Raw genomic sequence first — 57671 nt, 5'->3', positions numbered from 1 at the left:
AAGCGTATAGCCCGCGTTTAAACGTGAGCCCTATTTCCAGGAATATGAAAGTAAAGAGGCCGCATCCATCATCTGGGCGCGGCCTCTTTGTTTTTAGCTTCCAACCGGCGCATCCCGCGCAGCTATTCACTGTTCCCTATTCACTATTCCCTGCTTCTCTCATCCCATATGCCACCCATGGCTGACCACCACTGATTGCCCGGTAAGCGCGGCGGAGGGAAAGGATGCCAGGTGCAGGGCCAGTTCGGCGACGTCGTCGACGGTGGTGAATTCGCCGTCCACGGTGTTCTTGAGCATGACGTCGCGGATCACTTCCTCCTCGGAGATGCCGAGTTCCTTGGCCTGTTCCGGGATTTGCTTGCCCACCAGCGGGGTGCGGACGAAGCCGGGACAGATGATGTTGCTGCGCACACCGTGGGCAGCGCCCTCCTTCGCCACCGAGCGGCACAGGCCCAGCAAGGCGTGCTTGGCGGCGACATAAGGTGCTTTCAGCGGTGAGGCCTCCAGGGAATGCACCGATCCCATGTACAACATGGTACCGCCACCGCTGGCGTACATGGCTCGCAGCGCCTCCCGGGTGAGCAGAAACGCGCCATCCAGATGCACCGCCATGACCTTGCGCCAATTGGCGAAGGACAATTGATCCAGCGGGTCGATGTGCTGGATACCGGCGTTGGCGAACGCCACGTCCAGACCGCCCCAGGCGGCCACCACGGCGCGGACGCCTTCGCTGACCGCCGCTTCGTCGGTGACGTCCATGGTCACCGCCATGGCCTCGCCGCCGGCGGCCCGAATCGCCGCCGCGGTTTCCCCGGCGCTGTCACCATCCAGGTCGGCCACCGCCACCCGGGCGCCCTCCCGGGCATAGCGCTCGGCGATACCCCGACCAATACCACGAGCGGCACCGGTGATCAGCGCCACTTTGCCGTGCAGACGTCCCGCTTGCTCTCCCATTCCACTACTCTCCTGTGCTACTGCATCCCGGTTCATGACACCACCGGGCCGTCCTCGCCCTTGTTACCGCTTTCCTGCTCGCCGGCCGACGTGGCGTCGTCGCCGTTTCCCTGTTTCCGGGATGAGGACCGCCGTGCCCACAACCGCAACTGACCGACGATGCCAGCGGGGAAGAAATACACACTGAGCACGAACAGCAGGCCGAACCACAGCAACCAGCGCTCCGGCCCCACCAGCTCCGCCAGCAGCGTGCCCGGTTCCAGACCGCTACCGAGCCACTTGAGCACATCCTGCAGATAATTCTGCGCCAACAGGAACAATACCGCGCCCACCACCGAGCCATAAAGCGTGCCCATGCCACCGATCACGCACATCAGCAGAATGAACACCATCAGCTCGAAATTAAGCGTGTTCTCCGGATTCACATAACGGTTGATCAGCGCGAACAGCACGCCGGCCAACGTCGCCAGCAGAGCGGAGATGATCACCACCGCGGTACGGTAGAACACGGTCCGGTAACCGAGCGCCTGGGCACGGAATTCATTCTCCCGAATCGCTTGCAGTACCCGCCCGAATGGCGAATTCACCAAACGCAGCAGAAACAGGAACACGCCGACGGTGACGAAGAAAGTGATGTAATACATCAGATCCCGGCCCGTGATACGCGCCTTGAACACGGATTCCCGCCACACCTCACCCAGATTACCCGGATCGGTAAACAATCCGCCCAGGAAAGTGGTGATACTGAAACCGCGCAGTTCGCCATCAAAAGGTTTGAACGCCGGGCCCAGTTCACGCGGTACCCGTACACGCAACCCATCCTCACCACCGGTGAGGTGATACAGCTGGGTCACCAGACTGAGAAACGCGAACGCCACCGCCAGTGTCACCAGCGCGAAGAAGATCGCCTTCACCCGCAACGACAACAGCCCCAGTAACAACGCCAACAACAAGCTGACCAGCAGGGACGCGCCCAGACCGATAAAGATCGGAGCAAAGCCTTTGCCCATGGCCTCCATGGTCATTGCCACGCCATAGGCGCCGATGCCGAAAAACATGGTATGAGCGAAGGACACGATGTGGGTATACCCCAGCATCAAATCGTAGGAGGCCACCACGATCACAAACACACAAATCATGCCCAGCGTGGAAAACGCCCGGGTACCAGGGAACAGGAACGGCCCCAGTGCCAGACACAGGAACATCAAAACCAGCACCACGGCAAGTGGACGGCTGCGCGGATAATCTCCGGAAAGCAAGGTCTTCAGCATGTTTCTCTCCTCACACCTTGATGACCGGAATCAGGCCCTGGGGCCGCCACATCAACACCGCCACCATAAGACCAACGGTGGCCACCGCCGCCAGGCGCGGCTCCAGAAAGCCCACGTAGAGATTGATCAGGCCCACCAGCATGGCGCCATAAAAACAGCCCCGCACCGAACCGAGCCCCCCAAGAATGATCACCACGATCACTGAAATCATCAGTTCCTCACCCATGTGCGCGGTGATGATTTCCCGGTACATGGCCCACATGGCGCCACCGATGCCGGCCAGGGCGGAGCCGGCCACGAACACCGCCAGGAACAGCAAACGGATGCGGTAGCCGTGCACCTCCACCATCTCGCGGTTTTCCACCCCGGCGCGGATCAGAATGCCCAGGCGGGTACGGTCGATCACCCACAACATCAGCGCGTACACCGCCAACCCCAGCACCACCGCCAGCAGACGGTATTTTTCCAGGGCGATGCCGCCAATAACGGGAATCGCATCGCTGATCAGCAGCGCGCCGCGCAGCGCCTCCGGCCGCGGCACCGGAATTTCGTTGGAGCCCCAGATCACCTGCAGCAGCTCCATGACGATGATGGAGCCGCCCACGGTGACCAGAATCTGCTTGAGGTGATCACCGTAAACCGGACGGATCACCAGCCGCTCGAACAACACACCGAGCAACCCCGCCACCACCAGCGCGAACAGCAGCGCCGGAACCACCGCCACCAGATTGACCCACAGTGAACCGCTGGTGTAATCGTTCAGCCACATGGTGAGCACGGTGGCGCCGGCGAAGGCGCCAAGGGAAATAAAGGAACCGTGGGCCAGATTCAGTACGTTCATCAGGCCGAAGGTCAAGGTCATGCCGGATGCCATCAAAAACAGCATCGCCCCCATCGCCAGACCACTCAGAGTGAGCACGGCCCAGGTGGAAGGGTTCATCAGGAACAGCGGGACCATCACCATGATCAACAGCAGGAACAGGTGCGGCTTGTCCTGCTGGAACGCGCGCAGTCTCTCCCACCACGACCTGTTGCTGGTGTCGGCGTCAAAAGTATCTTGAGGAGCGGACATGCTCTGTTCTCCTTATTGGTGCGCGCCGAGGCCCAGACCCAGCAACTCGTGCTGCAGATCCTCGTCCTCGGCGAGTTCCGCCATGGTGCCCCGGTGTACGATGTGTCCGTCGCTCATCACCGCCACGGACTGGCCAAGACGCCGGGAAAAGTTGAAGTTCTGTTCCACCAGCAGGATCGACACCTGTTGTTGTTTGAGTTGCTCGAAGGCATCGGCGAGATCATTGATGATGGCCGGCGCCAGCCCCTTGGTGGGCTCGTCCACCAGCAACAACTCACGCGGTTCGATTACCGCCCGGGCAATCGCCAGCATCTGTTTTTGTCCGCCGGAAAGATTACCGGCGGCGCGGTTCCAGAATTTTTTCAACGGCGGGAACACTTCGAAAATCCAGTCCAGGCGCTGCTCGTCCATGACACCGCTGACCGCCGCCAGAACCATGTTTTCCCGCACCGTGAGCTGACCGAAGATGCCCATGTTTTCCGGTACGAAAGCAATGCCGCCACGGGCGATGGCCGGCGTCGCCGTACCGCCAATGTCGCGCCCCTGGAACCGCACCTGCCCTTTGGTCAGGGTGGTCAGGCCCATGATGGTGCGTAGCGTGGTGCTCTTGCCGGCGCCATTACGCCCCAACAGCACGGTCAGTTCCCCCGCCGGCACGTCCAGATCAACGCCATGCAGAATGTGGTATTGGTCGATGTCCGCGTGGACATCCCGCAGAGACAGAGTCGGCTCGCTCATGCGCCCTCCTCCGTTTCCGCCGCCACGCCCAGATAGGCTTCCTGCACGATCGGCGAGGCGATCACCTCGGCGGGCTCGCCATCGGCCACCAGTTCGCCGTTGTGCAATACCACGATGCGATCCGCCAGGGAGCGCACCACATCCATTTTGTGTTCCACCAGCAACACCACTTTGTCTTCGCGCTGTTTGATCTGGGCGATCAGATCCAGGATCACCGGCACTTCGTCAACGCTCATACCGGCGGTGGGCTCATCGAACATGAACACGGTGGGTTCCAGCGCCAGCATCAGAGCCACCTCCAGCTTGCGCTGGTCACCGTGGGACAGGTTTGCCACCACGTCATCGGCGCGGTGCAGCATGTTGACCTGACGCAGGTATTCGGCGGCATGGTCGGTGATGTCCCGGCGCTTCGACACCATCTGCCAGAACACATGGCCGATACGGTGACGCGACGCCACCGCCAGGCGCACGTTTTCCAGAGCGCTAAGGTCGGGAAACAGATTGGTGAGCTGGAACGCCCGCCCCAGCCCTTTGTCCGCCCGGGCGGCCACGCCCAGATCGGTGATGTTCTCATTGAACAGATGAACACTGCCGGCGCTGGCCCGCAGTTGCCCTGAAATGAGATTGAACCACGTGGTTTTGCCCGCCCCGTTGGGACCAACGATGGCGGTCAGAGTGCCCGCCTGAAAGGCGCAGGACACCCGATTCACCGCCACATGACCACCAAACTGGATGGTCAGGTCGCGGGTTTCGAGAACGGCGGTTGGTGACGCCATGACAACTTCCCCGTACGCAAACTCAAACCGTGGAGCCAAAGCTCCGCGAACGACCCGGGCGGCGCGCGAAAGCACGCCACCCCGCGGTGATCAGCGCTGATTGCGCAGCGGAATCTTCATTTCGTCCATGGGAATTTCCCGCACCAGTACCGGCACGCCGGCGGTGACCGTACGATCCGCGAACCAGTCGTCGCGCTCCTGCGACTCGATGCGGAAGTGATACATGACCTGCATCGCCTGATGGTCTTCCGCGCGGAAGGTCATCTCGCCCTTGGGTGTGTCGAAGCTGAGCCCTTCCATCGCCTCGATCAGGTCCTCGCTGTCGGTGGACCCTTCGGTCTTGCGCAGCGCGGCGGTGATCGCCATGGCCTGGGAAAAGCCCTGGGCGGTGAAGAAATCCGGTGCCGCGTTGAAACGCTTGAAGTGTTCCTTCACGAACCAGTCATTGATCTCGTTCTTCGGCGATTCGAAGTAATAGAAGCCAGCCCCTTCCATGCCGGGGAAGGCGGAGTAGCTGGCCAACGCGGGCAGGATATTGCCGCCAGTGGCGATCTTGATGCCGTGACGCTCCGGGTGCAGATCCTGAATCCGGCTGAGCGGATTGGCGCTGCCGGCCCAGATAGCAAAGATGTACTTGCCCTTGTCACAACCGTCACGATCCTTCAACGCGCCGAACAGACGCTGAGCCGCGGCGGTGAAGTCGGTGGCATCGGTGGGCAGATATTCCTCATGAACCACCTTGCCGCCGGTGGCGGTCATGGCCTCTTTATAGGCGGCCACGCCATCCCGGCCAAAGGCGTAGTCCTGGGCGATGGTGGCCACGCAAACACCGGGCTGACCCAGTGCCACCGCATTGGAGACGGCGTCCTGGGAGGAATTACGACCCACCCGGAAGACATAGCGGTTCCATTGTTCACCGGTGATGGCATCGGCCACGCCTTCCGGCATGATGATGCGCTCGTATTCCTCCGCGATCGGCAAAGTGGCCAGGGCCACGCCGGAGGCCACCGGCCCCACCACGATGCTGGCATCGTCCTCGGCATAGGCTTCTTCCACCAGGGAGCGGGCCCGGGCCGGATCCGACTGCGTGTCCTTATTGATGATCTCGATCTTGCGGCCAGCTACTTCCATGGTGCCATCGGTGGCGTATTCGAAGCCCATGCTCATGCCGTCGCTCAACTGCTTGGCGTAGGCGGAAAGCGGGCCGGAGAATCCGGTGACGTGGGCGATGCGGACACTGTCGCTGGCTTGGGCGATAGCGGAAAACGACAGGCTACCCAGGGTGAACGCCGTTACGGCGAGCAGACGCTGCTTCATGTTATCTCTCCCTTTCTATCTTCATCGTCTGCACGGCAGCGCGATGAGTGGGCTTGTTGTTCGGTTGTTGTCATTGGGTCGAGAACCGTCCCGGCGCGGCCGGACGGCGTGGCAGCTCGCCTTGCCAAAACAGGGCGAAATGCATTGGCTGACAATATGACAACTGAATCAGGTTTCTTCAAGCACCAAGATGGAGACAAAATTGATTATTTCGTCTACCTGGCTATTTCCCCCTCCCTTAAAACTCCCAAAAAACCCTATAAAACAGCCATTAACGGCAATTATCCAGAAATCCTCCGAGGCACGGTTCAACTTGACACAGTGACGTTCCGGTCGTAATTTTTATGACTACTGATTCAGTTTTCAAATAACAAAACAGGATTTGCCCATGAGTTCCGCCGCCAAGGACATCGCCCCCAGCGCCCCGAAAACCGCCCGCGGTGCCCGCACCCGTGCCCGGATTCTGAAAGCCGCCGAGGACACCTTTGGCACTCTTGGCTATCACCGCGCCGGCATCAGCGATATAACCCGTGCCGCCGGCGTTGCCCAGGGCACGTTGTATTGCTACTTCTCCGGCAAGGAGGAAATCCTGCGCGAACTGGTGCGCGACATGGGACACAAGGTGCGGGCCCATCTGGCCGCCAGCGTGATCGGCGCCCGCGACCGGTTGCAGGCGGAGGAGCTGGGGCTGCGGGCTTTTCTTGAATACGTCAGCGCCAACCCGTCGCTGTATCGGGTGCTGCAGGAAGCGCAATTCGTCGACGAAGCGATCTTCCGCGAATACTACGAGGCGTTCGGCAAGGGCTACATGCGCATGCTGGCCGACGCCACCCGCAAAGGCGAAGTGCGGCCCGGCAACGATGAGATCCGGGTCTGGGCCCTGATGGGCATGTCCAATTTCCTCGGCCTGCGTTTCGCCCTGTGGGACCAGGACCGCTCCTTCGACGAGGTCGTCGCTACCATATCCGATCTGTTCCGCAATGGGCTGGCCCTGGACGGCAAGGAGAAGGCATGAACGAGTTGGTGCTTTATCAGAACCAGGAAGGCCTGGCGCGGCTCACCCTCAACCGCCCGGAGCGGCATAACGCCCTAGTGCCGGAATTACTGGATGCCCTTGCCGATGCTCTGGCCCGCGCCCATGGCGAAGCCCCCAGGGCTCTGCTACTGGACGCCAACGGCCGCTCCTTTTCCACCGGTGGCGACGTGGCCGGCTTCTATCAAACACCGCGATCCCAACGCCGCGACTACGCCCATCGAGTGGTAGGCCGCCTCAATGACGTCATCCTGGCCCTGCTGACCTTGCCCTGCCCCACCGTGGTGGCGGTACACGGCACCGTGACCGGCGGCTCCCTCGGACTGGTACTGGGCTGCGACATCGCCGTGGCCGGACCGCGCGCCAGCTTCGCCCCCTGGTACACGGTGGTGGGCTACAGCCCGGACGGCGGCTGGACCGCTCTGATGCCGGAGCGCATCGGCCGCGCCCGCGCCCTCGACATCCAGTTGCTCAACCGGCGAGTGAGTGCCGAGGAAGCGCACCGCATCGGTTTGGTGCAGCACCTGGTGAACGAGGGCGAGGAGCAGGATCAGGCGCTCGCGCTGGCACGGCGGCTGTGCCGGGCGCAACCCTCCAGCGTCCGTCACACCCTGGCATTGACGCGTCCGGATCCACACCGGGTTCGCGCCGCCCTGGATGACGAGCGTCAGCACTTTCTGGAACAGATCGACAGCGACGAAGCGGACAGCGGCATGGCCGCCTTCCTCGCCCGCTGATACGGAAACACCGAAGCGCAGCGAATCAAACGGGAGAGCGAACCGCCGGAACACCCTTCTTTTCCGGCGCAACCGCCCAAGCAGCAAGAGCAAGCCCGTTCACGGGCTCCATCAGGGCATAACAACAACAATCAGGAGAACCACAATGATCAGAAACACCCTGCTATACCGGCTTGGCCAGGCCGCGCTGATCAGCGCCCTGCCGCTGTCGGCCAGCGCCTTCCAGACCTTCGCCGACGAGGACCGTTCGGCGGAGTTGAGCAGCGAGCCCGCGCATCAACGCTATCAATTCAACACGCCCACCACCGTCACCTATGATCGCGACACCGTCGCCCTCGGCGCCGCCCAGACCCGCGTCTACGTGGCGGATATGGGCGACTACAAGATCCGCGTGCTCAATCTCAACGGCGCCGCCATCGGCACCCTCGACGACGCCGACCAGACCCTGGCGACGGACAGCCCGGCCAGTGCCGTTCCGGATATCCGCGCGCCACTGGGTATCGCCTTTCTGTCGAAAAGCGAAGCGGATGACGATCGTCTGGCCGGTCTTTACGTCAACGACGTGGGCCGTCAGCAGGTGCATTTTTTCCGCACCGTCGCCGGCAGCGCCGATAATTTCGAATACGTCACCTCCATCGGCCAGCCCGGCCACGGTGGCGGCGAGGATCTGTATCTGCCGCGCAACATGACGATCACGCCGCAAGGGTTCATCTACGTCTCCGATGAATTCAACCATCGCATCAAGGCGTTCAGCATCGACCCGGACAATAACTACCAGGTCAGCCTGATCCAGACCGTCGGCTGGCAGGATGGCAGCGGCCAGTACGTCGGCGCCGGGCCGATCCTGCGCGGCGTCGATAAAAACTACGGCACCGATTCCACCCACTACGACGACTACGCCGGTGAACCGGAAAAACGCGACGGCTTCCGTATTCCCCAGGGCATGACCTACTACCAGTCACCGGACAACGGCGCTACCTATCTCTACGTGGCCGACAACGGCAACAATCGCATCAAGATTTTCCGCGTCGATACCGCCACCGGGCAATTGACGCTGGACGATATGCTCGGACGCATCCGTGACGACGACGGCAATGCCGATCATCTGAAACGCCCCCGTGGCGTGCGCACCGACCTGCAGGGCAACCTGTACGTGGCGGATACCTACAACGGTCGCATCCTGCGCTTCCCCAACCTGGCGGCCACCACCGACGCCAACCCGGTGAAGTACCGCGGCAGCGGCAGCGCCGACGCCCAGGCCACCTGGGTCTACGGCCATCTTGGTATCCATCAGGTGGAGATGCGTGCCCCCACCACCGCCGCCAATGAAGATGCCGCGTTCCAGTTGCCCAACGATCTGGTGCCGGTGATCGATGCCAACGGCAATTTCCATCGGGAAAACATCTGGTCCTGGGGCGCCTACTACAGCAACGCCCGCGTACACCTGGTCAGCGACGCCGGCAATAACCGCATCAAGAAATGCTGGACCAATTCCAGCGGCACCACGCTGCTGCGCTGTTCCGTTTCCGCCGGCGTCGGCGGTGAGACCACCCACGAATTCTGGGGTCACCCGCGCACCCTCGCCGGACAACTGCACTCCGCCAGCGGCATGGCATGGCTCGGCGGCAAGAACCGCCTGCTGGTCAGCGACACGCCCAATACCCGCATCAATATGTACGACGGCAGCGGCAACTTCCTGGGCCGTTTCCCCGGCACCAATATCAGCTACGGGGTCACCGGTATCGCCACCTTCAACGACAGCAACCACGGCGAAATGGTGGCCGTTCTGGTCGGCGCCGATGCCACCCTGCCCTGGCCCTACACCGGCGACGCCAGCGTTCGTATTTACGACGCCGACGGCAACCTGGAAGAGCTGTTCAATCTCAGCTATCGCACCGGCGGCCTGTCGGCGCCGCGCATCGCTCTGACCTCCAGCAACATCAACTACCCGGTATCGATCTCGGTACGCGGCGGCGGCGACCAGCATGAGTTGTACCTCACCAGTTTCGCCAACTACGCCTGGCGGTTCGACTATGACAGCAGCAGCAGCACGTTGAACCGGATCTGGTACGCCGGTGGCGTCGACAGCAGCAAAGGCAGTGACCTGGGTGATAGCTGGAGTCTCGGCCCGGCGTTCTTCGAACAGGGCGCGCCCGGCACCTTCGATCAGATCGGCAGCGTGCTGGCTCTGTCCGACCGTATCTACGTCACCGACCGGCGCAACCAGCGGATCCAGGCCCTGTCGCCGGCCAACGGCGGCCTGCTCGGGCAGGTGGGTGTCGGTGGCGGCACCTACGACCATCCGGAAAACCTGGAAGCGGATCGGCTGTTCCTGCCCGCCGGCCTGGCCTACGACGCGCAGCAGGACAGCCTGCTGGTGGCCGATGGTTTCAACATGGTGGCGCGAGCCTGGGCCAACCCGGACGACAGCACCCCGGACGGCAACGGTGTGATTCGCCCGAACTATCTCGGCCACTGGCTGGACCGCTCGCTCGGCAGCCGTCCGGGCGGGCTGTTCGACGCCGAACAGGTGGCCGTGGGTGACGGCTCGGTATTCGTGTTCTCACTGATCAGCAACCGCGTCACCCGCTTCAGCTGGTCGGAACTGAACCCGTAAAAAAGGTGGGAGCGGGGATCCGGCCAGTGGACGGCCCCGCGCCCATGGAACAAGAAACCGGAGGCATCAATGGAAATGTTCGACCTGCTGGCCCAACGCGCCCGGGTAACCCCGGACCGGCTGGCATTGGAAGATCTGCACGACGGCGAACGCTACGACTATGCTCGACTCAACGAGCGGGCCGCGCGGCTGGCGGCGGCGGCCCGTGAGCATTGGGGACTGCGGGAAGGCGACCGGCTCGCCTGGCTCGGTCACAGCCGCGCGGAGTTCTTCGCCATGCTGTTCGGCTGCGCCAAGGCCGGCCTGATTCTGGTGCCGCTGAACTGGCGCCTGGCGGTGCCGGAACTGGAAGTTCTGATGGAAGACTGCCAACCCGGGGCCTTGATCTTCGGTGACGAACTGGCCGACGCGGCCCGCGCCTTGGGAAACGTTTTCAGCGACCTGACGCTGGTGGCGCTGGATCAGCCGGTCGGCTCGGAACGCCACTATCACCAGGATCTTCAACAGGTGGCCCCGGATCTCAGCGCGCACCCGGAAAAGAGTCCGGACACGCCCTGGTACCTGCTCTACACCTCCGGCACCACCGGCCGGCCCAAGGGCGTGGTGCAGACGTTTCGCATGATGCTGGCCAATTACCTGAACATCGGCCTGGCGGTGAATCTCACCGGCGAGGATGTATTGCTGAACGTGCTGCCGCTGTTCCACACCGCCGGCATCAATCTCTATTCCAGCGCCGTGTTTTTTGTCGGCGGCGCCGTGCTGGTGGCGCGCAATTTCGAGCCGCGACAGGCACTCGACGTACTGGAACAGCGGGCGACGATTTTCTTCGGCGTACCGGCGGTATACCAGGCGCTGCTGGAGCAGCCGGGATTCAGCGGCGAGCGGCTGCGCCGGGTGCGTTCCTGGGGTTGCGGCGGCGCCCCGCTGTCCCTGCCCGTGGCACAGCGTTATGTGGATCAGGGTATTCATGTGCGCACCGGCATGGGCATGACCGAAACCGGGCCCACCGTGTTTTTGCTCGACGAAGACAAAGTGATTGAGAAAATCGGCTCCGTGGGCCGTCCGCAATTGCTTACCGAAGTCCGCATCGTCGACCGCGACGGCCGTGACGTGCCCGACGGCGAAGCCGGCGAACTGCTGATCCGCGGCCCCAACATCACGCCGGGTTACTGGAACCGGCCCGACGCCACCGCCGAAGCCATCGAAGCCGACGGCTGGCTGCACAGCGGCGACGTCGCCCGGCGCGACGAGGACGGCTTCTATTACATCGTCGATCGCTGGAAGGACATGTACATCTCCGGTGGCGAAAACGTCTATCCCGCCGAGGTGGAAAAAGCACTTGAGCAACATCCGGCCATCGCCGAGGTAGCGGTGGTGGGCATCGCCGACCAGCGCTGGGGCGAAGTGGGCAAGGCCTGCTACGTACCGCGTCCGGACAGCAACGTCGACGAGGACGCCTTGCGCGCCCACTGCCGCGAACGGCTGGCCGGCTACAAGGTTCCCAAGGTTTTCCAGTGCCTGGAGGCACTGCCCCGTAACGCCCTGGGCAAAGTCACCAAACAGGAGTTGCGCAATGGCGCTGAATAAAGCACGGCTGGAGCAGGCCGTGACCTTGTCCCAACAGGACTTTGATCACTTCGCCGGGATCAGCGGCGATCACAATCCTATTCACGTGGACCCCCAGTACGCCTCGGTGACCCGCTTCGGCGCCACCGTGTCCCATGGCATGCTGTTGTTTTCCCATCTGCGCGCGCTGATCGCCCGGTCCTGGCCCGGCGCCACCCTGTCCATGCAGGAACTGATGTTCCCCGCCCCCGCCTATGCCGGCGAAGAGTTGACGATGATCGTCGAGGCGCGGCAACAGGACGATCTGTTCACCACCCGCGTGATCAAGGCCGATGGCAGCGTCTGCCTGGAAGGCCTCGCCCGTATTCACAGCGCCGAGGAGAACACCCCGTGAGCGAGACTCTGCCCCGTTTTCACGCCCTCAAGGTCGGCGACCAGGCCACCGTTTCCCGTCAGTTCAGCGCCGCGGACCTGAACCGCTGGTGCGCGCTGGTCGACTTCCCGGAGGCCCGGTGCGCCACCGTGCCGGAACCGCTCATTGCCGGTCTGTTTTCCTATCTGCTCGGCGAGGAACTGCCCGGCCACGGCACCAACTATCTCAAGCAGAGCCTGCACTTCGAACAGGACGCGGATGTGGGCGAGGCGATCACCGCCAAAGTCACCGTGACCCGTCTGCGCGCCGATAAGGCGCTGGTCAATCTGGCCACCGAATGCACCGGCGCCGATGGCCGGATGATCTGTTCCGGTGAAGCCCTGGTGCTGTTTCAATGCTGAGAGGAATGTTGAGAGGCATGCTGAGCAAGACTCTCCACCCCAGTCTGTTGCCCTGGCTCACCCGGCTCAACCACCTGCTCGAGGAACAACGCCGCAAAGGCATCGACGCCACTCCCGCCATGGTGCGCGACAGCCTGGCGGGGATGACCGAAACGCTGGTCACGGATATTCCCGACATCGCCGAAGTGCGCGATCTGGTTGTGGACGCGGACGGGCACGCCATCACGGTACGCGCCTACGATCCGGCACCGGGCCAGCGCAAGCCGGTGTGTTTGTTTTTTCACGGTGGTGGGCACATGGCCGGCAGTATCCAGGTGTACGATCCGATCTGCCGCAAACTGGCCGAGGCCAGCGGGCACCTGCTGCTGTCGGTGGAGTACCGGCGGGCGCCGGAACACCCCTACCCGGCGGGTCTGGAGGACTGCCTGGCGGTGACACGCGGACTCTACCCGCTGCTGTCCCGGGAAGGTTATCCGGTACAGCGGTGGCTGACGCTGGCCGGCGACTCCGGCGGCGGCGCTTTGGCCGCCACGATTTCCGCCCTGTTGCAGGACGACACCGAACATCGCCCGCAACGACAGGTACTGATCTACCCGAGCCTGGATTACACCCTGGAACAGCCATCATTGACGGAAAACAGCCACGGCTATTTGTTGGAAACACCACGTATTGAATGGTATTTGGACCATTACTTCCAGCACGGCGAGGACCGGCGCGCCCATTCTCCGCTGTACATGCCCATGGGCGCGGGCATGCCGGAGACCCTGGTGATCACCGCCGGCCTGTGCCCGCTGCGTGATGAGGGCCTGCGCTACCGCGATCGTCTGGATCAAGTCGGCGTCCCTCACCAGCACGTACATTTTCCCGACATGATTCACGCTTACCTGAATCTGGAGGATCTGGTGCCGGAGGCGTGCGAGGAAACCTATCGGTGTATCGGTGAATTCCTGGGCCGGATGCCCCGAACTTGAATCGCGGTTCGTGAGCCGGTGGTGCCCCATGATTCGCTGGCAAGCCAGCTTCCCACAGAGGGACCACGAAGCCGCTGTGGGAAGCTGCCTCGGCAGCGAATACGGTGCGAAATCATGTCCGCAAGGCTGAGCTAGCGAGCCAAAGGCGAATCGGCGTGTCTGTGTTATTTGATTGGTAAAACTTATGAAAACCTGGCCGTTCCCGCCGGTATGCATATTGACCGTTTCCCTCACCGATTTATGGTGGAGGAACCGGTTTGAAGAATGTCCAGGGACCATGACATGTCTTCCGCAGTACCCGCTCCATCCAGCCCCTTTGTACACGGCCATCTAACGCTGGAAAGACAGGAACGCCGTGCCTGCAATCTGCTTCGCGGAGCGCGCCGACATCACACCCCGGCGGTGTTGAGGCTGGCCGCGCGACGCCGTGTACAACGTCAACCCTTCACCCTGGCCGATGCCCGGCGCGCCATCGCTCGAGAACAGGGTTTCGCGGACTGGGCCTCGCAGAGCCACCACATTCGCGAGCTGGAACACAGCCAACCGCTGTACGGCCTCAGCCCCGACGGCGATGAGGCCACTCTGCATCTGTGCGGCGCCATGGACCTGACCCCACGTCTACGTGAAGCCGGCTTCGTCGGTGAAATAGTGAGCCTGGCGGACCCGTACAGTCTCGGCCCCCTGCGTAACGAACCGATACCGCTGTTCCGGCAGCGGCGCAGCCGCTTTCTGGCCAATCTGCGGCAACAGGACTGGCAACGGGTGGCACGGGAGCAGCAAGAGATTCAGGACCGGCTGGCGCAAGTCGCGCGCGGACGGCGCGTGGTATTGTGGTTCCAGCACGACAGTCAGGACCAACTGATTCTGGCCCGGCTGTTGCACCAGTTCAGCCATAATCCCCATGGCGGTCCGCTGCAATTGATCGCGGTGGAATCAGTGCCGGGGGTCAAGCGTTTCCGCTGTCTTACCCAACTGGCGCCCTTTGTCCTCAACTGGTTGTGGCGACGACGGTACACCGTCAATACCGCGCAATTATCGCTGGGCGAAGCGGCCTGGCACGCGGTGACCGCCAACCACCCCGAAGCGCTTTACCGCCTGTCCCGGCACACTACCTCGGCGTTGCCCATGCTCGGCCGGGCGCTGCGCCGTCACCTGTTGGAACTGCCGGACCCGGCCACTGGCCTGGGACTGAGCGAACAACTGGCGGCTCAACTGGTGGCGGAACGGGGCCCGATTTCCGTGCGCGGGCTGTATCACGCCTTGCAGGAGGAGCGTGAACCTCTTCCCTATTTATCTCCACAAATGTTCCGTTGGGTTTTAAAACCCCTGCTGGAAGGCGAACGCGCGCTGCTGGAATACCAGCGCACGCCGGGGCATTCCTGGGATGAGGGCCTGCTGGATGTCACCCATGCCGGCCATGGTGTGCTTAGTGGCTACCGTAACTGGCTGGACAGCCGTCCACCGGTACGCTGGGTCGGCGGCATCCCCATCGGCGGCACCCACGCCTGCTGGTGCATTGACAAGAGTAGTGGACAACCGACAAGGCAGTTAAGAGTAAACAGTGAATAGTTAACAGTGAAAAAATGAAAAACCAAAACAGGTGAGCCTTAGCTACTGTGGGAAGCTTGCTTGCAAGCGAATGGAGTTTGCCCAAGTTTTCAGTAATATTCGCTTGCAGGTAAGCTCCCACAGAAAACGTATGAACCGCACTTTTTTTTTCGCTATTAACTATTCACTATTCACTCCTAACTGCCTTCTTCTCTGCGAATGTGCTCCACCAAAAGCTCCGCCACGGCGTCCGGTTGTTGCAGGTGCAGGAAATGGCCGGCGTTCTCCACGGTATGAGCGTACAAGCCCTCGGGAAAATCGGCGGGGTATATGGTGTGGTCCAACAGGCGCGGGCTCATGCAGCCGTCGCTTTCGCCCAGTAGAACCTGAGTCGGTACCCGGGTTTCTCCCAGCAGTGTTTTGCTGGCCTGACGCAGGTCCCGCCGCCATAGCCGGGGCAAGTGCCGGTACCAGCCCAAGGCAGCGGCCAGGACGCCGGGCTGGGCCAGAGTGTGCTTGGCCTGTTCCAGATACCGTCCCCCTTCCCAGCCCGGCGACCAGCGCCGCCACAGCGTGGCGACACCGTCCAGATCGTTGCGGTTGAGCCAGGTCTCCGCCGCCAATGGCAGTTGGAAAAACGGAATATAGGCGCTCAAGCCCAACTGCTCCGGCACCCGCAACAGCGCCTGGGGCAAGCGCTTCAAAGGCGGGATCGCCAGCGCGGAAAAAGAGCTGAAGGTTTCCGGGTAACGGGCACAGGCCAGGTAGCCCAGCACCGCCCCCCAATCATGGCCGACCAGGTGCAGGCGTCCGCCCAACTGGTCGGTGAAGGCCATCAGATCCTCCAACGCGGCGGTCAGCGCATAGTCACCGCTGCCGGGCTGACAGGACGGCGCATAGCCGCGCAATGCCGGGGCCACGGCGGTATAACCGGCGCCTGCCAGCCGCTCCATGATATCCGCCCAGTTCTCATGGGTATCCGGAAAACCATGCAGCAACAATACCGGCTCGCCATCACCGGCCAGCAACGCCGGAAAACGCAGATCGCCGTTCACCAGTTCAACTCGTTTCACCGGGATACCTCGAAGTCCTCGTAGCCTTTCGGGCTGCGTTCGGTTTGCGTCACTTCAGTGACCCGCGCCCGGGTCGGGCCGCGGCGCATCCAGGCCAACAAGGCACTGACCGCTTCCTCGCTGCCCTCCAGCCAGGCTTCCACACCGCCATCGTCCAGATTGCGGACCCAGCCCACCACGCCGCGCTGGCGGGCTTCATCACAGGTGCTGGCACGAAAATACACGCCCTGAACACGGCCACGCACCACCACTTGACGGGCAATCATGATCCCTCATCCCTTCTTGCCAAGAGCCTGTTTACGATCTATTCACCGCCGTGCCGGTCACCAGCCCGCGGAGGGCCGTCGTCGGTTTCCGACAACTGGTTCTCGAACAGCGTTTCCAGAGCAAACGACAGTGGCGCGCGCATGCCCTCGCGCGCCTGATCGCATCGTGCCTTGAGCACCGCCTCCCAGGGTTCCAGCCCCTGGGCATTGACACTCAGTTGCTGTTCGCTGGTCCAGGGTAACATGGCGAGCAGCTCCGCCAGGGTCAACGAACGTAAATCCCCGCTCAACATATAACCGCCCTCGTCGGTGCGGCAAATCAAGCCGAGGTCATCGAGCAGATTACGGAATTCGTCCCAGTGCGTGACGCCGGCCTCCCGCAGCACACGCTGCACCTCGTTATCACGTAGCACTTCTCCGTTACGTTGTCGTGTCCACAGCACACACAGCAAGCGCAGCAACGATTGGGTGCGCGGCACCCGGCGACGAAACTCCTCGAACACCACCAGGCCACGCACCAGCTCGGCGCCGGCGAGAACGATGATCCAGGAGATATAAATCCATAACAAAAACACCGGCACCATGGCGAAGGCGCCGTAGATGACCTGATAGCTGGGCACCTGCCGGATAAAGAAAGCGAAGCCGCCCTTGGCCAGTTCGAACGCCAACGCCGCCAGCACCGCACCGAGCACGCCCTGGCGAATCGGCACCGAGGTGTTCGGCACCACGATGTACAGCAACGATAGCAAACCGGTGGTCATCACCACCGGCAAGGCGCGCAGCCAGAAACGGTCTCCCCCCAGATAAGCCACTGTGTCGGTGACCAGGGAAACGGAAGTGAGATAGGAACTGATACCCAGGCCCGCACCCAGCAGGATCGGGCCCAGAGACAACACCGCCCAGTACATCATCAGACTGGTCAGCCCCTTGCGCGGCTTGCCAATCCGCCAGATGCGATTCAACGACTGCTCGATGGTGCGCAACATCAACACCGAGGTCACCACCAGAAACAAGGCCCCCACCACGGTGAGATTGGTGGCCTGCCGCGAGAAGCCTTCCAGATGGCTGAGGATCTGATCTCCGGCGGACGGCACGAAATACTGGAACGCCCACTGACGAATCGCCAGCCCCCGTTCGTTGAGCGCCGGGATCGCCGATATCACGGTGAACATCACCGTCATCACCGGAACGATGGCGAACAAGGTGGTATAGGTGAGCGCCGCCGCCGATGACAGACAACCGTCCTCGACGAACTGGCGGCGCAGCAGGCGCAGGAACGACACCAGGGATTGCATGCGCACGCGAAAGGGAATCAGAGGTGTATCGTCCTGGTCCGTCATCGGTTTTCTATGTCCTGATAATTCGCTGGCAAGCCAGCTTCCCACGGAGGGGCCTCGAAGCCGCTGTGGGAAACTGGCTTGCCAGCGAATCGGTGGAATCTCCCACAAACACGGCTCACTGCCGTACAATCGGGGGCTTTCGCGCGCGCCGCCTGACACGGAGACGGCAGCGCCCATATATTCGCAAGGGGAGCGAGGCCATGGCCGACTACAGCATCTATCATAATCCGCGCTGTTCCAAATCCCGCCAGGCGCTGGCGCTGTTGGAAGAGAACGGTATCGAGCCGAACGTGATAAAGTATCTGGACAACCCGCCGGATGCCAATACCCTGCGCGATCTGGTCCGACAACTCGGATTGACCCGCGCCCATGATCTGGTGCGCGTCAAGGAAGCGGAATACGAAGAAGCGGGGCTGCATGCGGACGCCGACGACAACACCGTCATTGCCGCTCTGGTTCGCTACCCCAAGTTGCTGGAACGGCCGGTGGTGGTCCACGGCAAACGCGCGGTCATCGGACGGCCGCCGGAAAAAGTGATGGAGCTGATCGAATCGTGAGTGCTTATATCCTGGTTCTCTACTACAGCCGCACCGGCGCGGTGGCGGAGCTGGCGCGCCAGGTGGCGCGGGGCGTGGAGAGCAGCGGCATGGAAGCGTGTCTGCGCACCGTGCCGCCGGTGTCCGCCGATCACCAGGCCACGGCGCCGGCGGTACCGGACAGCGGCGCCCCCTATGTTACGCTTGACGACCTGCGCGGCTGCGCCGGGCTGGCACTGGGCTCACCCACCCGCTTCGGCAACATGGCGGCGCCGCTGAAGTATTTCATCGACCAGACCAGCGATCTGTGGATGTCCGGGGACCTGATCGGCAAACCCGCCGGCGTGTTCACCGCTTCCGCCAGTCAGCACGGCGGCCAGGAAAGTACCCTGTTATCAATGATGCTGCCGCTGTTTCACCACGGCATGGTACTGGCCGGCGTACCCTACAGCGAAGCGGCCCTGACCCGCACCCGCGACGGCGGCACCCCCTACGGCCCAAGCCATGTGGCCGGCATCGACAACCGCACCCAGCCCAGTGACGACGAGATCACGCTGGCGCGGGCGCTGGGCCACCGCCTTGGCGGACTCGCCCGGGCGCTGGAGCGGCGCCGATGATTCTGCTGCTACGGCTCACCTATGCCCTGCTGCTGTTGATCGGGCTGGCCAACCAGTTCTGGCTGGGACCGCCGGACGCGCCCTGGATGGCGGCGGTGATCATGGGAGTCGGCTTGTACCTGCCATTGCTGTTGATGATGCCGGCGGTGATCAGCGCCGATAAGCGCGGACTGACCTGGCTGTGTTTTCTGTTGCTGTTTTATTTTTGCGGCTACGTGGTACAGGTTCTGGACCCACCGCCAGTGCGCACCCTGGCCATCGTCAAGGTGAGCCTGACCACGGTGCTGTTCGTACTGTCCATGCAAGTGATCCGGGGTGGACGTGCTGATTGATGAACGTCTGCATATCGATACGCCGGAAGGCGCGCGGCTGACCTTGTCCCTGGCCGGGCCGCTGCCGCGCGGCATGGCCTACGGCATCGATTTGATGATCCGTGCCCTGATCCTGGTGATGGTGGCCACTCCCCTGATGTTATTGGGCCGTGGCGGCTCCGGTCTGTATTTGTTGCTGCTGTTCCTGCTGGAATGGTTCTATCCGGTGCTGTTCGAGGTATTCCGCCAGGGGCGCACGCCCGGTAAGGCCGTGATGGGCCTGGCGGTGGTGCACGGCAACGGTGCGCCGGTGGGTTTCAGCGGCTCGCTGGTGCGCAACCTGCTGCGCACCGCCGACCTGTTCCCTTTTGCCTACCTGACCGGCTTCATCGTCATGCTGGTGTCCTCCCGCCAGCAACGGCTGGGCGATCTCGCCGCCGATACCCTGGTGATTCACGTGCCCGCGCCGCAAGCCCGCCCGGCCCCCGGTGACGGTGGCGGCGAACCGCCGGATTGGCCGCTGAACCGGGACGACCAGTTGGTGCTGCTGGCCTTCCATGATCGCGGCCAGCGGCTGTCCGAGGAGCGCCAGCGGGAACTGGCCCGGCTGGCTTACCCGGAACTCGCCGACGAGGCCGCCCTGGCGCGCTTGCGCCGGGTAGTCAATCACGTGCTGGGGGCGGCATGAGACAAAGTCAGTTCGAACAGCGCTATCAGCCCCAGTGGCATCGCCTTGAGCAGGGCCTGACCGCACTGGAGAAAAAGCAGCGCCCCAAGAAGGTGGATTTGGCGCGCTTCACCGGTGATTACCAGGACCTTTGCCATCAGTTGGCGCTGTCGCGGGAACGGGGCTACAGCCTGGTGCTGCAGGACTACCTGAACGACCTGATGCTGCGCGCCCATCGCCAACTCTACCGCCACCGGGCGCCGCTGATGCCGGGGCTGGCGGCGTTCCTGCGCGGCGGTTTCCCGAGAGCGGTGCGCGCCATGTGGCGCTGGCATCTGATCAGTGCCCTCGCCTTCGTGCTGTCCGCCGCGGTGGTGGCGGCCATGATCCTGCATGACCCCGAGCTGGTGCACACGGTGGTGGACGGCAACGGCATCAGCGATCTGGAAAACATGTACCATCCGGATCTGCGTGACAGCAGCGACCGCAACCGGGCCGACGATCTGATGATGTTCGGCTACTACATCTACAACAACATCGGCATCGCCTTCCGCACCTTCGCCGGCGGGCTGCTGTTCGGCATCGGCGCCCTGGTGGTGATGCTGTTCAACGGCAGTTTCCTCGGCGCCGCCGCCGCCCATCTGACACTGGTGGGCGCTGGCCAGCCGTTCTATACCTTCGTCATTGCCCATGGGGCCCCGGAGTTGACCGCCATCGTGCTGGCCGGCGGCGCCGGGCTGCGCCTGGGCTGGTCGCTGGTGGCGCCGGGCTCCTGGCGACGGGTGGACGCCTTGCGCCGGGCGGCGCGGGAAACACTTCCGGTCATGTACGGCGTGTTCCTGCTGCTGGTACTGGCGGCGATGATCGAGGCGTTCTGGTCCTCACGGGAGCTGGATGCCCAGATCAAATACACCGTCGGCGGCATCAGTTGGGCCCTGCTCTATTTCTATTTGCTGTTCGCGGGGCGTCATGGATCTGAATAACCTGTGCGCCCGTCTGGCCCCCCGTTCCCCCTGGCAGGCCATGGATCTGGGCACCCGTTTCTACCGCCGCTGGTGGCGCCAGGTCACCCTGGTATGGCTGTTGTTCACGGCCCTGCCCTACGCCCTGCTTTGCGCCCTGGCCATCAGTCTGGAAAGTCTCTGGCCGATAGTGGTGTTCTGGTGGTTGAAGCCACTGTGGGAAAGACCACTGCTGGCGTTCTTCAGCCATGCCTTGTTCGGTGATTACCCCAACGCCTGGGCCCTGCTCAAACGCGTTCCCGGCTATGGCCTGAACGGCCTGGCGGGGCAGCTGACCTGGCGCCGGCTGAGCCCGTTCCGGGGCCTGCTGACCGGCATCTGGCAGTTGGAAGGATGCCGTGGCGCCCAGGCCTCGGCCCGCATCCAGGTGCTGTTGCGTCCGCCGGGACAGCGGGCCGGCACGCTCATGGGTTTGATGGTGGCGCTTGAGCAGGTGCTGCTGACCGGCTTGCTGGTGCTGGCACTGACGCTGGTGCCCTGGGACTTCAATATGGAGTTCAGCGTCTGGTTCAGCGAGCAGAGTGATCTGCACCTGAGCCTGGCGGCGCTGGCCTGGTATCTGACGCTGACCATCACCGAGCCGCTCTACGTGGCGGCCGCCTTTTCGCTCTACCTCAACCAGCGCACCTGGCTGGAAGGCTGGGATCTGCAACTGGGGTTGGACCGTATTGGCCAACGGCGCCGCGCGCTCGGCGTCACCACCCTGGCGTTACTGGTGATGCTCACCCTGGTGCCGCATCCGGCACCCGTAATGGCGGCCGAACCGGAAAACCCCAAACAAGCGGCCACCGAACTGCTCGCCGACGAACGGTTCATGCCAATGGAAATCCGCGAGGAGCGCCAACTGCGCCCATCCTTGCGCGGCGATGACAAGGACAGCCTCTGGAACCGCCTGCTCGATGGGTTGTTCAACAACGACAACGCGGATCGCAACCGTGCCGGCGATGACTGGCAAATGCCGGATCAACTGGTCACGGTCCTCTCCACTCTGGTGCTGGTGGCCCTGATCGTGTTCCTGCTGCTGGCCCTGTTCCGCAACCACGGCGCCCTGAAAGGCGGCCGCTCCAGGTCCCTGGAGATGCCGGTGAGCGTGGCGGGCCTGGATACCCGCGCCGAGTCCCTGCCGGACGATCTGGGTAACGAGGTGGAACAGGCGCTGGCCGGTGACGATGTGCGCGCGGCGCTGGCGTTGCTGTTGCGCCATGCTCTGGTGACCCTGTTTCAGAGCCACCCCACCCGGCTCACCCCCGGCGCCACCGAGCGGGATTGTCTGAACGCCTATCGCCGCCAGCTCGGTGATGACGCCAGGGTCACCTATCTGGAAGAGCTGGTGCGGCAATGGACACGCGTTGCCTGGGCCCACCAGCCGGTGACACCGGATCAGGCGCGCCAGTTGCTGCTGCGCTGGCAACAGCTGAACAGCGCGGAGGTGGCACCATGAAGCGCCGCTGGCCCTACCTTGTTCTGGTGCTGTTGGTGGCCCTGGTGGCGGGCTACTTCTGGGCCACGGTACCGGTGCAATACGCCGCGCCGGCCTCACCGGACGCCGGCGTGCGCAACAACCCGTATCTCGCCGCGCAGCAGCTGCTGGACCGCTGGGGACGGCCCAGCCGCCGCATCTTCAGTACCCGGGCGTTGTTTCCATTGCCGGACACCGATACCACCCTGATCCTCGACGGCGACCGTGGCTCCCTGGGCTATGAACGGCAGTTGGATCTGCTCAACTGGGTTCACGACGGCGGCAATCTGATTATCGCCGGCCGCTACCAGCCGCCCTTGGACGCCTGGTTCGACGAGGCGGACGAGGCTGAAGAGGCTGAAGAGGCTGAAGAGGCGGAAAGTGAGCAGCACGAAGCCGAACAGGGACAGCAGCGCGACCCCGACCCACTGCTGTCCCTGTTCGGGGTGACGGTCGAGGCGCTTCCCCTCGAGGACACTGAAGACGACCCGCTGGTGCAGCTGTTCGACCGTTTCCGGCCGATGGAAGACTGGTTTTTGGAGTATTGCCTCAGCGGCGACGCCTCCGAGGAACGGCTGCATCAATGCGAGGTGCTTACCTGCGAGGCACCAGGGCACTGGCAACCACCGGCGGTGACCCACAACCTCGGAGACCACCCCCGGCGGTTGCAAAGTGAGACGCCGAGCCGTCTCCTGTACACCCCCTTGCCGGAGGACACCGCTACCGGCGGGCCGGATCAGTGGCTGGCGGCCTCGGCCAGCAACGACACCGGCGAAACCCTGCTGCGCTTCCGGGCGGGCGCCGGCACCGTCACCGTGCTGACCGAACTGGGGCTGTGGGACAACCAGCACCTGCACCACTTCGATCACGCCCGTCTGCTGGCGGATCTGACCGCCCCGGGGCCGGTGTGGTTCGTGCGGGGAATCGATATCCCACCGCTGCCGATCTGGTTATGGGAGCGATTCTGGCCCCCCATTCTGGCGCTGATACTGGCACTGGCGCTCTGGTTATGGCGGCGACTGCCGCGACGCGGCCCGTTGTGGCGCGATCCCGCCTGGCAGCACACCGATTACCTCGGCCACTTACGAGCGATTGGCCATTTCCATTGGCGCACCGGCCAGAGTGACCGGTTGCTGGCCTCCCTGCGTCAGCAGATTCAACGTCGCATCGCCCTGCAACACGCGGACCCGGCCCGGGCCCTGGCGCTCGCCGCCAAACGTCTGGACATCCCCGAACACACGCTTTCCCAAGCCCTGGAGCAAACCCCCACCGACCGCGCTCAGTGCGTGGCCATGGTGGCGCTGTTGCAACAGGTCAGGCAGAGGATCAGGAGTCAACCATGAAGACCGCCGAAACCCTGGAACAGGCCACCACCCTGGCCGCCGAGATCGAGGCCCAGCTCAACCGGGTGCTGATCGGGCAACCCGAAGTCACCCGCCAGGTGCTGATCGCCCTGATCACCGGCGGGCACGTGCTGATCGAAGGCGTGCCGGGGCTGGGAAAAACGCTGCTGGCGCGGAGCCTGGCGCGGGTGCTCAAGCTCGATTTCCAGCGCATCCAGTTCACCCCGGATCTGATGCCCACCGACGTCACCGGCCACGCTATCTATGACGCCGGCAACGCCACCTTCCATATCCGCAAGGGACCGGCCTTCACCAATCTGCTGCTGGCGGACGAGATCAACCGGGCGCCGGCCAAGACCCAGGCAGCCTTGCTGGAGGTGATGCAGGAGCGGCAGATCACCATCGAGGGCGAAAGCTTCAGTCTGGCGCCGCCGTTCGTGGTCATGGCCACCCAGAACCCGCTGGACCAGGAGGGGACCTACCCGTTGCCGGAGGCGGAGCTGGACCGTTTTCTGTTCAAGATCCTGATCGGCTATCCGGAACAGGACGACGAGGCCCGGATGCTGCGCATGGTGCTGGACGGCACCCTGGCGGACAGTCTCGACAACGCCGGGCTCAGTGCCGTCACCGACAGCGCCGGCGTGCTTTCCTTGAGCCACTGGGCGGAGCAGGTGCTGCTGGACGACGCCATCCTCGATTACCTGCTGCGCCTGGCCCGCGCCACCCGCGATCACCCGGCCCTGGTCCAGGGCGCGAGCCCGAGGGCCAGCATCGCCCTGGCCCGGGCGGCGAAGAGCTATGCCCTGCTGGACGGCCGCGATTTTGTCATTCCCGATGACATCAAGGCGGTGGCGCCGCCGGTGCTGCGCCACCGTCTGCGCCTGGGCGTGGACGCGGAACTGGAGGGCCAGACCGTGGAGACCGTGCTGGCCCATTTGCTGGAGCAAGTGGAGGCCCCGCGTCAATGAGACCCGGGTCACGACTGCTGTTGCTGCTGCTGGGTTGGGCGGCGCTGGGCCTGCTACCGGTACTGGCGGCGGCCTTCGCCCCTGGATGGCGCGACAGTGCCTTGCTGGGCTGGGTGCTGGCCGGGCTGGCGCTGGCCTTATGGGCGACGCTGGACGCCCTGCGCCTGAGTGCACGGCCGGCCCCTGCCGCCGAGCGCTCGCTGCCCGCCGCCCTGTCGGTAGGGGTGCCGCAGACCATCACCCTGCGCCTGAGCGGCGGCAAACCCGGCGAGGTCTGGAGTCTGGCCGATCATCACCCCGATGACGACAGCCACACCGGTCTGCCCCGGGAAGTGACCCTGGCGGCGGACATCACCGAGGTCCGCTACCGCTACCGCCCCTCCCGGCGCGGCCCGGTGGCGTTCGGCGACATCGAAGTGTGGCTGCCGTCCCCGGCGCGTCTGTGGCAAGGCCGCCGCCGGGTGGCCGCCGCCCGCACCGTGCCGGTGTATCCGGACTTCTCACCGATCGCCCGGGCGGCCCTGGCGGTGGACAAAAGCCAGTTGCGTTTCGGCAATCGCCAGCAGCCACGCCGCGGCCAGGGACTGGAGTTCCACGAGCTGCGGGAATATCAGCCCGGCGACAGCCCGCGCCGCATCGACTGGAAAGCCAGCGCCCGCCGCCGTCACCTGATCACCCGTCACTATCAGGATGAACAGAACCAGAGCCTGTGGGTGCTGTTGGACGCCGGGCGGCGGATGAAGCTGCCAGTAGGTGATCTGACCCTGTTCGACCACGGGCTCAACGCCACCTTGTTGCTGGCCTGGTCGGCGCTTCGTCAAGGCGACCGGGTGGGCAGCCTGTTGTTCTCCCGGGACACCCCGCGCTGGCTGTCACCGGTGCACGGCCCCGATGGCATTCAAACCCTGCTGAAAGGCTTTTATGATGTTCATCCCCAGGAACACGCCAGTGATTTCAGCCAGGCCGCCCGCTACTTCCATGGCCGCTGGCAACGCCGCTCCCTGGTGGTGCTGGTCAGCCGGCTGCACCCGGAGGACACCGACGATCTGCTTGCCGCGGTGACGCTGCTGAGTCGACGCCATCTGGTGATGGTGGCGGACATCCGTCCGCCGGAGCAGGAAGCATTGCACCAGGCGCCGGTCCAGGACCTGGACGATGCCCTGCGGCTGGCGGCGGACGCTCAGGAACAGGAACAGCGGAGAGCCCTGCATGTGCGCCTGCGCCGCGCCGGCGCCAATATCGTCGCCGCCACCCCGGAGCACCTCGCCGAACGCCTTGGGCAGACCTATCTGGCTTTGAAACGGGCGGGGAGACTGTGAAAAGCAGTTAATAAGGAACAATGAATAGTGAATAGTTTCGCGTGGCAGATCCTTCCACGCAGATAGTACAGAGGCCGCGTCCAAAGCCTTGCGCGACATTATCGTCATCAAGAAAACAAGCCGCTTCTCGGCTGCGGCCAGACGTTATCGATACTCAATCGTCCCCCGGCTACGCAATGTTTTTGATTTTCGCTGTTAACTATTCACTGTTCCCTATTAACTGCCTTCATTCGACGCTCCCACCTCAAATTGTTACCCTGTTCCAGGGTACGAACTATTTTTCTGATTGTTAAGAAAAAATCGCAGTACTGATTTTCTCCAGGATAAGGAACCTGCATGGACTCCAATCCCACTGAAGAGGTTTCCTCGAACCTCAAAATTAATCCGCCGGTTTTTATCACCTCCGTCGTCATTATTGTCGGTCTGGTGCTGTTTTCGGTTTTATTCAAAAAACCCGCCGCTGAATTCTTCGGTGATCTCAAGACAGGTGTTACCCAATACGCCAGTTGGTTTTACATTCTCACCGTTGCAATTATTCTCGCGTTGGTGGTGTTTTTAATCGTCAGCCGCTACGGCGATATCAAGCTCGGGCCGGATCATTCCGAGCCGGACTACAGTTACGCGTCCTGGTTCGCCATGCTGTTTTCCGCCGGCATGGGTATCGGCCTGATGTTCTATGGCGTGGCCGAGCCGGTGTTGCATTACATGTCGCCACCAATGGCCGAACCCGGCACCATCGATGCCGCCAAGGAGGCCATGCGCATCACCTTCTTCCATTGGGGGTTGCATGCCTGGTCCATCTACGCCGTGGTGGCGATGATCCTCGGTTACTTCAGCTTCCGTCACGGTTTGCCTCTGACACTACGATCCGCGCTATACCCCCTGATCGGCAAACGCATTTACGGGTTCTGGGGGCACCTGGTGGACATCTTCGCGGTGGTCGGGACGGTGTTCGGCGTGGCGACGTCTCTCGGCCTTGGCGTGGAACAGGTCAACGCCGGCCTCCACTACTTGTTTGATCTGCCCGACACCGAGAACATGAGGGTGGTGCTGATCATCTCCATCACCGCGCTGGCCACCTTATCGGTGGTCACCGGCCTGGATGCCGGGATACGCCGGCTCTCGGAACTGAATCTGGCGCTCGCCTTCCTGCTGTTGATGTTCGTGCTCTGTCTGGGCCCGACCCTGTTCCTGCTGAAAACCTACGTGCAGAACCTGGGTTCCTATCTGTCCACTCTGGTGGATATGACCTTCAACCTCTACGCCTACCAGCCCGTGGCCGAGGACGGTGGCGGACCGCAAGGCTGGATCAGTGGCTGGACCCTGTTCTACTGGGGCTGGTGGATTTCCTGGTCGCCGTTCGTCGGTATGTTCATCGCCCGTATCTCGCGCGGCCGCACCATTCGCGAATTCGCGCTCGGCGTGATGCTGGTCCCCGCCGCCTTCACCCTGTTCTGGATGACCGTGTTCGGCGATACCGCCATCAATATGATTCTCACCGGCGTCTACGAGAACCTGGGCGCCCAGGTGAAAGCGGACGAAGCGGTGGCGTTGTTCCACTTCCTGGAACAGTTCCCCTGGTCCGGCCTGGTGTCCTCCATCGCCACTCTGATGGTGGTGGTGTTCTTTGTTACCTCTTCCGATTCCGGTTCCATGGTCGTCGACATGCTCGCCTCCGGCGGACACGACGACACACCGGTATGGCAGCGGGTGTTCTGGGCCAGTTCCGAGGGGATCGTGGCCATCGCGCTAATGCTCGCCGGCGGCCTCGGCGCGCTACAGTCCGCCACCATTGCTCTGGCGCTTCCGTTCTCGGTAGTGCTGCTGGTGGCCTGTGTCGGCCTGCTGCGGTCACTCAAGGTGGAAGGCATTCGCAAGCTCAGCTTCCAGGCCTCGCTGGCACCGCCGCCCGCCGTGCACATGGGCCACAGCACCCCCACCGGAGGCTGGAAGGCGCGTCTGCGCGGCGTGGTCAGCTTCCCGGACAAGGCACGCGTGATGCAGTACGTGGCGGAGGTCGCGGCTCCGGCCTTGCAGTCAGTGGCCGACGAGTTGCGTGGCCATGGTCTCAAGGTCGAGGTCAGCGAGAGCGACGAAGGGGATCGGGTTTATCTGACCGTGGACCTGGGGCAGGAAATGGACTTTGTCTACGGTGTGCGGGTACGCGGCTATACCCGGCCGTCCATCAGCATGCGTCAGTTGGAGCACTCCAAACGCAAGGCGGAAAGCGATCGCTACTATCGCGCCGACGTGTTCCTCAGTGAAGGTGGTCAGGATTACGATCTGATGGGCTTTACCCGTGAGCAGGTGATCGGCGACGTGCTCGATCAGTATGAGAAACACATGCACTTCCTGCACATGATGCGGTGAGGTGGTGGGCGGGCCTTCGGGCCCGCTTTTCCATCACGGAAACATCACGCTCCATGAACGTGGAGACATGAAATCACGCCATTCGCTGCCAAGGCAGCTTCCCACAGCGGCTCCGTAGCCCTTTCCGTGGGAAGCTGCCTTGGCAGCGAATGGCGTGCGTGTAAAAGCTCAATCCAGTGGTCTGAGCAGACCGTCGTGTAATTCATGGCGGGTATGACAACGGCTGGCGAAATCCGGCGCGTGGGTCACCAGCAGGAAGGCCGTTCCCAACGTTTGATTGAGTTCCAGCATCAAGTCCTGGACCTGGGCGGCGGTGCGCTCGTCCAGATTACCGGTGGGCTCATCCGCCATCACCAGTGCCGGATCAGTGACCAGTGCCCGGGCAATCGCCACCCGCTGACGTTCACCGCCGCTGAGCATGGAAGGCTTGTGCCGCAGCCGCTCACCTAGCCCCACTCGGGACAACACCTGCTCGGCACGCTCGGTGGCCTGTTTGGGCAACTCGCCACGAATCAGCAACGGCATGGCCACGTTCTCCAGAGCGGTGAACTCCGGCAATAAATGATGAAACTGATAGACGAAGCCAAGATAGCGGTTGCGCACCTGCCCCAGCGCCCGCTCGTTCATCCCCGCCAACGGCTGGCCACCGATGGTGACACTGCCGCGGGTGGGAACATCCAGGCCGCCGAGCAGATTCAGCAGAGTGGATTTGCCGGAACCGGAAGCGCCGATGATGGCCGCCATGTCGCCGCGCCGCACATGCAATTCCACGCCATTGAGCACCCGCAGCTCACCCCGTCCTTCCTGATAGCTCTTGATCAGCCCTTGGGCATGCAACACGGTATCATTCATAACGCAGTGCCTCCGCCGGGTGCACCCGGCTGGCGCGCCAGGACGGATATAAAGTGGCCGAGAAACTAATCAGCATCGCGATACCGACGATGATGCCGACATCACTCCACTGCAATTCGGACGGCAGATAATTAACGAAATAGGCGTCAAACAAATGGGCGTTGAAGGTACTCTCGATCCATTGCGCCAAGGCACTGACATTTTTCGCCAGCCCGATCCCCAGGGCGGTACCAAGAAGAGTCCCGACCATACCCACCACGGTGCCCTGCACCATGAAAATTCGCATAATCGCGCCAGGCGACGCCCCCAGCGTGCGCATCACCGCGATGTTGCCGCGTTTCTCGGTGACCAGCATCACCTGACTGGAAATGATGTTGAAGGCGGCCACCGCGACGATGAAGCTGAGCAACAGCGTCATCATGGTTTTTTCCATCTTGATGGCCTGGAACAGATTACCGTGGGTGCGGGTCCAGTCACTGGTGTAGTAGCCATAGCCGAGGCTCTGCTGCAGCTCCCAGCCTACCTGGGGAGCGGCGAACAGATCCGTGAGCCGCAAATGCACCCCTTCGACGGTGCCTGGCTGGCGGGCCAGGCGGGCGGCGTCGTCCACATTGACGTAGGCATAGAGTGAATCCACCTCGGCGCGGGCACGGAAAATACCCGCCACGGTGAAGCGTTTGAAGCGCGGCATCACGCCCGCCGGCGACACCGTCGCCTCGGGCAGCACCAGAGTGACCTTGTCCCCGACTTCCGCGCTCAGCTTACGCGCCAGGCCGTAGCCCAACACCACGCCGAAACTGCCGGGCTCCAGGGCATCGAACTCCCCTTCCCACATCATGTCACCGACGATCGACACCTGGCGCTCCGCCTTCGGCTCGATCCCGGAAATCAGCGCCCCGGCCACATTACCGTCAAAGGTCAGCATGCCCTCCAACTGCCGGAACGGCGCCACCGCCTCCACTCCGGGGTAACCCTCGATCTGATCCGCCAACTGCCGCCAGTCATTGACCGGTTCGCGCCCGTAGACCGACAGGTGCGTCACCATGCCGAGGATGCGGGTCTGCAATTCCCGGTCAAAGCCGTTCATCACCGACAGCACGGTGATCAGGACCGCCACTCCCAACATCAGCCCCAGGGCCGAAATCAGCGTGATAACGGAAATAAAACTGTTGCGGGCCCGGGCACCGGTATAACGCAGGCCAACATAGAGAGAGAATGGTCGAAACATGGCGCGCATTTAAGCACTATTGCTGATATGACGAAACTGCTTTCGGTCTCGTCCCCTGGTCGGATCACCTCAACTCGCTTTGTGACCAGTATCCTCGACCACGCAAATCACAATTGATTCAATGATCCGCGTTTTTATTGATCCGGCGGCCTCCGTCGCCAGGCCGGATTCCTTTTTTAAGTTGTTGGGGGGATACACCATGATAAGAATCGTCGTGGCGCTGTTGGCACTGGCGGGGAGCGGCCCGGCGCTGGCCGGAGAAGCGCCTCAACGTGGCATGACCCAGGCCCAGGTGCGGGCGCAGTTCGGCGCCCCGCGGGACACCAAGGGGCCGGTGGGCCAACCGCCAATCAGCCGCTGGGTTTATCCGGACTACACCGTTTACTTCGAGAATCAGGTGGTGCTGCACAGCGTCACCCGGTCATTGAGCGAAACCACGGACACCGCCAGGCCGGCCGATGGCATCGACGATACCGAAGACAAGGATTCCAGCGACGCCGCCGGCAACGAGCAATCCTCTCCCCCGCCGCTCGCTCCCGAAACCGCCCGGGACAGCACCGCCCCATCGACGGCGCCGCGCGATGATGCCGCCAGCGATACCGGGGACGGCGGTGACGACGGCCAATTCCGCTTCGACCCGGTCACCGGGCGCATTGTCATGGACGACCGTCCGGCCACGGATCAGGGCGGCGAGGCGGCGCGCCAGTAAAACCGTCGACCGATACTCACCAGCGGGCTGGCTCCCACGGTTTGCGCCACGGGGCCGCCGTGGGAGCGGGCCGGCAAGCGATTACCCAACACCGGAGGCCACCACATCGCGGCCAGTTGACGGCGCCTTCAGGCGATACCACAATCGCGGGCCATCCCTTCTTGGAACCCGATATCATGCGCCGCCTGCTTCCTGAATGGCATCCTCAATGGGGCGTGCTCCTGGCTTGGCCGGACGCCAATACCGACTGGGCCGGGCAGCTGGAAGAGGCCGAGCAGAGCTTCACCGCTCTGATCGGCGCCATCCTCGGCCACGAAAACGTGCTGCTGCTGTGCCGCGACCTGGCGGTGGAAGCCCGCGCCCGCGAGAGCCTGAGCGCCGCCGGCGCCAATCTGGCACGGCTGCACGTGATCCACGCCGACTACGACGATACCTGGGCGCGGGATTTCGGCCCCATCACGGTGACCGACGATGGCGCCCCGCGATTGCTGGATTTCCGCTTCAATGGCTGGGGTGACAAGTTTCCGGCGGAACGCGATAACGCCCTCAATGGCCGGCTACCCTGGCGGGTCCCCCTGGAGGGGGTCGAGCTGGTTCTGGAAGGCGGTTCCATCGATACCGATGGCCAGGGCACGCTGCTCACCACCCGCCACTGCCTCAGCCATCCCAACCGCAATCCGGATCTGGATCAGCAGTCCCTGGAGACTGCCCTGCGCGAACATCTCGGCGTGGAGCGCATCTGGTGGCTGGAACATGGCCATCTTGAAGGCGACGACACCGATGCCCACGTGGACACCCTGGCCCGCTTCGTCAATCCCACCACCATTGCCTATGTGCAGTGCCAGGACGACAGCGACAGCCACTACCCCGCCCTGGCTGCCATGGAACGGGAACTTCAGGTACTGGCCGAGCAGAATGGTTTGACGCTGGCGCCGTTGCCGATGGTGTCGTCGCAGTACAATGACGACCGCGAGCGGTTGCCGGCCACCTACGCCAACTTCCTGATCACCAACCAGGCGATCCTGATGCCCACCTATCAGTGCCCCACCGATGAAGCGGCGCTGGCCGCGCTGCAACTGGCGGCGGGCAGCCGCCCGGTGATCGGCATTCCCTGCCGTGCGCTGATCGAACAGGGCGGAAGCCTGCATTGCGTTACCATGCAATTACCGGAAGGCGTGCTGGAGGACTGACATGCGGATCGCTATCGTTCAACAAAGCAACGGCAACGACCTGGAAGCCAACCTGGAAAAATCCCTGGATCTGGTGCGGCGGGCCGCCGCCGACGGGGCGGAGCTGGTACTGCTGCAGGAGTTGCACCGCAGCCTCTATTTCTGCCAGACCGAGGACACCTCGGTATTCGACCTGGCCGAGCCGATCCCCGGCCCCGGCACCGAACGGCTCGGCGCTCTGGCCCGGGAACTGAACATCGTCATCGTCGGCAGTCTGTTCGAAAAACGCGCCGCCGGCCTCTACCACAACACGGCGGTGGTACTGGAACGGGACGGCACCCTGGCGGGCATTTATCGCAAGATGCACATTCCCGACGACCCCGGCTTCTACGAGAAATTCTACTTCACCCCCGGCGACGCCACTTTCAATAACGGCCACTCCGGTTTCACGCCGATTCAGACCAGCGTCGGCAAGCTGGGCGTGCTGGTGTGCTGGGACCAGTGGTATCCGGAAGCGGCCCGGCTGATGGCGCTGGCCGGCGCCGAACTGCTGCTCTACCCCACCGCCATCGGCTGGGACCGCAATGACGATGACGCCGAGCAACAACGTCAGTTGGACGCCTGGATCACGGTGCAGCGCGCCCACGGCGTCGCCAACGGCGTGCCGGTGCTGGTGGCCAACCGCACCGGCTTCGAGAGCAGTCCGAACGGCGATGACGGCATTCAGTTCTGGGGCAACAGTTTTGTCTGTGGCCCGCAGGGTGAATTCCTGGCCCGGGCCGGCGACGACGAGGAGACCGTGCTGGTGGTCGATGTGGACACTCGCCGCAGCGAAGCGGTGCGGCGAATCTGGCCATACCTGCGTGACCGCCGCGTGGATGCCTACGGCGATCTCACCAAGCGCTACCGGGACTGAAATAAAATCGCGATCAAGGCGTTTCAGCACTTCTTCGTTGCCAAGGCAGCTTCCCACAGCGGCTCCATAGCTCCCTCCGCGGGCAGCTGCCTTGGCAGCGAATAAGCGTGTAAGCGACCTGCTCCGTCACCGTGTGACGCCCGGACCTCGCTCTTTTTTCGCCGTCAACTGTCCACTATCAACTGTCAACTCTCTTTCAGCTCTGCGAGACGAAGCGCTCGGCGGCGTCTTCCTCGCTCAGTGGCGCCATCCGCCGCGGGCTGTGCACGCTGGCGTATTCCAGCACCGCCGTCACCGAATCGAACTGTCCAAGACGACGCAGCACGCTCAACGTCGGGGTGGCGAACTGCCGCTTGCCGCCACCATGGTAGTCCAGCGCCAAACGGGGGTTGACCCAGCAATGGTCGATGGTTTCCTGGCCGTCATGGCGCGGCTGCTGGAACGGCGGCGCCTCGGCCACGAAGAAACGGGTGTCGAAGCGGCGCGGCGGCCCCGGCGGGGTCACCCAATGGTCGAAATACCCCAGAGTCTCCAGCGGCACACGCAAATCGTGACGGCGGCACAGCGTCAGCCAGTCCAGCTCTCCGTTCATGACCGCATCCCGGTCATCGGCCAGTACCGGATGGTGGGGCTCCGGCCAGTCGGCATCGCCGGGCCGCGCCAGCAACACACCGGCCTCCTCGAAACACTCACGGATCGCCGCCACCAGATACCCCAGACCGCCCGCTTCCAGATTCAATAAGCTGTTGGCGGCGGCCTCATCGATACCGCCCAGATGGGGCATCAGCGCCGGATCGGAATCGGCGCGATCCACCGCGCCACCAGGAAAAACATAGAAACCGGGCATGAACACCGCTTTGTGGGTGCGCTGCAGCATAAGTACTTCGAGGCCCTCACGGGCGTCCCGAAGCAGGGCCAGAGTGGCCGCGGGACGTGGTTGCATAGATCAGCTCGCTTGATTCTTCTTTCCCTTCACCATAGCCGGTCCTTGAACGGAATGCGACGTCCGGCAAGGTTCTTGTTTCCCCTATCCCGCTGGAGCGCATTCATTGCCGTCACCGGCCGGTCCGACCCGGCTGCCCGGCGCCACCCCATGGCGCTGGAAAAAGCCCGCGTTCACTTCCAGAGCACTGGCATAGGGGGCATCGGAGCGGTACACCGGGCAGGCGAAGGACTCCCGATGCGCACAGGGCGCCATGGTGCGGATGGTCAGAATCTCGCCACGCGGGTTCAGGAAGGCGATATCCAACGGGATGCGTGTGTTGAACATCCAGAATCCATTCGCCATTGGCTGCGGCCGCTCATACCGGAACCACATACCTTCAAACTCACCCAGCCGGTCCCGCTCCATCAATCCCCGGGTCCGGGCCTCGCGAGTGCTCGCCAGCTCCACCTGAATCGGCCGGGGCACGCCCTCGACGCACAGCGTGACCTGCTCCGCCGGCGCCACCGCCGGCGCCAGCAGACCCGACAACAGCCAGACCGCCCCAACCCGGCGGCCCCGCTGGCGCCACTTGATAGCACTTGCTCTCACCGCCTGATTTCTCCTATGGTTAACTTCCGTGCACAATCGTATTCAAAAAGTTGATTTGTGATATAGTCGACTGAATTCGCTTTCCTGAGGTGTGCATCAAGGACTCTCGGTCGGAGAAAGGCTTCTCCGTCGGCACACCTCCGCGCATAACAAAAAACAAGTGCGGAACGAAGGACAAGAATGATGAAACGGACGCCAGACTTCAGCCTATTTCTCGCTGTGGTAAAAGCCGGCACCCTGTCGGAAGCTTCCAGGGTTCTCGGCATGTCCGCGGCGGCGATCAGCAAGTATCTCTCACAACTGGAACAGCACATGAAGCTGCGCCTGCTGGCCCGCAGTGCCCGCGGCTTCCATCTTACCGAGCATGGTCGTGAACTGTTCGAAAGTCTCGATCACATGCTGCCGGAGCTGACCCCGATCCTTGGCGAGCCGATGTCTCGGCTGGACCATCCCAGCGGCACTCTGAAAGTGGTCTCCTCCATCGCGCTGGGGCGCCAACGGGTGGCACCATTGCTGTCCGAATTCAGAGCCCGCTATCCGCAAGTCTCGATCCAACTGCAACTCGGAGACGCGCCGGAAGATCTGTTCCGCTCCGGTGTGGACGTGGTGATCTCCCCCGGTGAACCCACCGACCAGTCCCTGGTGGCGCGCAGGTTGATTACCCACCCATGCTGCCTGTGCGCCGCGCCGGACTACCTGGCCCGGCGGCCCGCGCCCCGCCACCCGCGCGAGCTGCATCGGCACGACTGCCTGATTCTCGATTGCCACGGCGCCTTCCGCGACCGTTGGGTGCTGCGTGATCCTCGTGGTGGTACCCACACCATCAAGGTAGCCCCGCACAAGGTTACCGATAACAGCGAACAGCTCAAGCAGTGGCTTCTGGACGGCCACGGGCTGGCCCTGAAAAGCGAATGGGACATCGCCGAACACCTGCGGCGGGGCGAATTGGTCAAGGTCCTGCCCGATTACGAGATGCCTCAATTGAGTTTCTACGTGATCTACGGCGGCCGCCAATTGGTGCCGGCGAAAACCCGGGCGTTCGTGCAGTTCATCGAGAATCAGCTGCGCCCCCGGGAAGATCCGGAACGCCTGCGCGCCTGAACACCGGCTTAAGGTGCCACCCCGGTGGCCTGACCCGGTTACGGGGTCGGTGATCATTTTTTATTCTTTTTGCTTTTCTTTATCCCTCCATAAGCGTAGTTTCAAGAGCAGAACCTTCGGTTAGAGGCCGGAGGTCGCGCCCGAGGGATCGGGCGATACAGGTTGCAGCAAGACCCGACTGAAAATGGCGCACGGGCGATACGGGAGCTGATGGGCTCCCCAAGCAGGTCCCGGAGTTTTACCAACTCCCGAGCCGGCACTACCCCCGCCGGAGCAGTCTCGAAGGAATCCGGCCGGATCCACTGGAGATGGCAAGACGGTTCCGTTCGATGCCCCCATGCGCAGCCCATTACCGGCCCCCCAGAAGGAGGCCTCACAGGGAGGTTCATACCATGACTGACCGTTTGCTTTACAAACTGCTGCTGGCATCCGCGCTGATCTACCTGCTCGGCGCCACCACCTCCACGCGTGCCCACGAACCCGACTCATCCTTTTCTTTACCCTTCTCCCAAAGCGCTGTCGTTTTCTCTGCCTGACGCCAATCGGGGGCTCTGGCCCATCGCTTCGCGGTGGGCTTTTTTACGACCGGGCCGTTGCTGGCACGCTTACACGCAACACGCTGGCACGCTAAAGTCCGAGCCTGCTTGCGGGTTTTGATCACATGACTTCAGAGGTGGCCTCGAAGTCACGTCTGCGGGAGCGGCCTTAGCCGCGAATGGCTTGTTAGCCCGCCTGCGTGTTGCCGCGTTGCGTACCAGCGAGCACCAATGGCTCCCGACGACTTATTTTCCCCCTCAGTGCGGATGGGGATGATCATGATCCCGCGTTTCCGGCGAGGGCATCGCCCGGGCCCGGTCCAGCCAGCGCTGCCGCCAGCTCGCCAGGGTGTCGGTGGTGACGCTCCGGGTTCCGCTCAGCAGCGACGGCGTCTCGCCCACCACGCTGTCGGTGACGCGATGGAATACCCGCCAGGTAGGATCCCGCTGCGCCAGGGCGCCCCGGTCCGATGCGAACACCACTTGATCGCCCATCGCCCGGGGCCAGACCGCGTTACCTTTACCGGACAGTCTCCGCGCCGCGCTCCAGCCGGTCTCCTCGTGCCAGGTGCTGCCCCACAAACGATGACGCCAGTCACTATCCCGGCTGTCCATCCAGATCGCCTGGACACCACCGTCGCCGCGCACCGACAGTGTCGGCCGCTGGCTCATGGCCTGATCATTGGCCCCCACCGGTACCGGCTCCGACCAGCTCAGCCCCCCATCCTTGGAAACGCTGGCGAGAATCGCGCTGTTGACTCCGGCGCTACGCAAGACCTTGGCATCCCAGGCGGCGACCAGACGGCCGTCACCGTCGGCGATCAGACTTGGGTGGCGATCCGCCAGCGCGGTCTCGATGAACGCATCGTCCGGGCTGCCGTTATTGGAGACCCGGACCAGCGGCGACCAGACGCCGGTTCGCGGCTCCCGGCTGCGGGCGACGATCTCCCAGTTGTCCGGATCGGTGCGGTCAAGCCCTTCCAAGCCATCATGAAACCCGGTCTGTCCGGTCCAGCCCGGATTGACGTCGAAGCGGTTGTCCTGGAACACCACCACCACGGTATCGTCCGCCAGCACCGTCAACGCCGGGTGCACGGAGGCGGGATCACGAGTACTGCGCGTGTCCAGCGCATGGCCGCCGTCGCAGCTTTTTTCGCCGCTGAGAGATTCCGTGGTGGCGTCGACACCAACCCGTATCATCAGATCGAAGCAGCGCCGGCTATTGTCGCTCCATGCCACCACCGGGCGGCCGTCGCCCAGCACCGCCAGAGCCGGCCGGATCGCCCTCGCCTCACCATCGCTCAAGTGCACCTCCGGCTCCCATGTCAAACCACCGTCGGCGGAACCGCGCAAAATAATCTGTGGCCGACGGGGCTGTTGCCCGCGACGCTCATCCTGCCAGACCACCCATACCCGGCCGCCTCCGGTGGCGATGCGCGGGAAGCGCGCGGCGCCCGCCAACGCGTTGAGCACCACCGGGTCAGCCTGATCGCCACGCCGGAACAGGATGTCGGTGCCTTCGGCACCGTGTTGTTCAGCCACCACCAGCGGTACGCCGTCGGCCGTTTCGGCCACATCGGCGAAGCCGGTGAACACGCCTCTGCGGCCCAACGCCAGGGCGCCGTTATCGTCCCAGTCCCGGGACGCCGGCACCGCCCGTTCGCCCCGAGGTGACGGCCCCTCGGTGGCGGCTCTCAGGAACAGCGGGGAAGTCAGCGCCTTGCGTATCCCGAACAAATCCGTAACCTCGGCGTAAACCCAGTAAGGCGCATCGCCCTCGGGCCGGTTCACCGTGGTCACGAAGGTGTCATCGGAGGAGGCAGGCCGGAAGGTGGCCAGCGCACCGGCGTCCCTGCCCGGTGCCGCGTACAGCCGCAATCGGTGCGCCAACCCCCGTCGCACCCGTAGCCTCAGCGTCACCGGCTGCCCCGCCGGCGCCACCACCGCGTCACCGGGTAACGCCTCGAAGACACCGTCACCCTGGGCATCCGCTTCCAGCGTCAGAAACGGCGCCAGAGCCCCCCCCTGGCTCAGCACCGTGTGGCCGCGCCGGAGTGCCCCGAGAATCGCCCGCTCGGTAACCACCGGAGCAAACACATGGGTTTTCACCGTACCCGGGCCGAACCCCAGCCACAGTTCGCGAAAATGGTTGTCGGAACTGGCGGTGACGCCGGTTTCCATACCCAGATTCCAGCGACTCTCGGCGTAGGCCAGTTGGGCGTCCTTGTCCTGGGCGATGTTCCAGACCTCGATCAGGTCACCGCCAATCAGGCTGGCGTGATCGTTGGGTGTGCCGTTGTCATCGCTCCAGTCCCGATCCGGGTGGTTCGACTGCCACACCGCGCCCTGGCCGTGGGCGTCCCAAAGGCTCTGCTGGGTAGGCCGGTGCTCGGCGCTTTCAGCGCCGTCCATGCCATCCAGGACAGTATCCACGGCGCCGAGAATGTTGGCATGGGGGCGGCCATTGGCTTCCTCTCCGGGAATCAACAGCAGATCGCTGGAGGTCCATAACGGATCCCAGTGCTGGTCATAGGTGCGATGGTCGGTGAGCGCCAGGAAATCCAACTCCTGGCGCACCGCCTGGCCGATTTGATCGGCCACCGCCACGTTGCCGGGCAAGGCGTCATCACTGGCCTGCCGCCACATGGAGCCATCCGAGGAATGATCGGTATGAACGTGGGTATCGGTGGCCAGCCACTGCCCCCGGGGGGCGTTCAAGGACGCCGCGGGCAACGGCTCGTCGGACCATTCCGGGTCGAAATAAACGGGTTCCGGTTCCGGCTCGGGTTCAGGTTCAGGTTCAGGTTCAGGTTCGGGATCCGGATCTCCCTGCCCCGGAGGCGTGCCGGGATCACCACCGCCATCGCCCGGCGAATCCACGCCCCCCGAGCCACCCCCGCCTCCGCAACTGGCCAGCGCCAGTAGCAACAGCCCCAGACCAAGCCATTGATTCATCCCGCTACCTTGTTCCACCGCCGCTTACTCCTTGCCTTGTGAGGCACCATGGTTCCAGGTTTGAACCCGCGGCACTTTAAGCGCGCCCCATGTTGCTTCGATGACAGCAGGGTTATCGCAACCGGTAACTGTGTTGTGAAAATGTAAGGTTCATCGCCAAATAACGGAGATAATTACCTCCATCGAGACGCGGCTCTGTACGGAGGCCTTCCGGGATCGCCGTGAATACGTCCCTGTAGGCTTCCGGTCGAACGTCCCTGTTCGACAGGGTCCCGCAAAAGCGTAACGCGCCTCCGCTGTCCCCGATGCAGGGAAACGAACCAACAGCAAACAGAAGACGCCTGGGGCCTCAGCGTGACCAGACCGAGGCGTCGTAGGCCAACGGCCGCTCGACCCTGGCGATGTCGGCGAGCAGGTCGCCGCGCAGATGGTATTCCAGATCAAACGGGTGAATGGACAACCGCAACGGCGTACCGGTGACAGCGGCGAGGCCGCGATTAACCGCATTGCACAAACGCAACACGCGGGCACGGCCGGGGGTATCCGCTTCATACCCCAACAGCGGCAACAACCGGAAACGATCCTCGCGCAGATCATGGATACCGGTGAGCGTCTCGATGTAGCGGAACGGCAAATCCGCCCTGCTCGCCCGGGGCAACGGACCGAGCGCCCAAGCCGGCGGCACGTACAAATCACCAACTGGAATCCGGTGCCGCTCAAACCAGTCATGGCAGTCCCGGATCAGGGCGGCCACACCCTCACCATCCAGGGACAAATGCTCCGCCACATCACGCGACAGCAAGGCACTGTGCGCGCGGTGATAAACACTGCGTGGCGGATCGCAGCGGTGGCGCCAGCCATGGCCCGCCAGTGGATAGCCGCGCCCCGCCAGATCACGCAGCCAGCACAGATCGTCCTCGCTCCAGTCCCGGCCGGGCACCACCAGCAGGGTCACCGCCTCCGCCGGCAGCCCGTCCAGAACGGCCAGCAGCGACGACACCGTGGCGCGGGTTTCCGGCATCACGTCATGCACCGAAACCAGAACCGGAGCCATCACCCCACCCGGACCTGAGTGGACAGCCGCCGCAACAGCGCCAGGGTCGGCGACGGCCACGGCTTCGGCAACGAGTTGGCCTGGCCGGCGCACTGTTCCAGGACGCGCAGCCAGTGGCCCACCGCCTGTTCGTTCATCAGCACCGCGGCGGAACGGCCGCTGCGGGCACGCAGTGCGCGGCTGCTGGCGCTTTTCGATTCCAGCTCCGCCAACGCCCGCGCCAGACTCTGCTCGCGCCCCTGCACCACCAGCGCCGCCCCCAGTGCCGGCCATTGGTTGATGCCGCAGGCCGGCGCCGTGATCACCAGGCGCTCCCGGGCCAGAGCTTCCAGTGCCACGGTGCCGAACGCTTCCACCGTGGAAGGCAGGATCAGCACCTGGGCCTGGTCCAATGCCCGCACCACGGTGGCGCGATCACACCAGCCCAGATAGCGCAGGTTCGGATAGCGTTCGGCGGCGGCTTCCACTTTGTCCCGCTGTGGGCCGTCACCGGCCACGGTAAAGGTCAGCTCCGGGCGCTCGGCGGCCAGCTCCAGGAAGCGGTCAATGTTCTTCTCCGCCGCCAGCCGGCCCACATACAACACCGAGGACACCGTGTCCGCCAGCGGCGTCACCGGCGTGTGCACGAATTCCGGCGCCAGCGGCGTACCCACCAGTTGCGGGTGACGGGCGCCGGCCTGCCGCGCCTTGCCCAGCATGTCCTCGCTGATGGTCACCACCGCGCTGCTGCCCCGGAACAGTGTCCGGTTCAACCAGTTCAGAAAGCCGCCGGCCAGACGCGCCAGGCGCGGCCCCCAATAAAGCCGCACCAGCTTGTCGTAATCGGTCTGAAAGGTGACACAGACGGGGATACCCAGTTTGCCGGCGGCCCAGTAGGCTCCCAGGGAAAAGATCCCGGGACCGGGAATCACCACCACATGGGGTTTCATCTCCCACATCAGCGCGGTCAGTTCGCGCATCTTGGGGAAGAACAGTCGCTGGGTGGCATCGCCGGGAATGGGGATGGACGCCCCCTGGCAGGGGTGCGGCTCCTCGAGGCTGGGAGAGACCAGCTCCACCCGCGCCACCCGGTCCTGCAAATGCGCCACCAGATCCTGAAAATAGGCGCCGACCCCATTGCGGCCTTTCATGGCGTCGACGACGAACAGCACGCGTAAATCGCTTTGTTTCACCATAGGACTTTGCCTCGTGAATACGCATCGCGCTGGCAGATCACGATGATGATACCAGGGCGATGCGTGTTCGCGGGCACAGTATGGTAAGAGCCGATGTCGCTTTTGTGACAACCCGGTTTCATCCACTCTCTCCTTCCGGCAGCGGAAACGAAAAACGCTGATAGACCCAGCCGAAGGTGCGCCGCAACGGCTCCGCCTCCAGCCCCAGTTGGCGGGCATCGTAATGATGGCCACTGCGATAGCGCCGGGCGCTCTCTGACTCGGCGGCGAGGTAGCGCTGATACTCCGGCGAAGGCGTCCAGTCGAAACGCCGATAAAATGCTTCCACCGTGCCCCGCGGATCGGCGGCGAGCGTTTCCATCACCGACAGCGCCTGGCGCGATGACGGCAACGCTTCGAGACTCTCGAGCAGGTGGCGGTAGTAATAGTCGAGCATCGCCATGAAGCCCTCGCGCCAATAGGCGGCGGTGTCACGGCCGTCGACCAGGCGGGCGCCAACGATGATGGAGTTGATCTGTGAGGGCACCGACTGAGTGGGGTTACGCAGGCAACCGATAAAACGGGCGTCCGGGAACGTCTCCGCCAGTGCCTCGATCCAGGGCGTGAACGAAGGGTTCTTGGACAGGAACACCCGATCCGCGCCATGAAAATAAAGGTGTCGCTGCACGAACCGGCGGTAGGCCGACATGATCCGGCGTTTCTCCGCCGCCGGCAGGTCGCGGTCGGCGAACGTCAGGCGCCACAGGCGCTCATCCGGCACCACCAGCACCAGCAGAAAACACCCCAGCACCGGCAGCAACGCCAGATAATCCTCCTCCGGATCACGCAGCCCGGTCTTGTGAATATCATCCAGACCACCAAGCAGCCGCCGTTCCAGCCAGGCCAGCAGCCGTCCCAGCGGCTGGCCAAGCCGGCGATCAAGACGGCCGATGCCGTGGAACAGGTAACGCTGGCTGATGGAAGGCGCGAAAATCAGCTCCCACAGGGAGGTGGTGGTGAAACGCTGGTGGTCACCCGCCAGCAGGCGATGCAGGAAAGTCGTGCCGCTGCGCGGAATGCCCACCACGAACAATGGCTCGCGCACGGCGATGTCGGAGAAGCGCGGGAACAGCACCCGATCCAGCAACATGGCCAGACCGTTAACCGTTTGCAGCAGGACGAAAGCGGGCCAGAACAGTGCCATGATCAGCAGCCGTCGAGGCGACCAACCATCCACCTTGCCCTGATAATCCGGGTTCCAGGATTTCAGGAACAACCGCCCGTACAGTTTGGCCACATGCCACATTGGAGGTTTCCCGATTCACGCTGTTCGCGGTGATCCTAGGGTTAAAGAATGACCGTTTTATGACGTTTTGCAACCCCACGGCGCCGCTTGCGGCGTTCCCCGGAGCGCTGCACAATGCCGCCAGCTTTTTTATTGCTCCCGGCCATTGCTGTCCCACAAATTTTGATGGTTCTGAGGTTTGACCGCGGAATCCATGGCCGTGGCCAGTCTATTGGTCTTGGAGATATGAAATCGCGCTGTATTCGCTGCCAAGGCAGCTTCCCACAGCGGCTCCGTAGCGTCCTCTGTGGGAAGCTGCCTTGGCGGCGAATACAGCGTGTCGCGCGTAAGCCGCCTGTTCCACATCTGTGGGACACTAGTGGCAGCCGGCAATTTTTTATGACCGCCGTCCGTGGCGGTCACCCTTCGGGCCGTCGCACAGCAACGTTAAAAATTGCTCCCGGCAATTTTTTGCCCAGACCGTACAGGATGCCAGCCATGTCTCAGCCCTTCCCCACCATCGTCGGCCACCGCGGAGCCCGTGGCGAAGCGCCGGAAAATACACTGGCGGGCTTTCAGGTGGCGGTGGCGGCAGGGGCCGGAGAAATCGAGCTGGATGTGCGCCTTTCCGCCGACGGTCATCTGATCGTTCTGCACGACAGCGACCTGAAGCGCACCACCGGCCAGAAGGGCCACGCCCGGCATTTCACCCTGGCCCAGCTCAATCTGATGGACGCCCGCGTCAACACACCCGGCTGGCACAGTCCGGTAGCGGTGCCTTCCTTGAATGAAGTAGTGGCCCTATGCGGCCCGGCCATGCGCTTTCAGTTCGAGGTGAAGGGTGCCGACCGTGCCATCCTGCACCAGTTGGCTCATCAACTGACGCATATGATCGATCAGGACGGCCTGCGGGAGCGGGTTGTAATCACCTCCAGTCATACCGGCTTCCTGCGCATGGTGGCCACCATGGCTCCGCATCTTGATCGCGGCTATGTCAGTGAATACCGCTACCAACAGCCCACCCGTCGCGCGGCCGCGCTCGGCTGCCGCTGGTTGATGCCCCATCACAGCCTGGTCTCGCCGCGGCTGATGCGCAGTGCCCGCCGGCGCGGACTCAAAGTCTCCACCTGGACCGTCAACGATCTCAATGAAGCGGAACGGCTGGCCCGGCTGGGGGTGGACGGTATCATCACCGACTTCCCCACCAGCTTTCTGGCCCACTTTCGCGGCAAGGATCAGCGCCAGGTGGCGGCCCCCGCCGCCCAGGCTGAATTGGAGCCGAGCCTCAGGGATCCTTGAAGAAGTCGCGGATTTCCTGCTCCCTGGCCGTCGCGTCCCGATACCCCAGTTCGATCAGCTCACGGGTAAAACCGGGCTCGAACAGCAAATAGCTGAGCGCGCCGGCGCCCGGTGAACGGGTGGCGCCGGAACCGCGCAAGAAGAACCGCAACGTGCGTGGCAATTCGCGCGAGTGCCGGCCGGCTATCTCGTCGATGGGCTCGGAAGGATAAATCTTAAGGACATCCACGGGCCGCAGCTGAATGCCACGCTGGCGCCGCTGGCCGGCGTCAGTGGCGGTCAGGGTGTTGTTAATGCGTTCAAGGCGCTCGACGTCCCCTTCCAGGGTATCGACGAACACGCTGTTCAACACATGGCCAAGCACCTGGGCCAGGGACGGATAACCGCTGAGTGCCTGCTGCTGACCCGGACTGTTGCCGCCGGACACGCCGATCACCAGCAGGCGATTGGCCCCCAGATGCAGCGCCGGGCTCACCGGAGCCAATTGGCGCACCGCGCCATCACCGTAAAAACTACCGTCCACCTGCTCCGCCGGAAACAGCAACGGAATCGCCGCCGACGCCAGCATGTGCTGCACGCCGATCACGGAGCGGCGCCCGAGGCGGCGGGCCCGGGTCCATTCCCGCAGGTCATCGGCGCCCTGGAAAAACGATACCGATTCGCCAGTGGCGTAACTGGACGCGGTGATCGACAACGCCCGCAGATGGCCCTTGTTCACGCTGTCGCCGATGCGCTGGAAGTTGATCAGCAAGCGCAGCAGTCGTTTCAGTGGCGTGTTGTCGAGCAAGGCGCTGCGGGTCTTGGCCTGGCCGCCGGTGGCGGCGGAAAACATCCAGCGCAGCAGGCTGCTGGTGAAAGCGAAAATATCGGTGCGGTAAACCTGCTCGGCGGTCATGTTGGACCACACCCGGTCCAGGCTGTGCACCGCGGTGGCGTAGTTGTGAGCACCGGCGGCCAGACCGGCGGCGTTGATGGCGCCGGCCGAGGTGCCGCAAATGATCGGAAACGGATTGGGTGATTGCGCCGGCAGCATTTCCGCCATCGCCCGCAATACGCCCACCTGATAGGCGGCTCGAGCGCCGCCACCGGACAAGATCAACCCCCGCACCGGGGGCGTTGGTGATGCCATGAATCGTTCTCCTTGAAGCGCCTCAGTATGCCTATGGCGTGCCTCAGCGTCATCCGCTGGCGTCACTGTTTCGGCTGTCTTATGCTGCCGTCGTGGCCGCCTTCCGCGGCCGCTGACGAGCACCCGCTAACATGGCATTACGCACCGCCCACGCCGACGATCTGGACGCTCTGTGCGCCCTGGAACAGCGCTGTTTCAGCAGCGATCGGTTATCCCGCCGCAGTTTCCGCCATTGGCTGCGGCAGAGCCCTTGCGGCCTGATCGTGGCGGAGGAAGAAGAGCACGGTCTGGTCGGTTACGCCCTGGTAATGCTGTACAACGGCACCCGCCTGGCGCGCCTCTACTCCATCGCGGTGGACGCCAGCCAGCGCGGCAAAGGGCTTGGCGAGCAGTTACTCGACGCCGCCGAACACTACGCGCACCGCCACCGCCGGCTTTACCTGCGCCTGGAAGTCCGCAAGGACAACGCCGCCGCCATTCGTCTGTATGAGCGGCGCGGTTATCGTCTGTTTGGCGAAACCGCCGACTACTACGAGGACCACCAGCACGCTCTGCGTTTCCAGAAGCGGCTGCATTATCGGCCGGACGGCGGCGAACGGCTGGCGGTGCCCTGGATCCGGCAGAGCACCGACTTCTCCTGCGGCCCCGCCTGCCTGATGATGGCCCGCGCGGCGCTACAGGGCGAACCGCCCAGTGACAGCGAGGAACTGCTGCTCTGGCGCGAAGCCACCACCATCTTCATGACCGCCGGCCACGGCGGCTGCCATCCGCTCGGCCTGGCCCTGGCCGTGCACCGTCGCGGGCTCGCCGCCGAGGTGTGGTGCAACCAGCGTGGCCCTCTGTTTCTTGATTCGGTCCGCGACCCGCATAAGAAAAGAGTGATGGAAACCGTCCACGATCACTTCGTCGAACAGGCACAGGCGCGGGCCATCCCGGTGTACTACGCGGAACTGAGCAGTGAGCGGCTGGATCAGGCGCTGGAAAACGGCGAGGTCGCCATGGTGCTGATCAGCACCTGGCGGCTGGACGGGCGCAAGGCGCCCCACTGGGTGGTGGTGGCCGGCGGCGACCGGGAATGCTTCTACATCCACGATCCGGACCCGGCGGAGGATCAGATTCCCCTGGACTGCCAGTACATCCCCATCGCCCGCGACGGCTTCGACAAAATGGCCCGTTTTGGGCAGTCTCGGCTGCGCACCGCAGTCATAGTAAAAGCAGTTAAGAGTTAATAGTGAATAGTTAACAGCGAAAAACAAAAAACAGGTGACCCTAAATCACTGTGGGAAGCTTGCTTGCAAGCGAATATTGTTAAACGCCTGAGCGAAACCATTCGCTTGCAAGCAAGCTTCCCACAGCGGCTAAAGATCAGGCTGTTCCGCGATCTTTTCTATTTCTTTCGCTGTTAACTATTCACTATTAACTCTTAACTGCTTTGTCTTTAGGTTTTCAGCACGTCCTTGCCCAGTGTTCCGGCTCGTTTGGCGCTTTCCTGGCGGGTGTTTTCCTCGCAGGCGTTGCGGTCGCCGCCGCAGATTTCGCAGCCGTCCTTCATGCCCAGCGTCGCCAGGCCGCCACAGGAGCCCTTGATCGGCTTGTTGGAGAAGATCACGCCAACGGCCATGGCGGCGAACAGGATGCCAATAACGACAAAGGTGGCAATCAGAGTGGCAAACATATCACTTCTCCTGTTTCTGGCTGTCCAGAACGGTCTGGAAAGCCGGGGTCAGAATTTCTTTCGGCCCCTCATGGGTTCTGACAATGAACAGCACCGGCAGTTCATGCTCGCGGGCGAAGGCCACGCCCTCTTCCGGCCCCAGCACGGTCAGCGCGGTGGCCAGAGCATCCGCCATCATACAGGACTTGTGCAGCACGGTAACCGATGCCAGATGATGAGTAACCGGGTAACCGGTACGGGGGTCGATGGTGTGGGAGAACAGCTTGCCGTCCTCCTCAAAAAAATTGCGGTAGTCGCCACTGGTGGCAATGGCGACATCGTGCAGTTTAAGCACTTTCTCCACTTCCCGCTTGCCCACTTCCGGGCGTTCAATGGCCACACGCCAGGGCTGACCGTAGGGCTTGGTGCCGGATGCCGCCAGTTCGCCGCCAACTTCCACCAGATAGTTGCTGATGCCGGCGCCTTTAAGCACCCCTGCCAGCTTGTCCACGCCGAAGCCCTTGGCGATGGAGGACAGGTCCACATACAACCCGCCGGGCTGAGTGGCCTCCCGGCCCTGGAGCGTCAGCCGTTGCCAGCCGATTCGCTTGAGCGCGGCCTGAACCTCCTCCTCCGCCGGAGGTTCGAAGCGGTCCGGATCCGGCCCGAAGCCCCACAGATTCACCAGCGGGCCCACCGTAACGTCGTAGGCGCCGTTAGTATCCCTGGACAGGCTCTGTGCCGCCGCCAACACCTTGGCGAAATCCTCCGGCAGGGTCTGAACGGTTCCCGCCTCCGCCTGATTGAAGCGGGACAGGTCTGAATCCGGCCGGTAGGTGCTCATCTCCTGGTTCACTTGTTCCAGGGCCGCTTCCAGCTCGGTTTTGAGTTTGGGAATGCCGTCACGGGGAGAGCCGGTGAACTTCACCGACCAGGTGGTGCCCATGGTCGGTCCGGACAATGCCGAAAGCCGCTGTTGAGCGTCGTCGCAGGCGCTCAGCACAAACAGCAGCAACAGCGTGAAGGGAATCAGAAAGAGACGGGATGTCATGGCTGCTCCGGGGACAGGGCCCAAACGCCAGTACGCAGTATCGGTAAACGAAGCCCGGCGGCCAGCCGGGCTATCATCTTGCCAGCAGGGCTGGCTCCTACAGGAACGTCGAAGCCCGCGGGAGCGGCTTTAGCCGCGAATGGCCCTGGGCGTGCAAGCGTGCCCGCGAATTGCCCCCGGCCCGGCCTTCCCTGGCCGGTCGTAAATCATGCTGCGATATGCCACTGGCATATCGGTGGTGGATACCACCGGACTCGGATTCGCCATCCCTGGCGCGACGTCGGGAGTTTCGCCAACCCCCGGCCCGGCCTTCCCTGGCCGGTCGTAAATCATGCTGCGATATGCCATTGGCATATCGGTCATGATTTACCCGTCCATGATTTACCCACCAAAGTCATCGAGCAGGATGTTCTCGGGCTCCACGCCCAGATCTTCCAGCATCTTGATGACCGCGGCGTTCATCATCGGCGGACCGCACATGTAGTATTCGCAGTCCTCCGGCGCCGGATGATCCTTCAGATACTGCTCGTACAGCACGTTGTGGATGAAACCGGTGAGGCCGGTCCAGTTGTCTTCCGGCTGCGGATCGGACAGCGCCAGGTGCCATTGGAAGTTGTCGTTCTCCTCGGCGAGTTGATCGTACTCATCGTTGTAGAACGTTTCACGCCAGCTGCGCGCGCCGTACCAGAAGCTCATCTTGCGCTTGGAATGCAACCGCTTGAGCTGGTCAAAGATATGGCTGCGCATCGGCGCCATGCCCGCGCCACCACCGATGAACACCATCTCCGCGTCGGTTTCCTTGGCGAAGAACTCACCGAAGGGTCCGAACACGGTGATCTTGTCACCCGGCTTCAGGCTGAACACATAGGAACTCATCAGGCCCGGCTGAATGCCGGAAGATCCTGGAGGCGGCGTGGCGATCCGGATGTTGAACTTGAGAATGCCCTTCTCTTCCGGATAGTTGGCCATGGAGTAGGCGCGAATCACTTCCTCGGTGTTCTTGGTCTTCAGGTCGAAGAACTTGAAGTGCTCCCAGTCGCCGCGATACTCCTCGCCGATTTCGAAATCGGAGAAATTCACCTCGAACGGCGGTGCTTCCAACTGCACATAGCCACCGGCACGGAACGCCACTTCCTCGCCTTCCGGCAGTTTCAGTGTCAATTCCTTGATGAAGGTGGCGACGTTGTCGTTGGAGATGACCTCGCACTCCCACTTCTTCACGCCGAAGAACTCTTCCGGCACCTTGATCTTCATGTCCTGCTTGACGTTCACCTGACAGCTCAGGCGCCAGCCGTCGCGGATCTGCCCCTTGGTGAAGTGGCCTTCCTCGGTGGGCAGGATGTCACCGCCGCCATCGAGGACCTGGCACTTGCACTGGGCACAGGTACCGCCGCCGCCGCAGGCGGAGGACAGGAAGATACCCTGGTTGGCCAGGGTGCCCAACAGCTTGCCGCCGGCGGGCGCATCAATGCCCTTCTCCGGATCGCCGTTGATATCGATGTGCACGTCCCCGCTGGCCACCAGCCGGGAGCGCGCCACCAGAATCACCGCCACCAGCGCCAATACAATGGCGGTGAACATGGCGACGCCAAGAATGATCTCAAAACTCATAGTCTGGCTCTCCCCTTTCCCTTAAAGCTGCACGCCGGAGAACGACATGAACCCCAGGGACATCAGACCCACGGTGATGAAGGTAATGCCCAGACCCTTCAGACCATCGGGCACATCGCTGTACTTCAGCTTTTCCCGGATTCCCGCCAGCAACGTGATCGCCAGCGCCCAACCGGCACCGGCGCCAAGACCGTACACCAGGGACTCACCGAAAGCGTAGTCACGTTCCACCATGAACAGGGAGGCCCCCATGATGGCGCAGTTCACCGTGATCAGCGGCAGGAATACACCCAGAGCGTTGTAAAGCGCCGGCACATACTTATCCAGGGTCATTTCCAGGATCTGCACGATTGCCGCGATCACACCGATATAGCTGAGCAGCCCCAGGAAACGCAGGTCCAGAGTGGCCAGCGCGGGAATGCCGGTCCAGGACAACGCCCCTTCGTTGAGCAGGTAATGCAGGATCAGGTTGTTCACCGGCACGGTGATGGTCAGCACCACGACCACGGCGATGCCCAGGCCGATCGCGGTGGAGATCTTCTTGGAGATAGCGATGAAAGTGCACATCCCCAGGAAGAAGGCCAGCGCCATGTTCTCGACGAAGACAGCGCGGACGAACAGACTCAGATAATGTTCAAACATGCGGCTTCTCCGTCAGAACGCGTCGCTGGTGCGGGTGTGCGGCTTCATTTTGAAGACGTCCTCTTCCACCTGCTCCGGTTTCCAGGCACGAATCGCCCAGATGAACAGACCAATCAGGAAGAAGGCGCTCGGCGGCAACAGCATCAGGCCGTTGGTGTTATACCAACCGCCGTCCACGGTGCGCTCCAGAATCTGGTAGCCGAACAGGCTGCCAGAACCCAACAGCTCACGGGTGAAACCCAGCCCCAGCAGGATCACGGAGTAACCCAGGCCGTTACCAACACCGTCGAGGAAGGACGGAATCGGCGGATTCTTCATGGCGAACGCTTCCACCCGGCCCATCACGATACAGTTGGTGATGATCAGACCCACGAACACCGACAGCTGCTTGGAAATGCTGTAAGCGTAGGCGCGCAGGAACTGGTCCACCACGATCACCAGCGAGGCAATGATGGTCATCTGCACGATCATGCGGATGCTGCCCGGAATCTGGTTACGGATACAGCTGACGAAAAAGTTGGAGAACGCCGTCACCGCCGTCAGTGCGATACACATGGTCAGCGTGGTGTTCAGATTACTGGTTACCGCCAGGGCGGAGCAGATACCCAGGATCTGCAGCGCGATGGGGTTATTGTCGAAAATCGGACCAAACAGGATGTCCTTCGTTTTCTCCGCCATTACGCTTCTCCTCCGTTGTCGGCCTCGACGGCGGCGGAACCGGCGCCGTCATCAGCCCCTTTCATGCGATCCAGATACGGACCGAACCCGTCTTCCCCGACCCAGAAACGCACCAGATTGTTGACACCTTTACTGGTCAGGGTGGCACCGGCCAGGCCGTCCACCTTGTGTTCGGCTCCGGCGGCACCGGAATCGACAGTGCCCTTGACCACCTGAATGGCCACGTCACCGCTGTCGTCATGCAGTTTTTTGCCCGGCCACAGGCCTTTCCAGGCCGGGTTGTCCACCTCACCGCCAAGGCCCGGGGTTTCACCGTGCTGATAGAAGCCCAGGCCGGATACCGTCTCGGCATCCGCTTCCAGAGCCAGGAAGCCGTACAGCGTGGACCACAGACCGTAACCACGCACCGGCAGAATAATACGGCTCAGGTTGCCGTTATCATCCCGTGCCAGATACACCTCGGACACCTTTTCCTGACGCTTGATGCTGGCGATGTCCTGATCAGCGCTCAGACGCTCGCTTTCCGCCGGATCCTTGGCCGCTTTCAGCGGGTCATAGGATTCCGGTTTGTCCACGTACTCACCGGTTTCCAGGTCAACGAATTTGCGTTCGATGGTATCGAACGCCTTCTGCACGTCCATACCCGGCTGATACAGACCCGCGGCCTGGAGAATGTTCACCTGGCGGTCGAGTACCTGGTTTTTCTGCTGTACCGGTCGCAGTGACACGGCGGCGGTGGACACCACCACCGCGCACACCAGACAGACCAGCAGGGCGACCAGCAGCGTTCTGCCTACACTTTCGCTTTTTCCAGCCATTACGCGACTCCCCCGGTCCGACGCAGACGACGACGCACGTTCGCCTGGGTAACGAAATAATCAATCAACGGCGCGCACAGGTTGCCGAACAGGATCGCCAACATGATGCCTTCCGGGAAGGCCGGGTTGACCACCCGGATCAACACCGTCATCACACCGATGACAATGCCAAAGATCAGCTTGCCGGTATTGGTCATGGCGGCGGACACCGGGTCGGTGGCCATGAACACCAGACCAAAGGCCAGACCGCCCACGGTCAGGTGCCAGTACCAAGGCATGGCGAACATCGGGTTGGTGTCGCTGCCGATCAGGTTGAACACGGTGCTCATCGCCGCCATGCCCAGCAGCACGCCCAGCATGATCCGCCAGGAGGCGATCTTGGTGAACAACAGGAAGATCGCGCCCAGAGCGATGGCGATCAGGGAGGTCTCACCGATGCTGCCCTGGATACCGCCCAGGAAGGTGTTCATCCAGCTCAGGCTCTGGCCGCCATCCGCGCCGATCAGGGCGTTCTGGGCGAGGCCGGCGGAAAAGTCCAGATTGCCGCTGGCCGCCAGCGACAGTGGCGTGGCGCCGGAGAAGTTGTCCACCGCGGTCCAGATGGCGTCACCGGACATTTGCGCCGGATAGGCGAAGTACAGGAACGCCCGGCCCACCAGCGCCGGGTTGAGGAAGTTCTTGCCGGTACCGCCGAACACTTCCTTGCCGATCACCACGCCGAAGGAGACACCCAGCACCACCTGCCAGAGCGGAATCGCCGGCGGCAGGATCAGGGTGAACAGGATACCAGTGACGAAGAAGCCCTCGTTCACTTCATGGCCGCGTTTCCAGGCGAACAGGGCTTCCCAGAAGAAACCGGTCAGGTATACGGCGATCAGAATCGGCACATAGTAGACCAGGCCGTGGACCATGTTGGCCCAGAAGTTCTCCTGGCTGAAGCCGGTGAGCGCCGCCACCAGCTCGGTGCGCCAGCCCGGGATCGGGTCGAAACCGAACTCGGTGATTTGCAGGTTGGCCTGGAAGCCGGTGTTGTACAGGCCGAACAGGATCGCCGGGAAGGTGGCGAACCAGACCGTCATCATGATGCGCTTCAGATCAATACCATCACGTACGTGGGCCGCGGACCGGGTCACCGAGTCCGGGCTGTACAGCATGGTGTCGAACATCTCGTAGAAGACGTAGTACTTTTGCAGCTTGCCACCCTCGTGGAAGTGGGGGGCGATTTTGGTATCAAGGTAATTCCGCAGACCCATATCAGCTCTCCACTTCAATGGTGGTCAGGTTGTCGCGGAGGATCGGGCCATACTCGTATTTGCCGGGGCATACGAAAGTACACAGGGCCAGGTCCTCTTCCACCAGTTCCAGCGCGCCCAGGGCGGTGGCGCTGTCGGTATCCCCCACCACCAGCGCGCGCAACAGCTGGGTCGGCAGAATATCCAGCGGCATCACTTCCTCGTAGGCGCCGATCGGCACCATGGCGCGCTCACTGCCGTTGGTGGTGGTGGTGAAGTTGAAACGCTTGCCGGGCATCAGCCTGGAGAGGTAGATATTCATCACCGAGAAGCGGTTGGCGCCTGGAGAGATGTAACCCAGCAGCTCGCGCTCATTCCCTTCACGAAGCACGGTCACCTGATTGCACAGCCGGCCCAGGTACGCCACCGGGCCACGGGCGTGGTGACCATTGAGCACGGAACCAGAGATCACCCGGTTTTCGCCATCCTTGGTTTCGCCACGGCAGAAATCCTCGCTCTGCGCACCAACGCGGGTGCGCAACAGGCGCGGCGTTTTCACCTGCGGGCCCGCCAGAGCCACCACCCGCTCGCTGCTGATGCGGCCTTCGGTGAACAGTTTGCCGATAGCGATCACTTCCTGATAGCCCACGGTCCACACCCGTTTGTTCAGGCCGACCGGATCAAGGAAATGAATATGAGTCCCGGCATTACCGGCCGGGTGCTTGCCAGCGAAGCTCTCTTCGCGGATCTGGCCCTGGGCGAAGGACGGCAGCTTGGACTGAGCCGCCTTGCACACCCACACCGGCCCTTCGGTGAGACGAGACAGCACGGTCAGGCCGTGGCGGAAGCTCTGCTCGTTCTCCTGGATCACCACTGACGGATCCTGACACAACGGATTGGTGTCGATGGCGGTGACGAAAATGGAATTCGGCACGCTCTCCGGTGCCGGCACCTTGCCAAAGGGGCGGGTACGCAACAGAGTCCATTCACCGGAGTCGACCAACTGAGTCACCACGGCTTCACGGTCCAGGGAAGGCAGTTGATCCGGCTGGTAAGCGGTGAAGGTCACCTCTTCTTCCTGGTCGGCCACTTCGATGACCACGGACTGCAGGACCCGCTTGTGGCCCCGATTGATGGCGACCACCTTGCCTCCGGCCGGCGCGGTGTATTTCACGCCGTCGGTTTTTTTGTCCGTGAAGATCAACTGACCTTTCTTGACTTGGTCCCCTTCGCGGACTTCCATAGTGGGTTTCATGCCCACGTAGTCGCCGCCGAGCACGGCGACAGAACGGACCTGGTGGCCTTCCTCTATCGCCTGGCGCGGCGCGCCGGCGATGGGCAGGTCCAGTCCCTTCTTGATTTTGATCATAGTGTCTCGCCCACGTTGCGTGTTGCTGATGTCGGGCTGCGCCTTCCTCGGAAGCGCTGCACAGGCAGCGGATGGGGGAATTCGCGCAATAACCGGTAATAGCGTCAGGATCACCCGTGAATGAGGATTCAAGGGCCCGGCCCGTCGGCCGGCGCGCGACATTATAATGACCACATGAAAAGTATGCCAGAGAGGCGAGCCCCTCCGATGGTCCCGTATCGCTTCCCGATCGCTTCCCCGCCCCGTTTTACGCCGATACCGGCGAATTTCGGGAACGGACGAAAAAAAGCCCGCTAAAGCGGGCTTTCCGTGCCTGACTTATTCCGCCGGATACACCGGGTATTCCACCCCGGAGATCTGCTGCAGGATCCGCAGCACCTGGCAGCTGTAGCCGAACTCGTTGTCATACCATACGTACAGCACGCAGTGGCGGCCGTTGACGATGGTGGCCCCGGCATCGATGACGGAGGCATGACGGGAACCGACGAAGTCGGTGGATACCGCGTCCGGGCTGCTGACAAAGTCCACCTGACGCTGCAACGGAGAGTGCAGGCTCACCCAGCGCAGGTACTCGTTCATCTCCTCCAGGCTGGTTTCCTTCTCCAGGGTCAGATTCAGGATCGCCATGGACACGTTCGGAGTAGGAACGCGGATGGAGTTGCCGGTCAGCTTGCCGTTCAGGGACGGCAGCGCCTTGGCGGCGGCGGTGGCGGCACCGGTTTCGGTCAACACCATGTTCAGCGGCGCGGCGCGGCCACGACGAGGCCCTTTGTGGAAGTTATCCAGCAGGTTCTGGTCGTTGGTGTAGGAGTGCACCGTTTCCACGTGACCGTATTCGATGCCGAACTTGTCCTCGATGGCCTTCAACGGCGGCACGATGGCGTTGGTGGTGCAGCTGGCGGCGGAGATGATCTTGTCGCTGTCCTCGATCATGTCGTTGTTGACGCCGTGCACGATGTTCTTGAGGCTGCCCTTGCCCGGCGCGGTCAGCATCACACGGGCAATACCCGGACATTGCAAATGCTGGGACAGGCCTTCCTGGTCACGCCATTTACCGGTGTTGTCGATCAAGACGGCGTTTTCGATACCGTACTGGGTATAGTCCACGGACGCCGGATCGTTGGAGTAGATCACCTTGATGTAGTTACCGTTGGCGATGAGAGCGTTGTCCTCCTCGTCCACGGCGATGGTGCCGGCGAACGGGCCGTGCACGGAATCACGGCGCAGCAGGCTGGCGCGCTTCTGCAGGTCGCCCTTGCCGGACTCACGCACCACGATGGCCTTCAGACGCAGGCCATCACCGGAACCGGCTTTCTCGATCAGCAGACGAGCCAGAATACGGCCGATACGGCCAAAACCGTACAACACCACATCGGTGCTGCCAGCCAGTTCAGCTTTGCTTTCCACCGCTTCGGTGAGCGCTTCGCGGACGAAGTCTTCCACCGACAGGCCGCGATTGTCGTTTTTGTACTCAACCGCCAGCTTGCCGATGTCCAGACGGCAGGGGCCCAGGTCCAGCTTGACCGCTTCCTGGAGAATGGGGAACGAATCCACCACGGACAGACCGCTGTCGGACAGGCCGTCTTCAATCTGCTTAACAAAACGGTGGGTCTTGAGAATCTGGATAACGGACTTGTTCACCAGGGAGCGACTATAGACCGTGGTGGTCACGTTCTTTTCCCGGTACAGCCGACCGATCATCGGAATCATCGCCTCGGCGATTTCCTCACGGTTTTTCCATCGTCCGAAGTGGTCTTCCAGTTTGTTCACGGATGAGCCCCTCTCAATTGGGTTCCTGGGGGCGCGCATAATAGCGCCTATGGGGGCGCATATCCACCCAATGCGGAGGCATTGACCCTCTCCTTGGATCAGAAGAATCGCGGTCCGTGGACCATTGGTGTCCCACAATTCGCTGGCACGCTTACACGCAACACGCTGGCACGCCAAATCCAAGGCCCGCTTGCGGGCCTTGGGGGTATGAATTCAGAGCAACCCCGGGATGGCCGGGTGTTTTCAAAGCGTGTTAGCGTGACGGCGTGTTAGCGTGCACGCGCGTCCTTTCACACCGGCTTGGCGCTGGGCCGCAGCCGCATCAGCCCTTCCTGGGCCACCGAGGCCACCAGAGTACCGTCCTGGCGGTAGATGGCGCCGAAGGTCAGCCCCCGGGCACCGGCGGCGCCGGGACTCTGGCAGTCATAAAGCAACCATTCGTCCACCTGGAAATCATCGTAAAACCACATGGCGTGGTCGATGCTGGCGCACTGGATGTCACTCTGCCAGAAGGTCATGCCATGGGGCTGCATGGCCGTGCCCATGAAACCGAAGTCAGAACAATAGGCGAGCAGCGCCCGCTGGGTCATACGATCGGCGGTGATCCTGTCGCTGACCCGGAACCAGAATCGCTTGAGCGGCTCCCGGCTTTCCGGCGCGAACAGGTCCTTGGGGGTCACCGGACGGAATTCCACCGGCCGCTCGCGCAGGAACGCGCCCCGGAATTGCTCGGGAATCTGCTCCACCACACGCATGCGGGCGCTCTCATCGCTTTCCAGGCTGTCCGGCGTCGGCACGTCCGGCATGGTGTCCTGGTGGCGGCCGCCCTCTTCCTCCACCTGAAACGACGCGGACAGACTGAAAATCGGCCGGCCATGCTGGATCGCGTTGACCCGGCGGGTGGTGAAGCTCTTACCGTCGCGGATCCGGTCCACATCGTAGATCACCGGCACCCGGATATCCCCGGGGCGCAAGAAGTAGGCATGCAGGGAATGGGCCGGCCGCTCCTCCGACACCGTCAGAGACGCCGCCAGCAAGGCCTGTCCAGCCACCAGGCCACCGAAAATACTGCGCTGGCCATTGGCCTCGGTCTGACCGCGAAACAGGTTGTCCTCCAACCGTTCCAGGGTAAACCGGTTCATTAATTCCGCGACGGACTCTCTCATAGCTCTCCCCAGCTTTGGTGCGCGCATAGGGGCGCAATAGTACCGCAAAACGCGGGGCGGGCTCTAAAGTAAAAGAAAGGCCGGACGCCGGACG

At 62.9% G+C, this 57671-nt stretch carries 53 protein-coding genes; 25 read left to right on the top strand and 28 right to left on the bottom strand.

Features of this window, described 5'->3' with window-relative positions; all coding sequences use genetic code 11:
- Positions 1-159: 159 nt before the first annotated feature.
- From A6D6_RS12290 to A6D6_RS12265, 6 genes are all read right to left on the bottom strand, one after another.
- Positions 160-954: a 3-hydroxybutyrate dehydrogenase gene (locus tag A6D6_RS12290; RefSeq protein ID WP_159660888.1), complete on the bottom strand. Its 795-nt coding sequence runs from the start codon at positions 952-954 to the stop codon at positions 160-162.
- Between the two features lie 32 nt (positions 955-986).
- Positions 987-2225, bottom strand: coding sequence for a branched-chain amino acid ABC transporter permease (locus tag A6D6_RS12285; RefSeq protein WP_159660887.1), 1239 nt, complete (start codon positions 2223-2225; stop codon positions 987-989).
- A 10-nt stretch (positions 2226-2235) separates the two neighbouring features.
- Positions 2236-3297, bottom strand: a complete 1062-nt coding sequence (locus A6D6_RS12280; RefSeq protein WP_159660886.1) for a branched-chain amino acid ABC transporter permease — start codon at positions 3295-3297, stop codon at positions 2236-2238.
- Positions 3298-3309: 12 nt separating this feature from the next.
- On the bottom strand, positions 3310-4035 hold the full coding sequence (locus A6D6_RS12275) for an ABC transporter ATP-binding protein (protein WP_159660885.1): 726 nt from the start codon (positions 4033-4035) through the stop codon (positions 3310-3312).
- Positions 4032-4811: an ABC transporter ATP-binding protein gene (locus tag A6D6_RS12270; protein ID WP_159660884.1), complete on the bottom strand. Its 780-nt coding sequence runs from the start codon at positions 4809-4811 to the stop codon at positions 4032-4034. The genes A6D6_RS12275 and A6D6_RS12270 overlap by 4 nt, the downstream gene beginning before the upstream one ends.
- A gap of 90 nt (positions 4812-4901) precedes the next feature.
- Positions 4902-6128 (bottom strand): substrate-binding domain-containing protein, encoded by a 1227-nt coding sequence (locus A6D6_RS12265; RefSeq protein WP_159660883.1) that lies wholly within the window; start codon positions 6126-6128, stop codon positions 4902-4904.
- Positions 6129-6516: 388 nt separating this feature from the next.
- Between A6D6_RS12265 and A6D6_RS12260 the strand changes: the two genes are divergently transcribed.
- The 8 genes from A6D6_RS12260 to A6D6_RS12225 all read left to right on the top strand — a co-directional run bounded on the left by A6D6_RS12260 (position 6517) and on the right by A6D6_RS12225 (position 15395).
- Positions 6517-7143: a TetR/AcrR family transcriptional regulator gene (locus A6D6_RS12260; protein ID WP_159660882.1), complete on the top strand. Its 627-nt coding sequence runs from the start codon at positions 6517-6519 to the stop codon at positions 7141-7143.
- Entirely contained in the window at positions 7140-7898 is a 759-nt protein-coding gene (locus A6D6_RS12255; protein WP_133492526.1) for an enoyl-CoA hydratase/isomerase family protein, read from the top strand. Before A6D6_RS12260 ends, A6D6_RS12255 begins: the two co-directional genes overlap by 4 nt.
- A gap of 145 nt (positions 7899-8043) precedes the next feature.
- Positions 8044-10515 carry an NHL repeat-containing protein gene (locus tag A6D6_RS12250; RefSeq protein ID WP_159660881.1) on the top strand — a complete coding sequence of 824 codons (2472 nt, stop codon included), beginning with the start codon at positions 8044-8046 and terminating at the stop codon, positions 10513-10515.
- 69 nt (positions 10516-10584) lie between these two features.
- Positions 10585-12102: an acyl-CoA synthetase gene (locus A6D6_RS12245; protein WP_159660880.1), complete on the top strand. Its 1518-nt coding sequence runs from the start codon at positions 10585-10587 to the stop codon at positions 12100-12102.
- Entirely contained in the window at positions 12089-12475 is a 387-nt protein-coding gene (locus tag A6D6_RS12240; RefSeq protein ID WP_159660879.1) for a MaoC/PaaZ C-terminal domain-containing protein, read from the top strand. The genes A6D6_RS12245 and A6D6_RS12240 overlap by 14 nt, the downstream gene beginning before the upstream one ends.
- Positions 12472-12855: a hotdog family protein gene (locus A6D6_RS12235; protein ID WP_133492522.1), complete on the top strand. Its 384-nt coding sequence runs from the start codon at positions 12472-12474 to the stop codon at positions 12853-12855. The genes A6D6_RS12240 and A6D6_RS12235 overlap by 4 nt, the downstream gene beginning before the upstream one ends.
- A gap of 17 nt (positions 12856-12872) precedes the next feature.
- Entirely contained in the window at positions 12873-13826 is a 954-nt protein-coding gene (locus tag A6D6_RS12230; protein ID WP_159660878.1) for an alpha/beta hydrolase, read from the top strand.
- A 282-nt stretch (positions 13827-14108) separates the two neighbouring features.
- Positions 14109-15395 carry a DUF1835 domain-containing protein gene (locus tag A6D6_RS12225; RefSeq protein WP_159660877.1) on the top strand — a complete coding sequence of 429 codons (1287 nt, stop codon included), beginning with the start codon at positions 14109-14111 and terminating at the stop codon, positions 15393-15395.
- 176 nt (positions 15396-15571) lie between these two features.
- Here the strand turns inward: A6D6_RS12225 and A6D6_RS12220 are convergent, their stop codons facing one another.
- The 3 genes from A6D6_RS12220 to A6D6_RS12210 are packed head-to-tail and all read right to left on the bottom strand — an operon-like array spanning position 15572 to position 18053.
- Entirely contained in the window at positions 15572-16447 is an 876-nt protein-coding gene (locus A6D6_RS12220) for an alpha/beta fold hydrolase (protein ID WP_159660876.1), read from the bottom strand.
- On the bottom strand, positions 16444-16713 hold the full coding sequence (locus A6D6_RS12215) for an acylphosphatase (RefSeq protein ID WP_133492518.1): 270 nt from the start codon (positions 16711-16713) through the stop codon (positions 16444-16446). Before A6D6_RS12215 ends, A6D6_RS12220 begins: the two co-directional genes overlap by 4 nt.
- A 38-nt stretch (positions 16714-16751) precedes the next feature.
- Positions 16752-18053 (bottom strand): YihY family inner membrane protein, encoded by a 1302-nt coding sequence (locus A6D6_RS12210; RefSeq protein ID WP_133492517.1) that lies wholly within the window; start codon positions 18051-18053, stop codon positions 16752-16754.
- Between the two features lie 200 nt (positions 18054-18253).
- On the opposite strand from A6D6_RS12210, the gene arsC reads away from it, so the two are divergent.
- The 10 genes from arsC to betT all read left to right on the top strand — a co-directional run bounded on the left by arsC (position 18254) and on the right by betT (position 28665).
- Positions 18254-18610, top strand: coding sequence for an arsenate reductase (glutaredoxin) (gene arsC / locus A6D6_RS12205; RefSeq protein ID WP_133492516.1), 357 nt, complete (start codon positions 18254-18256; stop codon positions 18608-18610).
- Positions 18607-19206, top strand: coding sequence for an NAD(P)H:quinone oxidoreductase (gene wrbA / locus A6D6_RS12200; protein ID WP_014994221.1), 600 nt, complete (start codon positions 18607-18609; stop codon positions 19204-19206). The genes arsC and wrbA overlap by 4 nt, the downstream gene beginning before the upstream one ends.
- A complete protein-coding gene (locus A6D6_RS12195) occupies positions 19203-19538 on the top strand; it encodes a DUF2069 domain-containing protein (protein WP_133492515.1) in 336 nt (111 codons plus the stop codon). Before wrbA ends, A6D6_RS12195 begins: the two co-directional genes overlap by 4 nt.
- Positions 19528-20205: an RDD family protein gene (locus A6D6_RS12190; protein ID WP_133492589.1), complete on the top strand. Its 678-nt coding sequence runs from the start codon at positions 19528-19530 to the stop codon at positions 20203-20205. The genes A6D6_RS12195 and A6D6_RS12190 overlap by 11 nt, the downstream gene beginning before the upstream one ends.
- Complete coding sequence (locus tag A6D6_RS12185; protein WP_159660875.1) at positions 20202-21167, top strand: stage II sporulation protein M; 966 nt, start codon at positions 20202-20204, stop codon at positions 21165-21167. Before A6D6_RS12190 ends, A6D6_RS12185 begins: the two co-directional genes overlap by 4 nt.
- A complete protein-coding gene (locus A6D6_RS12180; RefSeq protein ID WP_159660874.1) occupies positions 21154-22647 on the top strand; it encodes a DUF4129 domain-containing protein in 1494 nt (497 codons plus the stop codon). The genes A6D6_RS12185 and A6D6_RS12180 overlap by 14 nt, the downstream gene beginning before the upstream one ends.
- Positions 22644-24008: a DUF4350 domain-containing protein gene (locus A6D6_RS12175; RefSeq protein WP_159660873.1), complete on the top strand. Its 1365-nt coding sequence runs from the start codon at positions 22644-22646 to the stop codon at positions 24006-24008. Before A6D6_RS12180 ends, A6D6_RS12175 begins: the two co-directional genes overlap by 4 nt.
- Positions 24005-24976 carry an AAA family ATPase gene (locus A6D6_RS12170; protein WP_133492511.1) on the top strand — a complete coding sequence of 324 codons (972 nt, stop codon included), beginning with the start codon at positions 24005-24007 and terminating at the stop codon, positions 24974-24976. Before A6D6_RS12175 ends, A6D6_RS12170 begins: the two co-directional genes overlap by 4 nt.
- Complete coding sequence (locus tag A6D6_RS12165) at positions 24973-26295, top strand: DUF58 domain-containing protein (RefSeq protein ID WP_159660872.1); 1323 nt, start codon at positions 24973-24975, stop codon at positions 26293-26295. Before A6D6_RS12170 ends, A6D6_RS12165 begins: the two co-directional genes overlap by 4 nt.
- A gap of 336 nt (positions 26296-26631) precedes the next feature.
- Positions 26632-28665 carry a choline BCCT transporter BetT gene (gene betT, locus A6D6_RS12160; protein WP_133492509.1) on the top strand — a complete coding sequence of 678 codons (2034 nt, stop codon included), beginning with the start codon at positions 26632-26634 and terminating at the stop codon, positions 28663-28665.
- A gap of 168 nt (positions 28666-28833) precedes the next feature.
- Here betT and A6D6_RS12155 read toward each other — a convergent pair whose 3' ends face one another.
- Positions 28834-29517 (bottom strand): ABC transporter ATP-binding protein, encoded by a 684-nt coding sequence (locus A6D6_RS12155; protein ID WP_133492508.1) that lies wholly within the window; start codon positions 29515-29517, stop codon positions 28834-28836.
- Positions 29510-30745 carry a lipoprotein-releasing ABC transporter permease subunit gene (locus A6D6_RS12150; RefSeq protein WP_133492588.1) on the bottom strand — a complete coding sequence of 412 codons (1236 nt, stop codon included), beginning with the start codon at positions 30743-30745 and terminating at the stop codon, positions 29510-29512. The genes A6D6_RS12155 and A6D6_RS12150 overlap by 8 nt, the downstream gene beginning before the upstream one ends.
- 199 nt (positions 30746-30944) lie before the next feature.
- Here A6D6_RS12150 and A6D6_RS21725 point away from each other — a divergent pair, with 199 nt between their 5' ends.
- The 3 genes from A6D6_RS21725 to A6D6_RS12135 all read left to right on the top strand — a co-directional run bounded on the left by A6D6_RS21725 (position 30945) and on the right by A6D6_RS12135 (position 33539).
- Positions 30945-31454, top strand: a complete 510-nt coding sequence (locus A6D6_RS21725; protein WP_201303776.1) for a hypothetical protein — start codon at positions 30945-30947, stop codon at positions 31452-31454.
- A 176-nt stretch (positions 31455-31630) separates the two neighbouring features.
- Positions 31631-32644 (top strand): agmatine deiminase family protein, encoded by a 1014-nt coding sequence (locus A6D6_RS12140; protein WP_159660871.1) that lies wholly within the window; start codon positions 31631-31633, stop codon positions 32642-32644.
- Between the two features lies 1 nt (position 32645).
- A complete protein-coding gene (locus A6D6_RS12135; protein WP_159660870.1) occupies positions 32646-33539 on the top strand; it encodes a carbon-nitrogen hydrolase in 894 nt (297 codons plus the stop codon).
- Positions 33540-33735: 196 nt separating this feature from the next.
- On the opposite strand, the gene A6D6_RS12130 is transcribed toward A6D6_RS12135, so the two are convergent.
- Both A6D6_RS12130 and A6D6_RS12125 read right to left on the bottom strand, forming a co-directional pair.
- Positions 33736-34482, bottom strand: a complete 747-nt coding sequence (locus A6D6_RS12130; protein ID WP_133492504.1) for an NUDIX hydrolase — start codon at positions 34480-34482, stop codon at positions 33736-33738.
- A gap of 84 nt (positions 34483-34566) precedes the next feature.
- The gene (locus tag A6D6_RS12125) at positions 34567-35073 is read right to left on the bottom strand and encodes a DUF192 domain-containing protein (protein WP_236564095.1); all 507 of its coding nucleotides are present in this window, start codon (positions 35071-35073) and stop codon (positions 34567-34569) included.
- Between the two features lie 180 nt (positions 35074-35253).
- On the opposite strand from A6D6_RS12125, the gene A6D6_RS12120 reads away from it, so the two are divergent.
- Positions 35254-36174 carry a LysR family transcriptional regulator gene (locus A6D6_RS12120; protein WP_133492503.1) on the top strand — a complete coding sequence of 307 codons (921 nt, stop codon included), beginning with the start codon at positions 35254-35256 and terminating at the stop codon, positions 36172-36174.
- A 392-nt stretch (positions 36175-36566) separates the two neighbouring features.
- Positions 36567-36710: a hypothetical protein gene (locus tag A6D6_RS12115; protein ID WP_159660869.1), complete on the top strand. Its 144-nt coding sequence runs from the start codon at positions 36567-36569 to the stop codon at positions 36708-36710.
- A 258-nt stretch (positions 36711-36968) separates the two neighbouring features.
- Here A6D6_RS12115 and A6D6_RS12110 read toward each other — a convergent pair whose 3' ends face one another.
- The 4 genes from A6D6_RS12110 to A6D6_RS12095 form a co-directional block, all read right to left on the bottom strand.
- Complete coding sequence (locus A6D6_RS12110; protein ID WP_159660868.1) at positions 36969-39665, bottom strand: CehA/McbA family metallohydrolase; 2697 nt, start codon at positions 39663-39665, stop codon at positions 36969-36971.
- Between the two features lie 349 nt (positions 39666-40014).
- Positions 40015-40719, bottom strand: a complete 705-nt coding sequence (locus A6D6_RS12105) for a polysaccharide deacetylase family protein (protein WP_133492501.1) — start codon at positions 40717-40719, stop codon at positions 40015-40017.
- Positions 40719-41894, bottom strand: a complete 1176-nt coding sequence (locus A6D6_RS12100) for a glycosyltransferase (protein WP_201303775.1) — start codon at positions 41892-41894, stop codon at positions 40719-40721. The genes A6D6_RS12105 and A6D6_RS12100 overlap by 1 nt, the downstream gene beginning before the upstream one ends.
- Positions 41895-42012: 118 nt before the next feature.
- Positions 42013-43179, bottom strand: coding sequence for a sulfotransferase (locus A6D6_RS12095; protein ID WP_159660867.1), 1167 nt, complete (start codon positions 43177-43179; stop codon positions 42013-42015).
- A gap of 477 nt (positions 43180-43656) precedes the next feature.
- Here A6D6_RS12095 and A6D6_RS12090 point away from each other — a divergent pair, with 477 nt between their 5' ends.
- Complete coding sequence (locus tag A6D6_RS12090; protein ID WP_133492499.1) at positions 43657-44457, top strand: glycerophosphodiester phosphodiesterase; 801 nt, start codon at positions 43657-43659, stop codon at positions 44455-44457.
- On the opposite strand, the gene A6D6_RS12085 is transcribed toward A6D6_RS12090, so the two are convergent.
- On the bottom strand, positions 44444-45586 hold the full coding sequence (locus A6D6_RS12085; RefSeq protein ID WP_133492498.1) for a patatin-like phospholipase family protein: 1143 nt from the start codon (positions 45584-45586) through the stop codon (positions 44444-44446). The genes A6D6_RS12090 and A6D6_RS12085 overlap by 14 nt on opposite strands.
- Before the next feature lie 131 nt (positions 45587-45717).
- On the opposite strand from A6D6_RS12085, the gene A6D6_RS12080 reads away from it, so the two are divergent.
- Positions 45718-46815 (top strand): GNAT family N-acetyltransferase/peptidase C39 family protein, encoded by a 1098-nt coding sequence (locus A6D6_RS12080; protein WP_159660866.1) that lies wholly within the window; start codon positions 45718-45720, stop codon positions 46813-46815.
- A 209-nt stretch (positions 46816-47024) separates the two neighbouring features.
- Here A6D6_RS12080 and nqrM read toward each other — a convergent pair whose 3' ends face one another.
- From nqrM to tesB, 10 genes are all read right to left on the bottom strand, one after another.
- Entirely contained in the window at positions 47025-47261 is a 237-nt protein-coding gene (gene nqrM, locus A6D6_RS12075) for a (Na+)-NQR maturation NqrM (RefSeq protein WP_159660865.1), read from the bottom strand.
- A 1-nt stretch (position 47262) separates the two neighbouring features.
- Complete coding sequence (locus A6D6_RS12070; protein WP_159660864.1) at positions 47263-48291, bottom strand: FAD:protein FMN transferase; 1029 nt, start codon at positions 48289-48291, stop codon at positions 47263-47265.
- Positions 48292-48672: 381 nt separating this feature from the next.
- Complete coding sequence (nqrF, locus tag A6D6_RS12065) at positions 48673-49902, bottom strand: NADH:ubiquinone reductase (Na(+)-transporting) subunit F (RefSeq protein ID WP_133492494.1); 1230 nt, start codon at positions 49900-49902, stop codon at positions 48673-48675.
- Positions 49903-49923: 21 nt separating this feature from the next.
- Entirely contained in the window at positions 49924-50544 is a 621-nt protein-coding gene (nqrE, locus tag A6D6_RS12060) for an NADH:ubiquinone reductase (Na(+)-transporting) subunit E (RefSeq protein ID WP_133492493.1), read from the bottom strand.
- A gap of 12 nt (positions 50545-50556) precedes the next feature.
- Complete coding sequence (locus tag A6D6_RS12055) at positions 50557-51222, bottom strand: NADH:ubiquinone reductase (Na(+)-transporting) subunit D (protein WP_014994190.1); 666 nt, start codon at positions 51220-51222, stop codon at positions 50557-50559.
- The gene (locus A6D6_RS12050) at positions 51222-52040 is read right to left on the bottom strand and encodes a Na(+)-translocating NADH-quinone reductase subunit C (protein ID WP_133492492.1); all 819 of its coding nucleotides are present in this window, start codon (positions 52038-52040) and stop codon (positions 51222-51224) included. The genes A6D6_RS12055 and A6D6_RS12050 overlap by 1 nt, the downstream gene beginning before the upstream one ends.
- Positions 52040-53293, bottom strand: coding sequence for an NADH:ubiquinone reductase (Na(+)-transporting) subunit B (locus A6D6_RS12045; RefSeq protein WP_133492491.1), 1254 nt, complete (start codon positions 53291-53293; stop codon positions 52040-52042). Before A6D6_RS12045 ends, A6D6_RS12050 begins: the two co-directional genes overlap by 1 nt.
- A 1-nt stretch (position 53294) precedes the next feature.
- On the bottom strand, positions 53295-54641 hold the full coding sequence (locus A6D6_RS12040; protein ID WP_133492490.1) for a Na(+)-translocating NADH-quinone reductase subunit A: 1347 nt from the start codon (positions 54639-54641) through the stop codon (positions 53295-53297).
- Between the two features lie 318 nt (positions 54642-54959).
- Positions 54960-56411, bottom strand: coding sequence for a glyceraldehyde-3-phosphate dehydrogenase (locus A6D6_RS12035; RefSeq protein ID WP_133492489.1), 1452 nt, complete (start codon positions 56409-56411; stop codon positions 54960-54962).
- 290 nt (positions 56412-56701) lie between these two features.
- Entirely contained in the window at positions 56702-57577 is an 876-nt protein-coding gene (gene tesB / locus A6D6_RS12030) for an acyl-CoA thioesterase II (RefSeq protein WP_133492488.1), read from the bottom strand.
- Positions 57578-57671: the final 94 nt, after the last annotated feature.

This window comes from Alcanivorax xiamenensis (assembly GCF_009846745.1).
Lineage (GTDB): Bacteria > Pseudomonadota > Gammaproteobacteria > Pseudomonadales > Alcanivoracaceae > Alloalcanivorax > Alloalcanivorax xiamenensis.
The sequence above is the reverse complement of the archived record's forward strand: the minus strand, read 5'-3'. Positions and strand labels throughout refer to the sequence as shown.

Excerpts from the sequence above, each read along its gene's own strand:
- A6D6_RS12290 (WP_159660888.1), bottom strand. The coding sequence starts at position 954 with ATGGGAGAGCAAGCGGGACGTCTGCACGGCAAAGTGGCGCTGATCACC.
- A6D6_RS12285 (WP_159660887.1), bottom strand. The coding sequence starts at position 2,225 with ATGCTGAAGACCTTGCTTTCCGGAGATTATCCGCGCAGCCGTCCACTT.
- A6D6_RS12280 (WP_159660886.1), bottom strand. The coding sequence starts at position 3,297 with ATGTCCGCTCCTCAAGATACTTTTGACGCCGACACCAGCAACAGGTCG.
- A6D6_RS12275 (WP_159660885.1), bottom strand. The coding sequence starts at position 4,035 with ATGAGCGAGCCGACTCTGTCTCTGCGGGATGTCCACGCGGACATCGAC.
- A6D6_RS12270 (WP_159660884.1), bottom strand. The coding sequence starts at position 4,811 with ATGGCGTCACCAACCGCCGTTCTCGAAACCCGCGACCTGACCATCCAG.
- A6D6_RS12265 (WP_159660883.1), bottom strand. The coding sequence starts at position 6,128 with ATGAAGCAGCGTCTGCTCGCCGTAACGGCGTTCACCCTGGGTAGCCTG.
- A6D6_RS12260 (WP_159660882.1), top strand. The coding sequence starts at position 6,517 with ATGAGTTCCGCCGCCAAGGACATCGCCCCCAGCGCCCCGAAAACCGCC.
- A6D6_RS12255 (WP_133492526.1), top strand. The coding sequence starts at position 7,140 with ATGAACGAGTTGGTGCTTTATCAGAACCAGGAAGGCCTGGCGCGGCTC.
- A6D6_RS12250 (WP_159660881.1), top strand. The coding sequence starts at position 8,044 with ATGATCAGAAACACCCTGCTATACCGGCTTGGCCAGGCCGCGCTGATC.
- A6D6_RS12245 (WP_159660880.1), top strand. The coding sequence starts at position 10,585 with ATGGAAATGTTCGACCTGCTGGCCCAACGCGCCCGGGTAACCCCGGAC.
- A6D6_RS12240 (WP_159660879.1), top strand. The coding sequence starts at position 12,089 with ATGGCGCTGAATAAAGCACGGCTGGAGCAGGCCGTGACCTTGTCCCAA.
- A6D6_RS12230 (WP_159660878.1), top strand. The coding sequence starts at position 12,873 with ATGCTGAGCAAGACTCTCCACCCCAGTCTGTTGCCCTGGCTCACCCGG.
- A6D6_RS12225 (WP_159660877.1), top strand. The coding sequence starts at position 14,109 with ATGTCTTCCGCAGTACCCGCTCCATCCAGCCCCTTTGTACACGGCCAT.
- A6D6_RS12215 (WP_133492518.1), bottom strand. The coding sequence starts at position 16,713 with ATGATTGCCCGTCAAGTGGTGGTGCGTGGCCGTGTTCAGGGCGTGTAT.
- A6D6_RS12210 (WP_133492517.1), bottom strand. The coding sequence starts at position 18,053 with ATGACGGACCAGGACGATACACCTCTGATTCCCTTTCGCGTGCGCATG.
- arsC (WP_133492516.1), top strand. The coding sequence starts at position 18,254 with ATGGCCGACTACAGCATCTATCATAATCCGCGCTGTTCCAAATCCCGC.
- A6D6_RS12195 (WP_133492515.1), top strand. The coding sequence starts at position 19,203 with ATGATTCTGCTGCTACGGCTCACCTATGCCCTGCTGCTGTTGATCGGG.
- A6D6_RS12185 (WP_159660875.1), top strand. The coding sequence starts at position 20,202 with ATGAGACAAAGTCAGTTCGAACAGCGCTATCAGCCCCAGTGGCATCGC.
- A6D6_RS12180 (WP_159660874.1), top strand. The coding sequence starts at position 21,154 with ATGGATCTGAATAACCTGTGCGCCCGTCTGGCCCCCCGTTCCCCCTGG.
- A6D6_RS12175 (WP_159660873.1), top strand. The coding sequence starts at position 22,644 with ATGAAGCGCCGCTGGCCCTACCTTGTTCTGGTGCTGTTGGTGGCCCTG.
- A6D6_RS12170 (WP_133492511.1), top strand. The coding sequence starts at position 24,005 with ATGAAGACCGCCGAAACCCTGGAACAGGCCACCACCCTGGCCGCCGAG.
- A6D6_RS12165 (WP_159660872.1), top strand. The coding sequence starts at position 24,973 with ATGAGACCCGGGTCACGACTGCTGTTGCTGCTGCTGGGTTGGGCGGCG.
- betT (WP_133492509.1), top strand. The coding sequence starts at position 26,632 with ATGGACTCCAATCCCACTGAAGAGGTTTCCTCGAACCTCAAAATTAAT.
- A6D6_RS12155 (WP_133492508.1), bottom strand. The coding sequence starts at position 29,517 with ATGAATGATACCGTGTTGCATGCCCAAGGGCTGATCAAGAGCTATCAG.
- A6D6_RS12150 (WP_133492588.1), bottom strand. The coding sequence starts at position 30,745 with ATGTTTCGACCATTCTCTCTCTATGTTGGCCTGCGTTATACCGGTGCC.
- A6D6_RS21725 (WP_201303776.1), top strand. The coding sequence starts at position 30,945 with ATGATAAGAATCGTCGTGGCGCTGTTGGCACTGGCGGGGAGCGGCCCG.
- A6D6_RS12140 (WP_159660871.1), top strand. The coding sequence starts at position 31,631 with ATGCGCCGCCTGCTTCCTGAATGGCATCCTCAATGGGGCGTGCTCCTG.
- A6D6_RS12135 (WP_159660870.1), top strand. The coding sequence starts at position 32,646 with ATGCGGATCGCTATCGTTCAACAAAGCAACGGCAACGACCTGGAAGCC.
- A6D6_RS12130 (WP_133492504.1), bottom strand. The coding sequence starts at position 34,482 with ATGCAACCACGTCCCGCGGCCACTCTGGCCCTGCTTCGGGACGCCCGT.
- A6D6_RS12120 (WP_133492503.1), top strand. The coding sequence starts at position 35,254 with ATGATGAAACGGACGCCAGACTTCAGCCTATTTCTCGCTGTGGTAAAA.
- A6D6_RS12115 (WP_159660869.1), top strand. The coding sequence starts at position 36,567 with ATGACTGACCGTTTGCTTTACAAACTGCTGCTGGCATCCGCGCTGATC.
- A6D6_RS12110 (WP_159660868.1), bottom strand. The coding sequence starts at position 39,665 with ATGAATCAATGGCTTGGTCTGGGGCTGTTGCTACTGGCGCTGGCCAGT.
- A6D6_RS12105 (WP_133492501.1), bottom strand. The coding sequence starts at position 40,719 with ATGGCTCCGGTTCTGGTTTCGGTGCATGACGTGATGCCGGAAACCCGC.
- A6D6_RS12100 (WP_201303775.1), bottom strand. The coding sequence starts at position 41,894 with ATGGTGAAACAAAGCGATTTACGCGTGCTGTTCGTCGTCGACGCCATG.
- A6D6_RS12095 (WP_159660867.1), bottom strand. The coding sequence starts at position 43,179 with ATGTGGCATGTGGCCAAACTGTACGGGCGGTTGTTCCTGAAATCCTGG.
- A6D6_RS12090 (WP_133492499.1), top strand. The coding sequence starts at position 43,657 with ATGTCTCAGCCCTTCCCCACCATCGTCGGCCACCGCGGAGCCCGTGGC.
- A6D6_RS12085 (WP_133492498.1), bottom strand. The coding sequence starts at position 45,586 with ATGGCATCACCAACGCCCCCGGTGCGGGGGTTGATCTTGTCCGGTGGC.
- A6D6_RS12080 (WP_159660866.1), top strand. The coding sequence starts at position 45,718 with ATGGCATTACGCACCGCCCACGCCGACGATCTGGACGCTCTGTGCGCC.
- nqrM (WP_159660865.1), bottom strand. The coding sequence starts at position 47,261 with ATGTTTGCCACTCTGATTGCCACCTTTGTCGTTATTGGCATCCTGTTC.
- A6D6_RS12070 (WP_159660864.1), bottom strand. The coding sequence starts at position 48,291 with ATGACATCCCGTCTCTTTCTGATTCCCTTCACGCTGTTGCTGCTGTTT.
- nqrF (WP_133492494.1), bottom strand. The coding sequence starts at position 49,902 with ATGAGTTTTGAGATCATTCTTGGCGTCGCCATGTTCACCGCCATTGTA.
- nqrE (WP_133492493.1), bottom strand. The coding sequence starts at position 50,544 with ATGTTTGAACATTATCTGAGTCTGTTCGTCCGCGCTGTCTTCGTCGAG.
- A6D6_RS12055 (WP_014994190.1), bottom strand. The coding sequence starts at position 51,222 with ATGGCGGAGAAAACGAAGGACATCCTGTTTGGTCCGATTTTCGACAAT.
- A6D6_RS12050 (WP_133492492.1), bottom strand. The coding sequence starts at position 52,040 with ATGGCTGGAAAAAGCGAAAGTGTAGGCAGAACGCTGCTGGTCGCCCTG.
- A6D6_RS12045 (WP_133492491.1), bottom strand. The coding sequence starts at position 53,293 with ATGGGTCTGCGGAATTACCTTGATACCAAAATCGCCCCCCACTTCCAC.
- A6D6_RS12040 (WP_133492490.1), bottom strand. The coding sequence starts at position 54,641 with ATGATCAAAATCAAGAAGGGACTGGACCTGCCCATCGCCGGCGCGCCG.
- tesB (WP_133492488.1), bottom strand. The coding sequence starts at position 57,577 with ATGAGAGAGTCCGTCGCGGAATTAATGAACCGGTTTACCCTGGAACGG.